This window comes from Sulfobacillus thermosulfidooxidans (genome assembly GCF_001280565.1).
Lineage (GTDB): Bacteria > Bacillota > Sulfobacillia > Sulfobacillales > Sulfobacillaceae > Sulfobacillus > Sulfobacillus thermosulfidooxidans_A.
This window is the reverse complement of the sequence record NZ_LGRO01000001.1, coordinates 3,047,035-3,104,705: the sequence shown is the minus strand read 5'-3', so window position 1 is coordinate 3,104,705 and position 57,671 is coordinate 3,047,035. Positions and strand designations below refer to the sequence as shown.

The window sequence follows — 57,671 nt, the reverse complement described above, 5'->3', positions numbered from 1 at the left end:
TGCAAAAATACTTGATACGGTGCATTATATTTTTTCGGCCCGCCAAAATATGTATCACCAATGGTAAAAGTGCTCAAGACATAACTCACAAAGAAAGCGGCACCCAAACTCGCGCCAGTTAACATAAATTTGCGGTGTATATCGATGCGCTTGTGTCGAATAAAATACCATCCAAAAGCGACAACGACTGCACTCGTAATCATTAATAATTCATTAAAAAGGCCCCAATATCCTGCAATACCCATCAGTACGTCTCCGCCTTTCTTTTACATCCTGTCTCATTCATCATGATCAGCCAGATTACACTTGTCAACTAGCCCTTCTTGCCAATGTTTGTTCGGTTCTGATCTTCATGCATTTCAAAAATCGATGGGCATTATGTCTAATACTCGTGTTATGGCATGACATATTTCGCCTAGATTATTTTACACTTTGAGTGTCGTGAGAAATTGACTTAACCCTTCCATATACACTTGTTGATTGTGATAAGTTCGCGTCGGAAATGGCAAGACCAGAACATGAGGCGTGATGCCCGCATAGAGGATGGCCTGGGTTACGGCATGTTCTAAACTTTTCATGACAACAATAATCGAATGCGGACGGTATTGAGCCAGGCGATCGGCGAGAGAGGGAATCCAGCGAATCCGCGCGTGTTGACGATCCGATTCCTTCAAATAGCCAATGCTTTCACACGCCAAATTATCCAGAAAAAATCCATGCTGTTGAAACCATAAAAAGAATTCCTGGGGCGTTTGACCAATTTGTTTGTCAAAAACGCGCAAAAATGCCTGGTAGGTAAAACGAAATAATTGCGAATTCCCCAAATAAAAAAAGCGTTGACCCGTTGATGGGGATTCCGCAACAAATAATGTCTCGATTTGTTGCGGACGGTATGTTTCTCTTAGTCCTTTCCAAAGCTCTTGATCCATGAAAACACCTTCTTTACGAATCGCCCCTCTTTTCTTTATTGTAAGCCTTTACCTCTTCAAACCGCAAAAAGCCGTTTGAGATGTTGGGCAAGATGTTTACACGACACGCTGAAAAAGAGCCGGGGCGATAGCGACCAAGCCATATGCTTGGGCATCCAAAAGTGTTTCCGTCGCTCCAATAAAGAGAAGGCCCCCAATTTTCAGTGAACTCACCAAATTTTCTAATACGCGGCGACGTGCCTGTTGAGAAAAATAAATCATGACGTAGCGACTCATTACAAGCTCGAAGCTTTGTGGATAGCCTTTATCGGTGAGCAAATCATGATGGGCCCAGTGAATATCGTGATGCGCCTGCTGAACTAAGGAGAAAGTATCATCGCTGTTTTGTCGCCACCAATCCCGGTAAGGGTCAAGTAAAGGCGTTAAGCTTTCTTTAGGAAATCGTAACAATTTCGCTTGCTCCAGAGTCATGACATCGGTATCCGTCGCCCAAATCTCCCAGTGGTGAGCGTGACTTTGCTCCATCAACCAAAATGACGCTGGCTCTGCTCCCCACGAACATCCCGCGGACCATGCCTTTCCCTCTGTCAAACCTCTGTCATGAAGTGCGGTGGCTAAGCGTTGCCAGTACGGCGGATCACGAAAAAATTCACTGACGTGAACCGTTAAGAAATTTTTTAACCGGGCTGCCATGCCGGGCTGATGGCGCATAGCTTCGATGAGGGCTAATAAATCCGAATAGCCTTCACGCAAAAGAAAGCCTTTAAGCCGCCGTTCCACTTGATCCCGTTTATAGTCCGCTAAGACCAACAAATTTTGGTGATCCACATATCGGACAAATTCATGCCACTGGGCATCAGGAAATTCCAAGCTCAGGATGAATCACCTCATTTAGCCAGCTACCTATCTCATCGAGTGTGCCAACCATGTCACCCGCTCCTTTATTTAATGCGGCTTGAGGCATGCCCCAGACGACTGCCGTTGTTGGATCTTGAACGATAACCGTTCCGCCCGCTTTATGACATTGATAAGCCGCTTCCGCACCATCTTCGCCCATCCCGGTCAAAATAGTGAAACACAAATCCTGTCCAAAGGCTTTGACGCCATCAAGGGCTGTTACATCGATGGCAGGTATGACTCCGTGTAACCGGGGTCCTGGTTCACTCCAACAAGCGTGTTCATTCAAACGCAGGTGATATCCTCCCCGGGCCAAAATAATCTGGCCCGGCTCCCATAGCATTTTTTGAGGAGCCAACGGCGATTCCCGTACTGGCACCCCAATAATTTGACCAAGCCGCGCGGCCAAGGACGTGGTAAAACTGGCGGGCATGTGCTGAACAATCACAATGGGAATCGACCATGGCGCACGAAAATACTTCACAACCCGGGCAAGAGCTTTAGGTCCTCCCGTCGAAGCCCCAATAATCAAGAGCCTGGCGTGAACCCAGGACTGCTTCGGCAAAGAGGAATGCGCGACTTTAACCATGCGGTTGGCATAAGGAGTCTTTAAGGCCTCATATTTCGCGATGATTTGATCAATGATTTGATCGAGTGGCTGAGCGGGAGCTGGTTTGCCGACAAAATCCGAGGCACCGGCGTCCAAAGCTTGCCAGGTTAAATCGGCCCCTCCTTGAGTTTGACTGGACACCATAATAATGGGACCATCCCATTTAGTCCGTAAGGCTTTAACGGTTTCAATGCCATTCATATGGGGCATAAGAACATCCATCGTAATAAGATCGGGGACGAAATGGGACAACTGGGTCAATGCTTCTTCCCCGCTCCCGACGGTCAGCACATCCCATCCCCGATGTTTAAATCGGTCCTTTAATACAAACCGGGCATAGGCTGAATCGTCCACGATCATGACAGCGGGCATAAAGTCCAATACTCCTTTTTGATCAATCAGTTAGAAATGAATAAATCCCTGTTAGGACAAGACTTTGCTCAGTGAAGCCAATACGCGTTCGGGCTCGTAGGGCTTGACAATAAAATCCTTGGCACCATTTTGAATAGCTTGAATGACCATTGCTTGTTGGCCCAAGGCTGAAACCATGATAACTTTGGCTGTGCTGTCCATGTCTTTGATAGCTTTCAAGGCATCAAGACCACTCATCTCAGGCATAGTAATATCCATTAACACACAATCCGGGTGGATCGCCTGGTATTTTTCCACCGCTTCTTGGCCATTAGCAGCTTCTTCCACGTCATAACCTTGTTGGGTTAATAATTTTTTTAACCTAAGCCGCATAAATGCCGCATCATCTACAATCAGTACCGTCATCCTGATTACCTCCCAGCTTGCTGTAAACGTTCGGGCACAATCAAAATTTCTCCGGTTAATGTTTCGCCCGTTACCCGGAATATGGCTTCGGTAATAAGTACACGTTGGTGGTTAGAAAAAAGCGGGAACACATCTATTCCATAACCCTGTTTCACTTCCGGAACTGTCGGCTCAAACACCGTGCCAAAAATATTGGCAAACACGTTCAAAAAGGCAGTACCGACCACATTCCCAATTTCGGCCAAGGCTGAGAGTCCAACCTCATCAAGCGGCAAATCGGTATCTTCCCCCATCATTGTGGAAACCAGACGCTGGCCGTTTTCTGGCGAAAAGATCAACATAATCCGGGCCGTTAACAAACCTGTCGCGCCTAAATGCACCACATAATATTCCGTGTGATCATTTTGGGTAAAACGCTTTAGCACTTCTCCCCACGCCACTTCATTGACCGCTTTATCTTCCATGGTAAAATCCAGCCCGGTCATTTGACTCAAGGCACGTCCCGCTTCATCCAGTCCCGGACCACAAATTTTACCCCAAATTGTTAGCACTTCATCCACGTGCGCCATATGATCCTCCCACCTCACATTTCATGAGTTCTCTTTATTAAGGCCAGAGCCGTTCTGGATAAATTCCCGTAATCACTCGGGTCTGTTGATCGGGGTCCCGTAAATCGATAATCAGCCCGGCATCTTTACCATTTAGTAATCCAATAATCGGACGACTTGGCCAATCCGAAGGGACACGGCGTACCACCGCGACATCGTGATTTCCCAACGACACAACTTGTCCGGTGGCATATGGCGCTATGATACGCTGCAGTTTTTTCACGGTTTCCAAGGAAAAATCCATACCCGCTCCCCCGACAACCCATTCCAGCGCCTCATGGGCGGGCAATGCGGGCTCGTGGGTTTGAAAGACCAAGGTTAAAAACGTTTCAGCCAATCCCAAGATCATCGCACCGCGATAAATCTCCTCGCCTTTGAGATTCGGCACACCACTGCCGTCATAATGCGCATGGTGTTGTAAAATCGTCGTAATCGTGGGTGAGGGCACCTGAAATTGTCGCAGTTCACTCACCAGAGCCATCGTATGATACGGATCTTCTTCTTTCACATGGCCATCTTGCAATCCTTGATGATGAAATCCGATCAGCAAAGCCGCCAGCGCATAAGCCTCAGCCCATTCCGGAGCTAATTGATATCCAAGACGCATCACCAAACCAACAAGATTGACATAATAGCTTAAAAACGGGGTCCCTACTTGATAAACGGGAATTAATTCAAAGGCCGATCCGTGAGCATCGAGCTGTTCATCCCACATCTTACGAAGAATGTGCTGTCCTTGATTAATGACATTCCATGATAAGGGTCCTGGTTGAGAAGCCCACTTGAGCATGTCATCAATCAACGGTGCGGACAGAACCGGGGCCGTATCAATATCCTCAAATCCTGGCCATTCAATGGGAAGCGCCGGGATATTCCAACGGCTTAAGGTGCGCAACATCGATTCCGTGAGTTCCACGCCCGCTCGAAGGAGAATTCGCCCATCGGCACTGCGCAAGGTATCGGCAGTAACATCTCCCGGTTGTAATTGATTAATCGGCAATAAGCGCATGTGTCTTTTCTCCCTTGTTATCGGTGGTACGGAGATAGGCTAAATGGACGGACCGGACGAGTTCAGCCACATCCCATTTGGTGAGAACAAAATCGGCTCCCATCTCTTCACATCGTTCTTTGGACAATTTTCCATCTAAAGAGGTATGCACAATGACCGGAATCGCGGGAAATGCAGTTTTCATGGCTTGTAACACGTGATAGCCATCCATTTTTGGCATCTCCATGTCCGTCACTACGACATGAGGGCGAAGAGAAGGATCCTGAATAGCTGTCATCAACGCTTGTCCGTCCTCAAAGGCCCGAACAAGAGCGCCTTGTTCCCTAAGTGCGGTCATGAGTTTCTGCCGGGCCAAGCGGGAATCGTCAGCCACAAATACCCTGACACCCTTTAAATCCGAGTGTCCGTCTTCATTTATAGGTAAAGGAGTCTCAACAGGAAGCACTGCCGCCAAGGTGGCATCAAAATCTACGAGTTGGATGACGCGGTCCCCGATCTCGGCCAACCCCATAATCACTTCCGTATTTTGATAATTGGGCACGGCTTGAATACTGCGCCAATTAATGGGAATAATCTCTTTCACAGCGTCTACCGCCAAGACAAAACGGCGCTGGCTCATATGAATGATGATGAAATATCCGCCTTCCCCAGGATGTGGACTGTCCATCATTTTTTTCCCGGAAATAACCGGATAGGATTCGCCCCGTATCATGGTGACCCCTTCTAAGAAAGGGTGCTGGCCCATAATGCGGGACACGGGCTGGCGCACTAACACTTCTTGGACTTTTTCCACAGAGATGGCATAAGGTTGAGAGTCAAGCTCAAAAACCAGCCATGATGATATGGCTTCGGAGGTGCTTCCCTCCGAATTCACCGTCTTCTGTTGTAAGGAGGAGGTTTTCTCGTCATAGCCAATGCGCTCCACAAGACGTTTGACATCGACCATTAAGGCCACGCGTCCATCCCCTAAAACCGCAGCTCCCGTCATCCAAGGCATAAATGGCATGACGCGCTCAATCGGTTTAATTACCACATCTTGCTGCCCCAATACGGTATCGGCCACTAGAGCCATTTTGAGAGGACCATCTTGAACCCGCACGATTACTTGCGGGCGGCTTCCCGGGATTTTTAACCATTCGGCAAGCACACTCACTTTCAGTGGATGCCCATTATCATCAATCATCTCTGCTCCCAAGGTGTGTTTGACCGCATCTTGTTGCCAATGTTCAATCCGTTCAACATTTAACACCGGAATGCCTAAAACGACGGGCCCCACTTGTATTAGCAAGGCCGATAAAATAGCCATAGTCATAGGCAGTTCCATAATGAACCGGGTTCCTTGTCCGGGCTCGGACTCTACCCGAATATCTCCATGAAGCGCCGTTAAAGTCTCTTTTACCACATCAAGTCCCACACCGCGTCCTGAAAGATCGCTGACTTGGTCTTTGGTGGAAAATCCGGGAAGAAAAAGCATCGCGACCAATTGATCTGGTAAGGCACTCTGGGCTTGTTCTCGGGTCATGACTCCGCGTTTCACCGCTTTTTCTCTTAACCGGTCCCAGTCAATCCCGTGCCCGTCATCCGCCACAATAATTTGAACCCGGCCTTTTCGTGAGGAAGCCTGAAGCAAAATGTGACCTGTCGGAGATTTATGCTGGCGTAAACGCTCCTCAGCGTTTTCAATGCCATGGTCGGCTGCATTGCGAATCAGATGTAACAAGGGTTCATGCAAACGGTCCATAACCAGCCGGTCTAATTGGGTTTCACCCCCCTCGATGCTAAGCGCAATATCTTTAGAGAGTTGGGTCGCGATATCATGGACCGCCCGAGGATATTGATGAAAAAGCGTGGATAATGGTAGCATTCGCGCCCGCAAAGTAATATCTTGCAAATTCATAGCAATACGCTTGATGCCTTCTAAGGCCTCTTTGGCTGATGACGAGACATCAGATAACCGGTGGGTCAACTCGGCGTGACGCAACAATAGTTCCCCGAGTCCATCTAAAAGTCCCTCGAGCACGCCCGGATGAATGCGGATCATATTTTCTTGACGGCTCGCACTTCCTGCGGCAACAGCCATGGAGGCTGGACTGTCTGTTTCCTGAGAACCAACCTTTTCCCAACTTTCCACTTCGGGAACACTGTGAAATATGTCAGACCAGATTACCGCGCGGCCGGTTTTGAGTTTGAATACGACATCCACCGTCGTCTCATCAAATTGTTCCAATTCGGCAGGGTTCTCAAGCGAGGGTTTGGACGAAATGATGTCAGCGACTTCCTGAATTCGGTTTAGTAATTGAAAAGCCCGGGCTCCTTTCAGAGCACAATTCGGGTCTAACATAATCCGCCAGTGCTCGCCGGAGGAGGGAGTCGAGGCAGAAGAAACCGGTGATAATTCTCCGCGGATAAAATCCACCAAATCAAGCACCTGTTTTCGCAAGTCACTGGTGTCCCATGTGATTTTCTTTCCCCGAACGTGATCTAATTCATCCTCGAGGTGGTGCGCTTTCGTGGACCATTCTACAAGGCCAACCATGGCCGCCGAGCCTTTTATCGTATGAGCCGCACGAAAGGCGGCATCAATATCGGGAGCGTTTGAGAGCGCCGTATCCTCTAGGGTTTGTAAAAGATCTTGCAATTCAGCGACGAAGAGTTCTTTTTCTTCCGACGAGTCCCATCTCAAATCCTGAAAAGTCATGACAACCTCTCCTCGGCCTGATGCATCAAGTCCCAGAGAAAATAGGGACCGTGAGAATGCCACACAAAGACAAATCCACGCTCGGTTTGAAAATATCCGGCAATGAGTGGCTTTAGCCGTTCATCGACCATATCTGGCACATCTTCATGCACTGGCGTCTCGATAATGCTGTCCACTTGTTCAACGGCTAGCCCCATCGACTCATTTTCCCCAAGTACGACCACCACATGTTTTAATTGCTCTTCCGATGCAATGTGCAGCCAAAATCGGGGATCGACCACCGGGAGCATCCGCCCCCGCAAGTTCATCAAACCGAGAAGGCCCACCGGAGCACCGGGAAGAGCCGTCAAAGAAGGCATGCGGATGACTTCGCCGACAACCGATGTGGGCAGTCCAAATGTTGAGCCTTCTAGTGAAAAGGTGAGTACTTGCATCCCTTGAGGCCCCCCTCTACAGTTGGTATTGGGAAACCAATTCATCTAAACGGCTGGCTACTAAAGACAGTTCCCGTGCTTTTTCGGCTAACGCTCCCGCGGATTCCGCAACATGTTGACTCGTGCTAGCCACTTCTTCGGTCGACGCCGCCGTTTCTTCGGAAATAGCAGCTAACCCTTGAATGGTATCGGTCACTTCCGCGGATGCTGCAGCCATTTCGTGAGCAGCTGCCGAATTGTCTTGCGCAATCTTGGATATTTGGCGGATTCCTTGGTCTACCCCCTCACTTTGAATGTCAAAGGTTCGTATCGTCTCGGTCAATACACTAATCTCTCCCGCGACCTCGGTAACAGCCTTCTCCATCCCTTCAAGGGCTCCCCGCGTTTCCTCGCCCAAAGCCTGCCCCGTCATCACTTCTTGTTGTCCCTTTTCCATGGATAACACGGATTGTTGTACGGTTTCCTGAATCGTCCGGATAAGTTCACTCACATTTTTCGCTTCTTGAGAGGATTGTTCGGCCAATTTCCTGACCTCATCGGCCACGACCGCAAATCCCCGCCCGTGTTCGCCAGCGCGAGCCGCTTCAATGTTGGCATTTAATGCAAGTAAGTTGGTTTGGGATGCAATTTCGGAAATCGTCCCCGCAATGGCGCCAATGCGTTCGGAATGTTTACCCAAAAGGGCGATAGCTTCCGCAGTGTTCCGGGTCACATCAGCAATTCGGCTCATGGCTGACAAAGTTTCTTCCACTTGTTTGCGCCCTTCTTGGGCTGCTTTCCGGGATTGTGCCGCCAATTGTTCCATACGACTGGCCGCATCTTTGACCGACAATTGAGCGCTCTTCATATTGTTTAGAGCATTTTCCCCGCCTTGCACTTGTTCCGCTTGAAGATTTGTTCCTGTCGCCACTTGCTCGACGGCTGCTTTCAGCTGTTGCATGGATGCCGCAATTTGTTGTAAACCATGGGACGATTCGCCGGTCGCTTGCGCTGTTTGAGAAATAGCCATAGAAATTTGTTGGGTCGCATCGGTCGTTTGGGACGCCAGATCATTAAGTTCTGTCACGTTACCGTGAACCAAATGGCCCATATCCTGCATCGCCGAGATGACCTCGCGAAGCCGTTGATGCATCGCCACAATGGCATGCCCTAAGACGTCTTTGGGCCCTTTCGCGACCGGATTAACCGTCAAATTCCCTTGTCCAATGGCTTCCGCAACTTTCCCAGCTTCGGCTAAATAGGACATCATGGCGCGAAATGACGCCGCCAAGTCGCCTAATTCATCGCGGCTGGTATAGCTTACCTGGTCTTCAATATTGCCTTCGGCTAAATGCTCAGCCACCGTCTTTAAAGTTTTAATGGGACGGACGGCAAAATATTGAATGCCCCACAGAGCCAAAGCCACAAATAGCAGTTGTGTAATCGCCGCAATCCAGGCGAAGGAAATAGCGGCGCTTTGGTTATTACGCACACTTGTTAGAGCATTACTCAAATTGGTTTGTCCGATTTGCACCAACTGACTTAATAGCGGCATAATCGCATTGGACGGCGCATTATTGCCCACCGTCTGCATGGAGATAGCCTGGGCGATACGGTGATTTAACACATCTTGATGCACGATTTGCGCATCCGTATTATACGCATTGATTTGTTGAGATACCTCGTTTAACAATTTGACGGCTTTATCCGTCGTATTGACATTTTGTGCCGTTGACAGCGCATTGGCAAATTGTTTTTCGAATCCTAAGGCTTGCGCATAAGTTTCATTGGCTAACGCATTTTGATTACCGAGTTTGGCAACTAAAACATACATATTCATTTGATCGTCATAGCCATAAAAGGATGTTTCCATCGAATGCACGGCATTATTGAATGCTGTATCCCGTTGACTAATATGCTCGGTATGACGCAGCGTGTTTTCCGCACGGGATATGGTTAAATAGCTCTGCGTAATCGTCACGGCCATTAATAAGCCCGCCAAGATGGAGACTTTCGTAGTGAGTTTCATGGTCTTTCGAGTCCTTTCGTCGACAGTCTCTTGTCGATTCCATTCGACAATTGTCATGCCTTACATTGCCGCATTTCGACGTGAGGGCATAAAGTCCTTTTTTCGAAGATAAAAAAATAACCCGGACACTTGGCCGGGTTATTCCTTTTCGCCTTAAATCCTTAACGCGATTTAAAGGTATGGCACGCTGTTTCGGTCATAGAATGAGCGGGAGTGCTTCCAATCGCTTGAATCAGATTCCCTTCTTCCTCATTGCCAAAACTCATACGGGGATGATCCTGAGCCGCTTGGTCAGAGGTAATCAAAATACTGTCGGCCGAGCACATATTATCCTTGGCCCAAAAATAGCAATTGTTGACGGTGCATTTCACGTTGACAGATGCCAACACGAATCCCTCCTTTCGCCATGCCGGTATAGCAACATGGTTCAGTAGGGTATGATGTCCCAAGTGTCCATCCCTTATCCCGGTGACTTTATACAAGCGTGAAAAAAATATGCTCGTGTCATCTAAGCATAATCACGGATCCAGCACTGCATAATTTCCGCCATTAAGAGCATACCAAAGCCTGTGGCACCGCTCTTGTCGTTAATCGCCATCCCGGCAATATCGATGTGGGCCCAAGGAACATCCTTTGCAAAATGCCCAATGAAAAGTCCAGCCGAAATCGTTCCTCCGGCCCGCCCTCCACTATTTTTCAAATCTGCGACCAAACTCTTGTTCATTTCTTGATAGGCCTTGTCATGCGGCAATTTCCACACTTTCTCCAAGCTGCTTTCACCGGCTTGAAAAATACATTCAGCCCATCTCTCGTCGTTGAATACGAGACCAGCCCGCACACCACCCAAGGCGATAACATTGGTGCCTGTTAACGTAGCCATATCAATCACATGCGACACGTGGGATTCTAAAGCGTAGGTCAAAGCGTCCGCCAAAACCAAACGACCTTCCGCATCAGTACTGGCGATTTCGACGGTGGTCTTGTCCATCATGGTAATCACATCGCCGGGCCTGTAGGCCGCCCCATCCGGCAAATTTTCGGCTAAGGGAGCTACAGCCAAAATATTCAGTGGCCAACGCATTTCCGCGGCTAATTCAAGAGCTGCCATCATGACAGCAGAGCCTGTCATATCTGCCTTAAGGCGGCCCATATTTTCCGCGGGCTTTAGGGAAATTCCGCCTGAATCAAAGGTAATTCCTTTCCCGATTAAGCCAAGCCATGGGCTACCCGGTTTACCTTCGTAGCGCCCAGCCAATAATACAGGGGGATTCACCGAGCCTTGCCCCACCGCCAACATGCCACCGGCTTGAATTTGTACTAAATCCTCCAATTCGAGCCGGTGCCACGAAATTGGCAGATTTTTTTCCTGGGCCCGCGTCTGAAAAAGGGTTGCTAATGTCTGAGGCGGCTTTAAATTAGGAGGCATATTAACCAGATCTTTCACCCAGATGACAGATTCGGCGAGGAGTTTGGCATATTCCCATGACGTTTCGCCAGGGCTCACATAGACCCTAAACTCTTTGGCCTGGTTCGCCAACGTATAAAGGGACTGAGCTACAGTCACTAAAATGTGAGGCCACCAAGTATCTGGTGTTTCTGACATGTCGCATAAAATATGCATAATATCCGAATCTTTAACAAAGTTTAACGCGGAGGTAATTTTTCGTTGTAATGCTTCCAAATCTTTAGCTTCGCAAACAATCTTAACCGGTTGTCTCGACGTATCCAGCGCAATCTTTGTGGGACCCATAGATTCCCCTTGTGACTGGCTCCGCCGACAAATCATTTCTACATCAAAGGCAATGTGTGTCGACTTGGCATGCCACGAAATGGCCATTGATATCCCCCTAGGTATTTTCCGCTTATTCTTGCAATCTTTTGGGTTTACGCTATGTTCTTTCGATTTGAGATCGCAAAATTCCTGCTAAACCAAGACACTCTAAGAGACCTGGCAAAAGAATTCGCGCCTGTGAGATTACAGGCGCGATGATGAATGTTTTTTATAATGATGGGAAAGATATTCGAGTCGCTCATCGAGATGACGAAAACGCTTTTGCATAGCCGGAAATTGCTCGAGGTATTGCGCGCCTCTTTGGGCTAATTCTCGGGTTAATTCAGGATCGACATCTTTTGCCAGTTCCAATGCCTCTTCTAAGAGACCGATTAACGCCACCATATTATCATGGGCTTCACTGCGTTTAAGATACCAAGCATGGGACCGTAGTAATAATAACCGCTGGTCATCGTGAGCGCTAATAAAGTATTCGCCGGCCACATCTTGCAACTCGGCCACCGCTTTTTCAGCGACGGCTTCACTTGACACGGACACGAGCACAACGTCGTCGTGGTGTCCTGATTCTACTTTTTGCCGTACAATATCGATTTCGTCTTCCGTAGCCGAAGACATCGTAAACCAATACGCGTATTCCGTTCGCACCATGCCTCTATCTCCTTCAGGTTTTTTCATAATACTCCCTGACAGCTAACAACACCTAAGAATGGATGACCCATATTTTTCGTACCGCGCTTAGAGGCGTCCATACCTAAATGGGCTTCGCTGTAAAGCCCACGGGAGGGGGTGTAGGTCTACGCGACTGCCTGCATGATATGACAAGGTCCTAAATAACTATTTTCTATCCATGGCTGTAACTATAACAAAATTCTTGATAAATGTCGGGATAATGAAAGTCATCCTCAATTTGTTTTGACAAAAATATCTCGGGGTCACAGCGGGAATTTGGTATGATGAAAGAGATAATGAACCATAGACACCGGCCTCTGAATGGCAAATCAGAAAGGCGGTTTCGCGATGGCTATTGCCTATTGGGTTGTTTTAGCGCTACTAGTTGTACCCGCATTTTGGATATTGGCTGGGGTCATTTTGTGGATTATCTCTGGAGGACGTTCCGATCCGCCTAAGATCTTTTAAATCATCATGGCTCACAAGCATGGGATCGGGGGCGAGAAGAACATGGATCACCGCCAGTCAATCCGGCCATGGGTTATCGCGACCTCCCTGTCGCTTCTCTGCGGGACGCTCGTGCAAATGTTTATGCCAGTGTCTACCCATTGTGTTTCCACATGGAACAGGAGAACTTGTCAGCAAGAATCCTTGCTGACAAGTTCTCCTTTGGCAGCAATAGGGTTATTCATGGGTGCTGTCATCATCGGCGCAGTGTTGATGAAATGGGGAACTTCTCGGTGGGTTTTACTCACTTATGGCATCTTGATGCTCTTCTTTATCATCATCAGTTTTGGATTGGGTTGGCCACTCGCCATTTCGGGTTTGTTAGCTCTCATTGCCGCCGGCTCATAATTTCTCTCTTTATTGGGCAGCGGGTGTTCTTAACGCGTCGTTTGTGATCACAAATCTCAGTGAGAGAGCAAAACGACTTAAGCACCCGCTGCGAGTTTGACAAAAACACCAAGGAGAAACTAGAACTCACCCGCTTATGACATGAAAGATCAAAGCTCCCGAGATCGGTCAGAAACTAAGGAGGTTGAAAGGCCCGCATAACAATCATGCAAGGATTGATTTACGACGATATTGGCGGCTTTTTCCCTGGCCAGTGGGTTGAAAACATTGAGCCAGAAAGCGCGATTCCTTCAATAATCCATAGCCATGTAGAAGGAATGGGAACCCCCAAAAGCGTCAAGGACACGAGCAGGAGTACAATACTTCCGCCGGCAGCCAAGAGCTGTCTTGAGAAAGGATGATTTAGACTGCCCCACTTATATTGCAGCAAACTGCCAGAAATGGTCAGAACAAACCCAATGCCTACGGAGATTGTGGTCATCACCAATAAAGACGGATCAAACTGCCAATGAACGTGGAATAACCGCCCACTTTTTAATCCATAGAGCACCATCACCGAAATCAATATCCCCATTAACTGGGCGGGCCGATATAAGCCTTGTAATTTTACGGGTAATGATGTAGGCCACAAATTAGACGCCGTTCCTAACAAAATGAGCGCCGTGAAAATTCCTTGATAGGGGAGTTCAATAGATTGCAGGGGACCCACGAGCAGGGTAATTAGCCATGCTGCTGGTAATAACAGCAAATACACACGGGTTATAGTCCAGATTAAATGACGTGAGGGAGAAGATTGAGGAGATATAAGAGAAGCGGTTGTCACGACGCCGGCTCCACTGAATGCTAAAATGCCGACTAACATCGCTGCACTGATATTGTCTAACCGTCCCGATAAAATCATGGAAAGAAAATAACCGTCAATAAGCGGCAAAATTAATAAGCGTAATAGATCACCAGGCGTTTTGGTTGATGGTAAAGCCATATCCATCCCTCATTACGATCGACTCCTTTCATATTGGCAAATCACGTGGCATATTGTACCTGTTCTTGAATCAAACAGCAATAACGCCATCATGAATTTTTTCCTATATTCCCGCTTATCATGATCCCGACGTGACGAAAAAAATACCGTCAAAATCATGTCCCATGCGTGATTATCTAAATGTTTTCGGTCTTGATACGGGACAGCAACTTTAGAGTTCTTTAAAAGTCCCAATGTCAAAAGTACAGTACAATATGGATAAAATATGCTTTGTAATTTTTTGGATATAGGAGTGTGCTCGTTTATGCATTGGCCAGTCCATGATAAGACATGGTTGGCGCAACAACTGCAACGCCCTCAGGACTGGAGCCGCTATCCCCTGTTGGAGCTGTTGTGTCAATTATTAGAAAACCTTCGCAGTTCTGATCCGGTCTTACGAGACCAGTTATCATATACCTGGATTGAACAACTCTTCACATCGTCTGCGTTATCTCCGGAAATCGTTGACCAATTTATTGAACGAGTCTTAAACAAAGAGCATTTATTTTATCGCATTGGAGAAAAAGACACGGACAGTGTTTTTATGCGCGCTTTCGCTGTCCTCATTATTCCTCTCGCAATGAATTGGTATGAGACACATGATCATCTCACGCCAGAGCGCATAGGCACTCTACACCAAGCGCTTTTCACATATATCAGACAAGAACAGGATTGGCGTGGTTATATTTCCCATAAAGGCTGGGCACATGCGGCCGCACATAGTGCAGATGCCCTATCTGCCTTAGGAACTTCCTCACTAATCCGCACCGAACACCTTGTGGCAATCGTCGAAAGCATTGGATATATTGCTCACGTTGACACACCTTTGATGCATGCGGAAGACGATCGGTTGGCGATGGCCGCCTATCTCATCATGCGTACGCATGACAAAACCGCTACCGGTTCTGTCATCGGTTCTTGGCTTGCTTCGCTCAGACCGGATAATCCCGGCAAGTTCGTAGCCAATAGTAATACACGTCATTTTCTGCGTAGTCTCTATTTTCGTTGGCATTTTGATAACCCGTGCTCCCCATGGCTGTTTCCCATTGCTGAAGCCGTCAAACGCTTTGATATCTTTAGAATAAAATCCGGGTTTTAAGGGGCTAATTTCCATAAAATCAGCCTCTGATTAATGAAATTGCGGTTTGAAATCCTGGCCAATCGTAATAATCATATCCAGGTGAGCCACATCATGATAAGGACTATTCGAAATGATTGTGGCACTCTGTGGCCCTAATTCTGCTGCGAGAGACTTCGCAAATTGTTCGTCTCCGGTAAAATTGACAATTTCATTATGCTGGTGATTGTGGCGGTTTGACCAAATCACTTCATTGACCGTATATCCTTGTTTCTCTAACCAACCTGCCACTTGTTGCGCTTGGGTTAAGGTATCCGTTCCACTGCGCACCACGAAATGAATACTTTTCTTCTGTTGGGCAGTCCACGGTTGTCCCATCATTTGATCCGCTAATAGATGTTCCCACTTGGTATTGTCGACCCAATAATCGAGACGCACGTGCATAAACGGATCCATACGCTCAGTCGGAGTCCCTGGAATCGTGGCAAATTGGACTTGTGATAGGGAAACATGGCGTGCAACGAGCGCTAACGCGATAAGTTGGTTGTTGTGCAAGTTGGTATACACAATGTCCTTGCGCAATTCTAATGCAATACTGGGTAATTTCGGCAGATTTTGCGGTTCCAAGAGCTTATGCATAATCGCCCGAATAATTTCTTGTTGTTGAAAACTCCGCGCAATACTTCCCATCGGTTCGTGCCGGAACCGGGCAAATTCCAAGACTTGTTGCCCGTTCAAATGCTGCCATCCCTGATTGAGGTTGATATCAAGATAATTACCCGTGCCACCATAATGCATAGGTTTAGGAACATATAACGTTAAACCACCAATTTGATTAATAATGTCCGCAAAATTCCACATGGTCGTTTCAAGATAAAAATCCACAGGAATATGCAGCATATTTTCAACTTCTTGCACCGCGAGTTTCGGTCCGCCAAAATAGTTCGCTTCATTCAATTTGGTATAGCCTACATGGGGAATATCCACTAAGGAATCCCGCGGCACAGATAATACACTAACTTGACCGGTTTTGGTGTCCACACTCACGAGCATCATCGCATCGGTCCGGTCACGAACATAAGGATTCGTCACATCTTTGCCATTAATAATACTTAAGGCATTCCCTAATAACAGGATAGTCACGCGTTGTTGCCCCAGCGCAAAGTTTTTATTTAAGGCACTCACGCGAGTGGTATTTAGGGCATGAGTCGGGTCGAGTTTCCACCAAGTTCCGACCGCTAGCGCGCCGACAACACCAAGACCGGCTAACCACCCAATCCATTTCTTCCGCCCGCGTTTTGGACCTTTGGATTTACGCCGGGTGGGCAATTCATCCGGAAGACGATTGTGCACAGTGACCTCCTCATTACGGTTTTCTTATAGCCTAATCTATTTCACATAAACACCATGAATCATAGCCGCAGATATTGTAACATATTGCGTTCGTGGATACCGGTATCCATTCTCTAGACGGACAAACATCGTCAAAAATCCCTATCGTCCAACCACTTGAACCCAAAACTGACGGTCCCGGGGACCATCAAATTCACAAAAAAATATCCCCTGCCACTTACCTAGCATCAACTCTCCTTGTTGAACTATTACCGTGGCCGATGAACCGATAAGATTCACCATGAGATGACTGTCAGAATTCCCTTCTTGATGGCGAAATCCAGGATACCGCGTGGGAATTGTTTGCCGCAAAAACAACAACACATCATGGACTACATCATCATCCCAATTTTCGTTAACGGTAATGGCTGCCGTGGTATGAGGTGAATAGATGACCGCAATGCCCTCTTGTATCCCCTCTTGGGCCACAACCTGCCGTACCATCTGGGTAATGTCCAGCATTTCCATTTTTTGATGGGTATTGACCGGTAGCCGGTGCATAAAACCTGTCATCCTTTCTTCTCATGGTGTTTTACCACAAATGCAACAAAAAGATTACGCAAATGGAACCGTCGGCCTTGGTAGCTTTGGTTTCCCCATAAGCCTTTTATTTCCCCAGTATAAGTTAATGAACGTCCCACCATGCCAGAAAAATTTCTCGTTCCTTTCCCGACCAGCCTCCATGTCCACCCATTAAAATCTGGGCTTCGGGTTCTCGCATGGCGACTTGCTGATCCTGTGGAGGTAATAATGTCGTTTGCAAAGTCCGGAGTCGAAATGTCGAATCTTTAGGCAGGCCCCCAAACCATCCCTCTTCCCATAACTGTTCATTAGGAAGAGTAAGGGCATCCTCCCACTCTAAAGCGGCGAGTTCCTGTTTTAACTCTTCGCAAGACCAGGCTGTATAAAGCGCACGCCGCTCTCCAGCATATAGCCGCGACAACAGGTGATCCGTAGAATGCTTGGGGGCTGTCAGGGCAATACACCCGTGATCTGCTGTCATGACAAAGCGCACATGGGCTTGGGAAGGAATTTGTTCCTGGGTTTTCGATACAATCCAATCGAGCAACTGCAGTTCGAGAGGAGCACTAGGTGAGGTGGGACCGTGTACATGGCTAATAGTGTCGAACCCGGGCCAGTACACGCTCACCAAACGGGATTCCTTAATAATGGCTTGCTGAACAAGAAAGGGTATTTCGGCTGGTGTATGATAACCAAGATACTGAGCCCCATGATAAAACCATTGTGATAAAGCGCTGTGCCGAAAGATTTCTGGAGATATCACAGCGCTATCTACATGGTGCTGACGCAAACGGTCATAAAGTGTTGGGCGCTTTTGATAAATAGAACTCCGGCAGAGGCTGCCCGTGAGATCTTTCGATGTTAAAAGGTTAACCGTTCTCAGGATTTCCGGATCCCATAGGGTGTACCCAAGGGCCCCATGTTCGCTCGGCGGCTTAGCAAAATGCAAAGTTGCCAAAGCTGTCACCGTGGTACTTGGAAAAACAGTACTTAATTTTGTTAGTGAGCGAGATAAATTTCCCGTGATTTGGGTTTGGCAAAACGGAAGATCATGATTTTGTAATGCCGTCATCACATGATTCCAACCTAACCCGTCGACAATCCATAACACGATAATATCGGTATCGGGCCAGGCAATGCTTAATGGCTCATGTTCAGAATCACAACCCAAATCCGTCAAAATTCGGTTGGCTAACGCCAACAATGACCGGGAAAAATCAGGACGAGAGAGCGATGTCATTTAGGTCTTCTCCCTTCTTTTTTGGGTGGAATATCCTCGATAACACAACCACATCGTCGTATTGCATTGAACCACAGCCACCTTACGGAAATATCCGTGCGTAGACATCAACTCAAATCATGAACCGATATAATGGAGTCAAGAAACTTTTGGTCGGTACCTGGGCTATGCTCAGAGTTGAGGCAAGGAGGTCTATGGTGGATTCACCGTTTCGGCTCTCTCGAGGTGCATTATGGCTCCTCTTCACATTTTCTGGCGCCCAAACCGCCAATGCCATTGCTAATGTGTTCGTGAATTTATTCATGCTCGTTGTGGCCCATAATTTATCGGGTTTGATTACCTTTAATATAGGCTATTTTGTGTCATTAACCATAACTTTTTATACGGCCGCCAAAATCTTTCATGACAAGCCGCCCTTACTTCCTTACCGCGTAGGACTGTTATTCACCATCTTGTTCTACGCCGCCTTGCTGATATTGTCGCATTCTGCTCAAAACTTGATTTTCGTGTTGGGTTTTACTTATGGCATTGCTCAAGGATTTTACTGGTTTGGATTTAATCTCATGACGTTTGATACGATTGATCCCCAATTGCGCATGCGCTTTTTTGGGCTCTCAGGAGCGGTGAACAGTGTCATGGGCATTTTGGCCCCATTATTTTCTGGTTTCATCATCAGCACAATTCAAGGAATTGGCGGATATTTAGTCGTTTTTGCCGCGGCTTTGATTTTATATACGGTCGCCTTCGTTTTAAGTCAGGGCGTGCCTGAAGGGCCTCCCATGCATTTGCAGCCCATTATGGATAGTTGGCGGGTCATGACTGAACATCGTAATTGGGCGGCCATCATTAAAACAATTGTTGTACGCGGCACACGAGAAGGCATTACCAATTTAGCGGGGTTATTCCTGATTTTTCTCGCGACCCATAGCGCAGCCATCGTGGGCATTTATACCGCCTTAAACGCTCTAGCGCGGATGACAGCGTCTCTCTTGGTCACCCGGCACGTCCATTATGGACGGCAAATTGCTTTTATGACAGTTGGCGTCATCGGCATGAGTGGCGCAGGGCTGTTATTGATGATGGGACGCTCTTGGCCTTGGCTCTTGGCTTATGGGATTCTCTTTGGATTGTCCATCCCGTTTTATATGATTCCCTCAGAAAATATTCCCTTAATGATCATGGACCAAGACCCGCTCATTACAGAGCGCCGGGTTAGCTATACCTTAAGTCGTGAAGTCGCCCTCAATATTGGCCGCCTTTTTACGATTTTCTTGCTTGCAGTCAGTATCCGGTGGTTTAGCCCAGCCGGCACCATTATCGCTCTAATTATTCTGACATCACTCTCTCAATTTTGGAATATCTCGGTCATGGCATCGATGGTGCCATCATCTTCCCAAGTCATCCCATCAAAAAAATGAGCCCAATGTGGCTCATTTTTTAAAGCGCTGCGCCATTTCTTTATTTACATGATTCCGGTCAAAGGCCCAGGGATCAAAGGATCCCCCTGCCCAGTCAAGCAAATGGTTGGCTTCAGGATCTTCGCTATCGTAAATCGTTTGCAAAAACTGTTCGTAGCCATAGGGCCCGCCCACATCTTCGGGAGGACATGCGCCTTCACCGCCGGTACAACGCACACTCAATTCACGGTGTTCTAAGGGTCTAACCCCTTTCACATGAATCAAGTGCACCCAATTATCCCCAAAATCATACAAATAGGACATAACATCGGATGTCGACAAGTTCAGGGATGATAGTTTCTTCCACCGGGCATCAAAATGGAATTCATCCACGAGAAAATCTTCGTCGGGTATCGAAATGGCAATGGGCCCGTAGCGGAATTCGAACAGGTGATAATTTTGCCATCCCATCGCAATCTGAATGGCTTCATGAAACTTTTTAAAGGTGATAGTGCTTGGAACCAATAGTCGTCGCCACACCGGCCACGGCATGTCTAATAAGGTCACTTGAATATCATAAAGAAACGAACGCGTAGCCATGAGACCCATCCAGCTCCTCTTTTACCCGTAAAAGTCGTGGCACATACTAATGACTATCATAACTTCATGCGATTTGTGCGACAAGTTCTGTTTATAATCATCTTTTTTATTGGATGATCGACATCTTATTGATACCCTCTATGACTCTCATCACCATGAGATGTAACTTAATATAAAGACAATGATAATGCCTCGTCGTTATTATGCAATATCATCACGTCCTCGTAATCGCCCCCTGCCTTTCGAGTTATCCATTAACTTGTGATTGTTCTCCGGATATGTGATGATGTTTCAAAAGATTTCACGAGCTTTCAAGAAATTATCAGCAAAACATGCCCATGGACTACCCTGTTATGCGCACAGGCACGCTTATAAACCATTAAAAATTCTTTGCGAGGAGGAAAATCCATTGCCGTTATCCGTGTTATTGGTCCGACACGGGGAGAGCGAAGCCAATGTCCACAATGTGATTGTATCAGATCGCTTCGACCCAGCTTTGACGGCTTATGGCCGTCAAGAAACTCAAAGTCTCGCTCAAAAATGGCAAGGACAACCCGTCTCAGCCATTTACTCAAGCCCCTTGCGGCGGACACTGGAAACAGCCCAGATTTGGGCTGATACGTTGAATGTCCCCACCGTTTATCCCGATCCTCGTCTTCATGAAATTCATCTCGGAGCCTTCGACGGTCAAGTGATTGACGATTTACTTCAGACCAATGCTCAAGCTTACGATCAATGGAAGCATAATCCTGAATCCCCGCCACAGGGCGGAGAAAAACTTAGTGCGGTCGGTGCACGAATGAGCGCGTTTTTAGACATGGTCGCATCCCACTATCATGAAGGACTCGTCATCGGTGTCACCCATGCCGACTGTCTGAAAGCGGTCACCTTGAGCATTTTACAAGCGCCATGGACATCAGCCCAATTTTTGCATTTTGGCAATGTAGCCGGAGTTTTTCTTACCTATCAGGGTAACGGGTTTCAAATTCATGCCCTTCCCCTAATGCCTCTATAACTTTCCGTTGTCTATAAGACGCTCCTTCGTCGCTGTCCAAAAGGAGCGTCCCAGAAAAGATGATGCTTAGGATTTGGCGTACTCCACCATGACATGCTCGCCATCGCTTTCAATCACAGCATAGGCCATATCAATAAATAACCCGGTTTCCACAACCCCGGGCAATGCTTTTAGCGCATTATGCAATAAGGGGGGATCAACAATTTCCCCAAAATCACAATCCAAGATATAGTTGTGATTATCAGTAATAAAAGGTTCTCCATTATCTTGCCGGCGCCTTGTCGCTCGACAGCCTAATTGCTCAATGCGGTAATGAGTCAGTTCCCAGGCAAACGGTACAACTTCTACCGGCAACAAAAATTTTCCTAAATGATGAACCCGCTTGGTATGATCGACAATCACGAGAAAACGACGCGCAGCCGACGCCACCAATTTTTCCCGCAACAACGCCCCGCCCCCACCTTTAGTCAGGGAATAGTCATGCGCCACTTCATCCGCTCCGTCAATCGCGAGGTCAAGTTCTTTGACGTCAGAAAAAGTGATGAGAGGGATATGAACAGCTTGAGCCAACTCTTCAGTTTGTTTGGATGTGCCAATGGCTCGAATACGAAGACCTTCTGCCACACGTTCTCCTAAACGTTGAATAGCATAGTAGGATGTTGAGCCCGTTCCTAACCCAATAGTCATTCCATCTTCCACAAAATCTACGGCTCGCTCAGCGGCCATTTTCTTGGCTAGTGCTACTTTATCCACTGTCCGTCCCTCCGTAAGTCATCAATCAGCACAGGCATTGCGCCATAAAAGAGTTAATATTCACACATATCCAAGAGTTTATCACGGTTCTGCTGTTTTGTGTGTACCGCATCATGTGAGCCGTTTAAGAAAATTCCTTAACCTGAGCCTTCTAAAGACAAATGTTCGAGACGATATAACCAGGCTAATGTCTCGACCGATGCAGCGGCATCTCGTAACAAAATCCCCGAAGAATTTTCAGAAGAAGGCAGATTAAGAGGCTGATGAGTTTTCTCAAAACGATCCCAAGCCTCGATCATCGTTTGGCGATACACATCTAAAATCTGGTTCACCTCCCCGAAATGCCTGGTTTGGACATCTACTAACGCACGCAACAACACCACATTAAACCAGGGTGTAGGCGGCAAAGTCCTGTCATGGAGCAGATAGGGCAAGCTTTTCACAATATCAAAAATCATATCCTGATATAAAGGCTTAGGCATGCTCTCGCTCATCGAGGCCAGAGCATGCAGGGGAGTTCCTGTATTATAGGTGTAAATGGAGGGATCAATTCGGCCCGTCTTAACCTCTTTATGATCTTGGAACAAGCCTTGATCATTGCGCATATGCCAACACCACGCCAGCATTCTCGTCAAATCTTGTTCCACAATAGGCCGGCCGAATTGTTTGAGTTGCACCCCCAATAACAGGGTCGGACCGGTTGAACAAACATGCAATGAATTTCTTGGGAATTCCCGCCAAAAGACCCCACCTGTCTTAGACTCAAATCCTTCTTGCATGATAAACCGGTAAATGCGATAGGCCATGTCGAGCCATAATTCTTCCTGGGTGTGACGAAAAATCTCTAGAGCCGCCAGGGCCAGCCAGGCATTGTCATCATAATAGATATCGCCTGGCACTGATCCTTTAGCAGTTGTACTCATAAATCCATCACGTCTATTTGCCTTATACCCGTCAAGAGCTCTTTTCAACACAGGCAAGTCTGAAAGCAATCCTGGTTTTAAAGCGGGAATCCCTAAACATGCCGCATACGCACTGAATAAAGCGCCAAAACTCCAGTTAAAAGCCATGCGAGAAATTTTTCGTCCTGAGGGCAAAACTTCAAAAAATCCGGAAGTTCGGCGATTAAAGAAGGACTGAAAGCAACGCTTCCATGCTTGTCCCACATTTTGTGCATCATCCCACGGCTTAGACATCATTGTCTCCTCGATTTGTTGAATACCGTTACTTCACCATCACCAATGAATTTGCCACAATTCAACATCCTCTGGCAGAAAAGAAAACCCGGCTCGTTGATAAATCCGTCCCGCCACGGGGTTTTGCCAAAACAATATGGGGCGTTTTTTCCTTTTCACGATCAAGAACGTCAATGCCTGGGTAATTTTAAGAGCATATCCCCTGTTTCGATACGCCTCCATGGTAAAGATGCTAGTAATGACCCCCGTATTTCCTCTAGACCCATCAACCACTCCGGCCGCAACAAACATGTTGTCTTGTTTGATGGCCACGACAAAACCACGTTCAATCTGTTGGCGGAGGACGTCTTCTTCTCTCGGAAAAGGCGAAGCATCATAGAAATCTTTAATGGCCGCGTAATCTCCGTCCTTCACAATGGCTGCCAAAGAGGGCCAATTCTCAGGCGCCTCGTCGTTTTCCATGACATAAAATTTGCGTAGGGTGCTGATGTCCCTTTTCATATAAGGTTTAAGAACAGAGCCTCTTGCCATAAGCACACCATGCGCCGGCAATATGTCCAGCACTGATTTCATTACCTCCGGATTTCGACCGGGTACGATCCATCGGTGACGCCCCTCATCAGTCCACTCGTCAACGACGAACTCGCCCTTTATGGACCGGCAAAGGGTTCGCCGGGGCTTATAACTGATCTTGGAAAGCGCATAATCCCTTAACCAATCTTGTCTCATAACCTCCCTCGTGTCCTTTCTTCCTCTTTTTATGATTTTTCTTACTTGGCGGATTTCCTCCATCATACAAAACGGGCTGCAAGAAATAGAATCATTCGCCTCACTATCGCACAACAATGTCTCGGACCGACATTCGTGTCCTGCTTGTGTTAAAATTTTTTCAAAATCCAAAAAGGAGGCCATGGTGGAATGGGATTTTTTAAATCGTTAAGAAATGCCATGGAGGGCGGATCTTCTGCACAAAATTTTCCAGATCATATGTGCCAAAGTTGTCAAATAGCCATGGAATACCGAGGTCCCCATGCACTGCGTACGGGCGGTTTGAACCGTGGATGGGGTGTGGCGGCCGATGTGTTTTTGGGTGCCCGTGATGAAGCGTTCTTCGATCAAATAACAGAAAAAAATGTCATTGTGCATGTCTTTGTCTGCCCGGATTGCGGCCGCATCGAGATGATCAATGATCCCCGCCGTGGATTTTAACTTTGCCAAGACCAGATCGCGGCAACATCCTCCTGTTGCAGCGATTTTTGGTTTTGGGTTCTATTTCTCGTTTGTTAGGATATAATATTATTACAAGGTCATAATTTTGAAGGAGGAATAATATGTCTCCCGAACAGATCGAGAAAATGAGACAACAGCTCATTGCTCAATATGCGGAAATCCGTCCCATACACCTTAACGATTCCGTGCCCCAAGGCATCTACCAGCGGCAATTAATCGCCTTTCATACCGGGTTATTTCATGGTCTGGTCTCCATGGCCAAGACTGAAGAAGATTTTGAGCAGGTTCAGCAGCAACTGAACATTATTAAAAGTTTACTGCCCTATTATGATCAAAAGCGTCCAATCGAAGTGTAAATGGTCTTTGGTTTACCGGCACAGCTTTTCTTAAGGAGCTATGCGCCCATTATGCAAGTCATCTTCCAAAAAGGGAAAGACAATATCCGGATCCGGCTGGAGGAGCTCAGACTTTTTACCGGGATACTCAAGATGCATCAGAAAATGTTGGATGAGGTTCACCCGCGCTAACTTTTTGTTATCGGCCTTGACGATAATCCACGGGCTTTCGGGACTCGAGGTGCGAAGAAACATTTGATTGCGGGCCAAGGAGTAATCATCCCAATGTGCTAAAGCGACCCCATCCATTGCACTCATCTTCCACTGTTTTAACGGATTATCCCGCCTCGCCTCTAATCTCGTTTCTTGTTCCTTACGATCGATATCCAAATAATACTTAAACAAGTGAATTCCTGCATGGCGTAGCATTTGTTCAAAATAGGGCACGGTCGTCATAAATTCTTCATATTCATCATCAGAACAAAACCCCATCACTTTCTCGACCCCAGCGCGGTTATACCAACTCCGATTGAAAAAAACCATTTCGCCGGCTGATGGCAAATGTTTCACATAACGCTGAAAATACCACTGGCTGATTTCTTGTTCGGAGGGCTTGGCTAATGCCACAACCCGTGTTTCGCGGGGATTAAGATATTTGACAAATCGCCTGATCGTGCCATCTTTTCCAGCGGTATCCCGACCCTCAAACACGATGAGGATTTTTAAACCCGTCTTGACAACATGACGTTGGACTTTAACCAGTTCAATTTGAAGATGTCGGATTGCCTCTTTATAATCTGTCGTATCGGCTAAACCGGAATAGGGTGTGTGCCCGTTCCTCTCGCTTTTGGCCATATCCGGATACATCCTTTCCCCTTTATGATGCTGTATCTGCCCCGTGCATTTATCTTACCGTATATTGCCCAAGCCATGTGCGAATGAAAGAGCTCTACATGGTACAATAGCTAATGAAAATTTGATAAATCGTAACGTCAATGCAACTTGCTTGCTATCATGAGGATCGCCGTGAGCACGGGAGGAATATCCGTCAACTGCCCCACTTGGAAGGATGGAGGTGCAAGCAAGCTGGGTTGGCCGAAGGGGAACGGAGTGATCCGGCAGCCGCGTGGGGTAGGTCGTCAAGACCCACTTTGAGATGCTTCCTCAGTCCCGGACACTGGAAGGCGGGAATCATGCGGACGAAAGATAAAGCGCCAAAATTTCCCAACACCACGGGAAACGGTGGGAGCCGGTTCCACACCATCTCGAGGAGAGAGGGACGGAAACCTCCCCGTCACCAGGCCCGTAAGGGCAAAAGGAGAGGACCCATGGCGGTATTTGTTCTCGACAAACACCAAAAACCCCTAATGCCCTGTTCGGAGAGTCGGACGCGGTTGTTATTAGAACGAGCCACACAGGAAGGAGGGATTGGCGCTCCTCACCGGCCTAAAGGCCAGAATTTCCGCGCCACAAATATCCGATGAGGCGGATTTCGGCTTTACATCCCATCGCAATTATTGCGGTGATTTTATCTACCGTTTTAACGGGTTGTGGCAGTATTTCCGCCACCAATGTCGACGTCAGCCCTGCCAGCTTTCCTGCCGCTACAGCTTGGGTGCAACAACATGTTGGAGGATCCCACGTCACCTTCATTGGCTCAGGGGAAGGTCCACAACATCAACTTCTTAGCGTATGGATGATTACCGTGCCCACCATAATAAAATCTGGTGCATATACCAGGCATTTTTCCCCTAATACGTTTTTAGGTTTAAGTATTGAGGCCACCCACCCGCATTTTCTTGGATCGATTTTTTATCGGCAAGGTGACGTGGGTCCTTGGAAAAAGTTGCCGGTTCATCAACAAAAATAAGATGCAGACCCAATAGAAACAAATTGGGGGAAAAAATCCCCCAATATTTAGCGTGTCGAATTGATTTCTGTTCGAATCAGGTTTTGGAGATAGGGCGGCAACGCAAAAGCTAGGCGATGAATATCTGGCGTATACCACCGGGTTTCACAGGGTAATGTACGAATCGGTTGTGATAAATCAGGACCTAAAGATCCTGCGGTGAACGTAAAAATGCCTCCGGGATAGGTTGGAACGGTCGCCCAATATGTTTGGCACAGAGGGAATTTCTTGCCCACATCTTCGGTGACCATACCTAGCACTTCCGGATTATAAAATGGCGCGCCGGTATGTTGCACATAAATACCGCCGGGATTTAGCGCATTCTTGACATCGGCATGGAAGGCAGATGTATAAAGAAATTGGCCGGGCCCATCTCCTTCGGGATCGGTCGAGTCAACCAGAATCACATCGAATTTTTCCGATGACCGGGCTTGGGATCTCAAAAATGCTGCTCCATCCTCAAACATTATTTGAAGTCTCGGATCATTCAATGATTCCGTATGATGGGGAAAATACCGCTTAGCCACATCCACCACGACCGGATCGATTTCCACCATAACAACCTGTTCGACGCCAGGCACCTTCAGGACCTCCCGAGATAAGCCGCCATCGCCACCGCCGATAATCAGAACCCGTTTGGGAGCGGGATGGGATAACAAGGGAACAAATGCTAACATTTCATGATAGATAAATTCATCTCCCATGGTTGTTTGCATAATCCCGTCAAGAATTAAAGCCATCCCGAATTGTTCGGTTTCAACCACCCGAATATGTTGAAAGGCTGACTGGATGGAATAGACTTCGCGAAGAATTTTCCATTCCAGCTTGTGACCTGACGAGGCCGATTCGACAAACCATAGAGACATCTTCAATCCCTCCTGCCTGTTAATGTTAATAGACCATGCATCAGGTTCGCTACGATTGTATACAACATCGCTAATGTTCAACAATCCCTGGTGGCGTTCTCTTAGCCTTCTCGCCGTCCTAAAAGTGTCGCGCCAATTAGCATAGCTGCTCCCAAATATCCCGCCAAAGACAAGGGCTCATGTCCCCAAATAACGCCCACAAAAAGAGCCCATAGGGGTTCTGTTCCTAACAATAATGCCACTTTGGCAGGACTGCTGCGTTTGATAGCTTGCCATTGCATCAAAAACGCAAAAACCGTTCCCAAGAGCACTAAATAAAGAATTAGCGCATCAATCGACGATGGTATTTGAAGAAATTGACCCCATGATAAGGGATACCAGAGTATTGCAATCACCAAAGTCACTACCGCCACTACCGAAAACTCAATAAAACTTAGCATTTTGAGATCCCAGTCGTGTCCCCCAACCAACTTTTTGCTGAGAGACACTTGCACAGCCCGTAATCCCGAGGCCCCTAGAATCCAAAGAGCTCCTAAAGTGAGCGACAAACTTTGGGAGCCTGTTATTAAGACCGTGCCCGCAAGGGCCACGACCAAAATCCCCACCATTCGCCAATGAAGACGGTGTGTTCGAATCATCGCGTCAACAAACGGGGTCAAAATCACATTCAATGCAATGAGAACGCCCGCATCAACGGCGGACGTTTGCGATATCCCTATCGTTTCCAACACATAAATCCCAGAAATAAACAATCCCAAAATCAAACCGGAACGCCACAGATGCCATGACGCATAGCGTAAGGATTTGTAGGCCAAGGCCAATAAAATCAACGCAGTGAGCGAAAACCTCAGAGCCAGAAACCAAAAGACGGGCAGTACGGCCACAATGGTTTTGGTCGCTAAATAGCTCGTCCCCCAAATCATTGCCACCAACAAAAGGCCGCCATCATAAACCCAAGCCCCTATCCATGGTCTGTCCAGTAACCGCCCTTTGGTCGCTGAACTCCATGAAGACGGCTGCCACCACCAGCGTAAAGCTCCTGTCAGCATATTTGTCCTCCCTATTCTTTAAATCCTGCGAGCAACGGGCGTTCCATACGCACATACTCAACTCCGTCATCATCCATGGCATGCAGGGTCGTACGAAATCCTGCTTTGGTAAATACCCGAAGACTGGCCACATTATAGGCATAGATTTTATGAGCCACTAAGGAAGACCATTGCAGTTGTTCTTGCGCATAACGGATTAACAACGAGATCACACGAAAGCCTAGGCCCTGTCCCCGGAAGTTTTTGTCACCGATAACTATTGGCATCATGTCTTGGGCCAACGTCACGTCCCCTATGGGCCGCCAAACTCCCTGGCGAGAGATTTCGATAATGTATAATTGACCATGTTGGTGAAGGTACCGGTACATTTTCCAAAGTCGTTCCGTGTCAAAGGCTTGAAACCCCGGGCCTTCGGAAAAATAGAGGACTTCAGGATCTTGGTACCAAGGCTCGGCAAATTCCACACCCATGGACTCATCCCAGCGGACAAGTTTAAGATCGTTGTCGGTTAAATAGGCGCGCAAGCTCATTCCTCCTAGAAATTGCATTTCCGCGGTAACCATATGACCAGTCAGGGACTATTGAAGACCTGTTGTCGTTCAATATGCGGAAATCGACCATTCTAACGCGTGTTACATCCTACTTATTCCGGCGATGAATGGCTAAAATGGTCCTTGCAATGCCCCCTGAAGCACAAACAACAAACAAAGGATAAACAGAAAAAATAAAAAGGATAGAACAATTATCCTATCCTCTTTATTTAATATAAATTACACGATTCTGTCTGGCATAGAGTTAAGAAGAAGTGCGAGCTACCTGCTTGTTGGCGTAATAACGGAAGAAAGCTATCCCAATGCCTGCAAAAAGAAGAACTTGGAATACTGGGTTAAAATACCAGGGATTCTTGATTTCCGGAATTACGACTAAGATTCCTAGCCCGCCCCCGATGAGAACCATCAGAGATCCCAAAAGAATCCGCAGTCCTGCATAATGCACTAACCAACTTTTATTGGCGGAAAATAAGGCAGGAGCCAAGGTAGGCATAAAGATGAGCCCTAATCCTAAAGCAGCATGCACAATGGCTCCGGCCAGAACACTTGAGGCCAGTCCAAAGGCCGTTCCGGTTAAAGCCGTCTGAATCAAAATCACACTCGATAATAACGCCCCTACCATTAAAGCCATGACCGGAGTTTTCCTGGATGATAACTGAGCGAGTCGCTGGGGAACCCAGCCATCTTTGGCAAAGGCCAACAACATGCGGGATTGTCCCATCATCCCCGGTAACATGGTCTTAAAAACGATAAAGGCCACACCGAAACTTAATAGGATTGCAAGCCAGTTAGGTAGAAATAATCCAGAAAGCGCTGTAGCATTCGCTAAAGATTTGTGCCCGGTTGATATCAAGCCTGCAATAACCGGCCACGGAGCCATGTGATACAATGCCAAGGCAAAACTGACATATAAGACCGCAACCAGCGCTAAGACAATGAGGATGCTCCGCCCCACCACCATTTTGGCATTCGGAGTTTCTCCTCCCGCATATGTTGCGCTTCTTAATCCCGCATAAGCAAAATATAGGACAGGCAATGCCTCAAAAAACGCTAGCCATGTAGGATGAACTGACGCATGGGCACTCAGAAAGGCCACAGATAACTGATCGTGTGAAGCCAATTTTTGCGCTAATTCCGCGCCATTATGAGTAAAACCTGTAATTATCACACTCAATGCCGCCAAAAAAATAACCGCCATAGCAATTTTCACGAGGGTCCCCACATGCTTGATTCCGCGAACATGAATGGCCCAAGCAAGCCAAATCAACACAAGACCCGTCGCCAATGTTCCCGTTGCGGAACTCATCCACAATCCAGCACTTTTCGACACGGGCATAAAAGCCTGAGCAATAAACGATGGGGCCGTATATGCTAAAAATCCGATACTGGCGGTGGCCCCAAACCACGACACGACATGAATCACAAATCCGATTTGAGGGCCAAGACTGCGTGAAACAAAAAGATATTCCCCTCCGGCTCCCGCAATCGAATGCGAAAAAAACCAATAGGTAAAGGCTAATACGGCGGCTAATATCCCATCCACTATCAATACAAGAGGAACATGGGGCCCGATCCCGGGCACTACCCCTTGAACCTGAGCTGTTAGATAAAAGACTCCCGCACCGACTTCACTAGAGACACCTAATCCGATGACAGATAACCAGTTTAGGTCTTTAGCGAGTCCTTCACTTGAACTATCGCGATGTTGCCGATCTGACGTTAAGACTTCAGCCATCCGCACCTCTCCTTTCGTAGTCAGTTTGTTATCTTTTGTTAACAATATCTCACACCTGTCTAATCGTCTTGTCAGAATTTACTCTATTTAAGTTAAACTTATCATATCACTATTATCATTAAACAGAGTTTTTGTCATTTTTTTCGTAATTTATGACAAATCCATGAATAGATGTTAACACACAAAGACATTCGGTTTCGGAAAGGACCTATGCCGAATGTCTTACTACGTGTACCAATGTCAACTGTCCTGTCATCCCGACAACATCTGATGAGGATCGTGATGGATATACGAGACTTTGGCGGATAATATTTCCTGACTCAAGTAAGGTAAGAGTCTATCCAGAACCAAGAGGCCTACCAAACATCCCAACAGGGGCCCAATCCAATAGACCCACCACCCACTAAAATCATGAGCGATAATTTCAGGTCCGAGCGTACGGGCAGGATTGGTGCTTGTTCCGGACAGTGGAGCCTCGATGTAAACCAAAATGGCATAAAGCACGGGAAAAAGTCCAGGAGTAAAACGTCTTAAGGATTTGTGCCCTAAAAACACAAAAAGACCGACAATCAAACAAAATGTCGCTCCCAACTCTCCCAAAGTTGCAATAAAAGGCCCCAAAAATCCTGGCACGGTGATGGCATCGTGGGTCATCATGGCCCAAGATCCCCAAATTCTTAGGCTCCACGCTCCCCCAATGGCTCCAGCACATTGTGCCACAATATAAACAAGCGCTGTGGACCATGCTATTTTCTTACGCCACCAAAACGCCACCGTCACCACAGGATTGATATGAGCTCCACTCCATTTGCCCACCCAGGATAGCGCAATCAAGCCACCGGTGGACCCAAATAAAAACCCGGTTAGAGCGCGGCGTAAGCCGGGATCAGGAATCCAGTGAACCACAGGGCTAGAGGACGCAAAGTCAACAACAACAAACGAACAGCCCACGGCAATTAATAGAAAGGTCCCAACAAATTCCGAAAAACCCAAGAATAAGACCTTCAAGGGCAGATTCCTCAAGAGAATGCCTTGAGTGGACGCCATGTGAAGGACCCATCCATCAACCGGTTTTGCCCTGCGGGCCCTTCAGAACCCGCAGGATATTCCTCCGGCTTCTGTTTAGCCCATGTTTGTAACACCGGATCCACAATCCGCCACGCTTCTTCGACCTCATCAAATCGGGGAAACGCGCTCTGGTCGCCTTTAAGCACATCCAGCAACAATTGCTCATAAGCCGAATAATCACTTTCCTGGTTTTTCTTATAGGGCGCGGTCAAAATCAGTTGTTCGGTATCTAAATCCATTCCCGGTTTTTTAGCCCACATGACCAAATCAATTGCTTCTTCAGGTTTCATACGAAATACTAACCAATCGGATAATCCCCCACCAAACAGTTTGGCGGGAACGGCTTTTAACTGCACCGCAATTTCCGCATAATCCGCCGCCATCCTTTTGCCACTGCGTAAATAGAAAGGAACTCCATGCCAACGCCAATTATCCACATAGAGTTTCAAGGCCGCATAGGTTTCGGTAATCGAACCCGCGTGAATACCGTCCTCCTGGCAATATCCAGGGACTGTCTGACCGTTTACCGATCCCGCTGTATATTGTCCAGCCACGGCAAAATCGGTCACGTGATCTACGGGAATCGAACGTACCGCCCGCAAAACTTCTGCCTTGTGATTATGTAAAATATCCGCATCCCATTCGCTAGGAGGTTCCATAGCCACAAGAGTAAATAACTGCATCAGATGATTTTGCAACATATCCCGAAGTGCTCCCGCCTTATCGTAATACTGCCAGCGCCCTTCCAAACCTAATGTTTCCGCATACGTAATTTGCACTTGGGCAATGTGTTGGCTGTCCCAGATCGAGGCCAGCAGGCGGTTGATAAAGCGAAAGACAAGAACATTTTGCACGGTGTCCTTTCCTAAAAAGTGATCAATGCGAAAAACTTGGCTTTCTGCCCACCAAGGCGCTAAGGCACTTCCTAACTGCTTGGCTGATGCTAAATCCCAGCCAAAGGGCTTTTCGATTACAAGCCGTCTAAACCCGGTTGCTGAAGACGGTTGATGAAGCCCTGCTTGCCCTAGCCCCTGTGCCGCTTCGGCAAAAAGCTGGGGGGGAAGCCCTAAATAAAAGATCGCGTTCTGAGTCACATAATTTTTTAGTGCTGCCAAACTTTTGGCCGTTAAATCTCCTGACTGATACATAATGCGTGGTTGAAGTTTTGCCCACTGGTCGGGATCAAATCCTGGGACAAAGGCCTTTAGATTGGTTTCAAGATGTTGTAGAAATTGGTTCCGATCCCATTTCTCAATGGCATAGCCCACTATCTTCATCACATTCCATTCGCCTTGGACAAATAACCGGTAAATTGCCGGGAACAATAATCTCCTGGTTAAATCTCCGGTCGCACCTAAAATCACAAACGTCGATTCCGTCTGATTCATTGATCGTCCTCCTATTCCTTATCGTTTATCTTCCCATGAATTTCCATAGCTGGCACGGTCATATCTCACAAGATATTACGATGACGGCGTCATAGCTCGTGGACGGTAATCTGGGGTATAACAGTTGTACTGAGGTTTTGCCGCTCAATCAATGTCGTGATGAGAGCAGCATGAGGAAATAATTGAGGAAAATTGCCATGAGGTTCAAAGGTTTTGGGATCTACGTGTTCCGCAAATAATCCCAAATCGGTAGCACATTGCAGTTGCTGCGCAATCAATTCGTCGGCCCGTTTGAGATTGCCTAAGCGAAGATAGACCCGCGCTAACCAAAATCCTGCTAGAGTAAACGGATAACGTGCAGTTCCCATATTGTCTTCACGGTAACGATAGACAAAATCGTTCTCCACAAGTACTGCTTCGATCTGTTCCAATGTTTTAGCAAACACCGGATGATCGGGTGCAACAAACCCATATAAAGGTAAGGTTAATAAAGCAGCATCAACCTGCCGGTGGTGATGGCCCTGAGTTAAGTAAGGCAAATCGCTCTGTTTTTGATCCTCCCAGATTTGTTGAGCAATCTTATCTGCCACGTTTTTCCATGATTGTGCTAAATTCTCGAGGTGCATGACCTCCTGAGCAAGAATATGCCCCACGTGTAACGAGACCCAACACATCACTTGTGAATGTAAGTAAATATCATTATCCTCTCGAAATTCCCATAAAGACGCGTCGGGTGTCTTCCAATTCTCAGCCACCCATGCCACTAACGTGTCAATGGCCCACCAATATTCTTTGATAAAGGTGTCATCATGCGTGCTTTGCCAGTACAAGAGTACAACCCACAATAAGTCGCCTTCGATATCCATTTGTGTTTGATCACTGGCCGCATTGCCGACGCGGACGGGACGGGAATTTTTAAAGCCAGCAAGCCAGAGTAATTCCTTTTCGCCAGAACTTTGTGTGCCATCAACTTTATAAAAAGGGGCCGCATAAGGTTTTCCTGCTAAGTCTACCGTATTCAGCATAAATTCAATAAATCGCCGGCAGGCCACAGGATCACCAGCTAACAACAAAGCCTCAGCTGCATAGGATGCATCGCGTATCCAGACAAAGCGGTAATCCCACTGTCGAGTTCCTCCCACGACTTCCGGCAATGAGGTTGTCGCTGCAGCGAGTAAAGCGCCATTAGTTCGGTAGGTCAATCCGCGGATGACTAACATGCTCCGGTTAAAAGCCTCTTGATAAGGCCCTTCATACGGCAGAAGACTTCTGTGCCAAAAATGCCGAGTTCCTTCTTCTAAACAATTTGGGTCGGTTAGGGGCTCATCTAACATCCGTTGTTCGCTTTGGTAATCGCGGGCATAGCGCAAGACAACCGTTACCTCTCCGGGTCCAATTTCCCAGTGATCCCGGTGCTCGAGCTTTTTCATCGGACCATGAATAATTAATTTGACAGCCTCTCCTCCACCGGGATGAGAAAACAGTGCGCCATCATCGGTGATATTATAAGCCGCCCCAGCCGCACCAAACGAAAACGTTGGACGGCACACTAATTCGAGCGGAATTTCGGTTTTGACCCGTCTCCAAATGGCCACCCGGCCAATGGGTAAAAAGTCTTTGAGTTCGGCGGTGCCGTGTTCAGTTTGAAAGGTCGTGATGACGATATTGGTGTTGTCATCGTAAGTTTGACGACTGTGAAAGGGTATTGATGGTTGAATACTAAAAAATCCTCCTCGTGACTGGTCAAGTAACCGACAAAAAATAGCATGACTGTCAAATCGGGGACAAGGAAACCATTCAATCACGCCATCAGGCGAAACCAGTGCAGACGTATAACTGTTTGATAAAAATCCGTAAAATGAAGGATGTGCCATCGGTCCATCTCCTTAGCATGTTGTCAGCAATTGATCACGCAACATCAAGGTTTTGCATCTCCTTCTTTTACCTTAACGCATTGTATAGCATAGCGATACAGGAGGACGAAAATGAACGTGTTTTGATAACGCAAAAATTCCCTGTTTAAGAATGTCGCCTCCCCTATCAAATCGAATGACTCATGCTATACTAAATGCAATCTGATAATGATAAGTTTAGGGAGGAAAAGGCATCGTGCCGGATCTCAGCGTGAAGTTTTTAATAGGGATTCATTCCCACTTCCTATCTGTTAAGCATCCATGACGAATGTCCCACAATGGGCGCAAGGTCCCTTGCGCGCCATCATCAACCCCTACGCAGGACGAGACCGGGCTAGTAAAAAATGGTATAACTTACTGCATTCCTTAACGCCATGGGGACTTTCTGTTGAAAACTGGGTTACCACATCACCCAAAGATGCTGAAAAATTGGCTCAACGCGCCGTCGACGAACAGGCTTCGGCTATATTCGTAGTGGGCGGGGATGGCACTCTAAACGAAGTGATTAATGGCCTTCTTCACGCGAAAGGTCCTTTACCCTTGATCATTCTTGTTCCCCTCGGCACAGGAAGTGATTTTAACCGGACATTAAATGTTTTAACTCCATTTCATTATATTCCCGAGAAATTTTGGTCCCAAATTTTCGCTATGCAGCCCGCCATGGTGGATGTGGGCCATCTGCAATTAGCCACACCTCAAGGGACTATTTCGCGATATTTTATCAATGTTGCCGATTGTGGCTTGGGTGGCTTGACAGCCCGAATTGTAAATAATCGGTCCAAGTATTTCGGGGCTCGCATGTCATTTATTGCCGGATCCCTCGAAGCATATACGCTATTCCACCCTTCGCATGTCACCTTAACTATTGATGGACACTCACAGAATCTGTCTCCGTTAGTCGTTGCGATGGCTAATGGCGCTTATTTTGGTGGTGGAATGAAAATCGCTCCGGATGCAAGTCCGAGTGATGGTCTACTTGACGTGGTTATCGTGGATCAAGTGGCTCGTTCTTTTTTCTTGCGTCATTTTGTTGACGTCTACCAGGGACGTCATATGCGCCTGACCGGCGTGAATATGATTCGTGCTCAACAAATTACGATGGCGTGTGAGGATATCATGGACGTCGACATCGATGGGGAAGACTATCAAGCCAAAACGCTGCATTGTCAGGTGATTCCTCATAAACTGGCCATATTAAAACCATCGCCTTAATTAAAATGACCCTTTAATTAGTAATGAGTTCATCAATATTATCGGAATAAAAATCGTAGAATGTGAAACTTTTTTCTTTGGAAAGCGTTATACCAAGAAATAGAAGAGATTGCCATCCAATTATTACAGTATCTCATCGTCGATTGTCACTGTTCGCGATAGCAGGAGGCATGTCCATGATTTCTTCTGATCTCTCTCGGTGGGTAACGTCATCAAAGACATCGCATTATCCAAAGTCATTTTCATTTATTTACTTTTTCTTCCAAACCTTTGGGTTAGGGCTCATCCTGAAGTGGAGTCTTCCCAGCCATCCCCTCGAACTGTTAACTGATTTGTCGTTCTGGATCTATTCTTTACTGCGCTAACCTGGGTTTTGACTCTTTGCTATACCCAGATGGCCCAGATGGCCAGTGAATTTTCTCACGGCCGGTAAGGTGTCCCCCTTGAGTTTCTTGACGAATCATCATGAGTTCACTCACAATACTGATCGCCACTTCCTCAGGGGTTTCTGCCCCGAGGTCAAGTCCTACGGGAGAAAAGATCGGTAAATTGTCCACAGGCGTCGCATGTAGATTTTTTAGCATATCCCGGGTTCTCGCTAACGGCCCGAGAACGCCAATATAGCGAGAGTGAGCGTGCATCGCCTGTAATAACGCCGCCTCATCGCGTGCTTGATGATGATTCATAATGAGCCAAAAGGCGCCATGTAATTCACGTCGGTGAGACACCCCATCCTCTTCGACAATCCACTCCGTGGCCCAAGGAAATTCCCGGGAATTATTAAACAGAGGGCGGCAATCAAGAATATAAACATCAAAACCCACGCGCCTGGCCAGTTCGACAACAGGTTTCGCATCATGTCCCGCTCCCGCCACAATGAGCTTCGGAGGTGGCACAAGATAATCCAAGAGTATATCATCTTGCACGATAGTGGGCGCGGAATAGGGAAATTCGGCTACCTCAACGGGGATGTTACAAGACAGCAAACTCGCCTTCTCACCCGATGCACTGTGATAGAAGCGTTCACCTTGGGGCAGCTGCAAGCCCAAAAGGAGAGGCACATCTTGATTAATCTCTTGGAAAAATTCTTGCCAAAAGGAATAATTCACGCCGATGGGTTCGATTAACACGTCAATTTCGCCCTTGCACCCAATTCCTAATCCCCACATTTCATCTTCCACTAAATTGTAATGATGCATCTGGGGAACCTGGGTCTTCATCACTGCCTCGGCATAGTGGTACAAATCCCCTTCAAGACAACCTCCACTTAATGTTCCGACCATACGCCCATCATCTGCCATCATCATTTTTGCTCCCGGTCTTCGATATGCGGACCCGTTGACCGCTGTAATCATAAGAAGACAACTGTGATGGCCCTCATTTTCAGCTCGAAAGATAGCCTCAAAAATCTTTTGGGCTTCACGAATTGAAGACATGTCTCTTCTCCTTTCCTTCCAACACTAAGACACCATATCCCTTTCAGCTTCTTTGGCTACGGCTGTGACAAATTGGTTGACTAGGTAATTGGCCACACCATGGATCATACGTTGCCCCATAGAGGCAATGGTGCCGCCAACATTGGCTTCGCCCTCATATCGAACAGCAGTGCCGTTCTCATTGGGTTCAAATTCCACTCTCATATCTACCGAAACAAATCCCCCGGGTCCCTGCCCGTCAAGCACTAACCGGTATGATTGTGGTGCTATCGCATCGTGGATCTGCATGTGGCCCTGGTATTTTCCTTTGACGGCCGCGACCCCCATTTCCATCTCCGCAGCATAACCGCCTGATGGCGAGGGTGTCAGTTGTTTTAAACCCGGCATCGTACGCATCAATACCTCGGGGTTTGTCAATAAGGCATAGGCTTTTTCGGCGGAGGCGGGAATTATTTTGCTTCCTGATAATTGCATAGATATCCGTCCTTTCGACTGGGTTTCTCTAAAGACAGTGGGAGGTTATGCTAGGCGGTTCCAGGCAATGAAACAATCGCCGAGAGAACCCGCACGCTCCAGACGACAATACTGCTGAAGAATCCGGCCGGCATGGCTCACAATTTCATAGTGCGGATCGGCAAGCCATGGATTCCACCAAATTAGCAGGTGGGTAAGACGTTTAAGTCGAGCGATAAGGCTCTCCAAATGCACGCACTCTCCGGCCTCATACCCGTCCGTTATAAGAATCAGATCCGTGTGATGGCGAAGATAGGGCTTGATTTTCATTGTTAAGGCCAAAAGGGATTCTTCAAGTCGCGTACCCCCACCAAGATCCGGGACCCGGCGAAATAAAGCCCGGTACGCATTGTTCACCGTCTCCCCCTGCAACAGAGGATTCACAAGAGTCAACCGCGTGCTAAATCCCCATATCTCAATCAACTCGGACGAATGAATCAGTCCATATAAGAACGGAAAAAAGACAGGGATAAATGGAGCCATGGATTGACTGAGATCCCACAACACAACTGTTTTGCGCCTCTTCGGCCGATTAGTGTGATAAAACCACTGCATCAATTCACCCGAAGTTAGGCTTTTTCTTAACGTCTTGGATAAATCCCATGCCCGTCCTCGTTTTGCCGAAACTTTGCGGTAGCCATGTCGATTATGATGAGGCATTTTGAGAAACTGATGACGCAAATTCCAGACGTCATGGGCTGTGGGCGGCTCTTTCCCATAAAGGCGTTCTGTGTCGCTCGCTGTATGGATGTGAAGATTCACTGTCTCCGGCGCCATAACTCGAACACGAGCGATTTGTTGGGACATCCACGTGACTTGTTTGCTTTGTGGCAGGGCCTTGGGCAAAGGGGAAATCCCAGGAAGATTCCCCGCTATGGGCAAATTATCCAGCAATGCGTGGACCCATAAGGTGTAAGCCTGATCGAAAACCTGTTTCTGCCACAGAGATTTCACCCATAAATTTTCTATAATGTCATGCAGTCCCCTAACCGAGAAATCCTGTGTAACAGATAAAGCGATCTCCACGTCTTTCAGATCGGTCACATTTATGGAAAATCCCAAGCGTCTCAACCCCCGGGCCAATGCCCATAAATTATGAGATAGCGCTGTCATGATCCTTTTATCTCCCCGAGAATGCGTTCCATGAGAGTCAAAGAATTGCCCGATCGCAACAGCATGACATCGTCTCGGTCTTTCAACAAACATCCGATAGTCTCCTCAATCAACTGAGCGTCTAACTGTGTGACGAACAAAGCTTGTAGTGCTTTGGCCCAGTCCAAAGTTTCCGCAAGCCCGGGTCTCTTATCGAAAGAGTGCTGGCGAAGCTCTTGAACATAGCGGACGATATCCTCAGCTAACTGAGCATCGAGCCCGGGTACTTTCATTTGCACAATGTTCAGTTCACGTGAAAAGTTCGGATAGTCTAACCAATGATAGATACAGCGGCGTTTTAAGGCATCATGCACATCGCGCGTTCGATTGGACGTGAGCACCACAAAGGGTTTTTCCTGCGCTTTAATGGTCCCCAATTCCGGAATGGTTATTTGAAACTCGGATAAAATTTCCAGCAAAAAGGCTTCGAATTCGTCATCACTGCGATCGATTTCGTCAATCAGCAAAACCGGAGCCGGTCCTCTTGGACGCAGAGCATTATATAAGGGGCGTTTTAGCAAAAACTCCTCTTGATATAATGATGATTCCAGCGATGACTCCATTGGCGCATCAGACCGCCAAGAATTTTCCTGCATACGAATGGCCAACAATTGCTTTGGATAATTCCATTCATACAAGGCACTTTCCCGGTCGATGCCCTCATAACATTGTAGCCGAATGAGAGGCACATTGAATATGTCCGCCAAAGCCTGAGCTACGGCTGTCTTCCCTACTCCCGGTTCGCCTTCAATAAATAAAGGGCGTTCCAATTTGATACAGAGAAAGATAGCGGTAGCTAAAGATCTATCGGCCAAATACTGCTGGTCCGCAAGACGTCCTAAGACCTCATCGATATTGTTAAACTGTCTCATCCCATCACTCGTCTTTTACTGACGGTACCAGTTGCCAAAACGCACGTTCCACATAAACTCGCAAGAGATGGCTTTTGTATCCATCCTCATCCTCTTCCAGAATCCCATCTTCTTCCGCCAATGAACTAACCCTTGCTATCGTTTCGGGATCCAGCGTCCGGCCTTGCAAATACTCTTCCACCTTAAAAGCCCGGAAGGGTAACATCGCAATCCCTGTAATGGCAAGATGACATTGCCTTATCACCCCTCCGTCCATCCTTACCCACAAAGCGACGCCAATGATGGGATAACCGGAGGCTGGATGAGAACGTTTCACATATGTGCTCAGCACAGGTGCAGGTATTTTAGGAATCCGTATAGCTGTAAGAATTTCGTCCGCCGCTAATGAGGTCATAAAAGGTGCTTGAAAAAATCCGTTTACCGGTTCAACGCGCTGGCCCCGGGGACTTTCGATAACAACCTCAGCATCTAAAGCTAAAGCCGCTGCCGGCATGTCAGCTTGCGGATCGGCATGACACAAACTGCCGCCAATGGTTCCTCGATTTCTCACCTGGACATCGCCAATGGTCGCAGCCACTTGCGCCAACAAGGGACAAAAACGGGCAATCTCCTCATTGTTTATAATTTCTGCATAGGTCGTGTAGGCTCCAATGCGAAGCCAATTGTCCTCTACCAAGATCCCCTGAAGTGAACGAATACGCCCGATATCAATAAGAATTTGAGGTTCGGCTAACATGAGTTTCATCAACGGCAATAAGCTATGGCCTCCCGCTAAAATCTTGCTGTTTTCGGGATCGGCTGCTAACCAGTGTAATGCTTCATCAACAGAATTTGCCCGCCGGTATTCGAATGATGCTGTGTACACGTGTATTAACCTCCCATCATTGCGTGATTATGACGTTATTATGAAGACAACTGGGCTTGACGAATCGCATTCCAGACCTTATGAGGAGTCAGCGGCATCGGTAAATCGAAAATGTTAAAGGGCCGTAAGGCATCCATCACGGCATTGACGATGGCTGGGGTCGAGGCGATGGCTCCGGTTTCTCCGACACCTTTAACTCCTAGGGGATTATGAGGTGAGGGCGTTTCAGTATGTGCCGTCTCGAATCGCGGAAAGAATCGGGCTTTAGGCACCGTATAGTCCAAAAACGATCCAGTAATTAATTGACCCTGGTTATCAAATTCCGCACCTTCCCATAATGCTTGGCCAATGCCCTGCACGAGTCCTCCATGCACTTGACCTTCGACAATCATGGGATTAATAATTTTCCCGACGTCATCGACCGCGATATAACGCATCAAAGTAATATCCCCGGTATCCGTATCGACGGACACAACGGCAATATGGACCCCAAAGGGATACGTAAAGTTTTTGGGATTATAAAAAGCGGTTCCTTCTAATGCGGGTTCGATTCCTGGAGGCAAATTCCAAGCCAGATACGCGTCTAGTGCCACTTGTTGAAACTGAATGCTCCTTGCTGGCAATCCCTTAACCATAAACACACCTTTGTCAAAAACCACGTCATCCTCATTGACTTCGAGTTTATGAGCTGCAATCTTGCGTGCTTTCTCAATCACTTTTTGATTCGCCATGTGAATGGCCGCACCACCTACTGCCGTCGTACGTGATCCATAAGTTCCCCAACCCATCGCAATTTGTGCTGTATCCCCATGAATCACTTCAATATCCTCAATAGGAATCCCGAGTTCCTCCGCGACAATTTGGGCAAAGGTGGTTTCTTCACCTTGCCCATGAGGCGACGCCCCAGTAAATACGCTCACTTTGCCAGTCGGATGAACCCGTACGGTCGCACTCTCCCACAATCCTCCTTGAAATCCCACAGCCCCTGCCACTTCCGAAGGGCCTAAACCACACATCTCTACGTAAGTGCTGAAACCGACACCAATATATTTCCCTTGCTTCCGCAAATTTTCTTGATCTCGGCGAAACTCCTCATAGTTAAAGATTTGCAAAGCCTTATCGAGTGTCGCTTGATAATTGCCGCTATCATATTCGAGACCAAAAGGATTGGTAAAGGGAAATTCATCGGGTCGAATGAGATTCTTTTTCCGAACGTCGAGAGGATCCATTTGAATGGCTAAAGCATAAAGGTCGACCATGCGTTCAATCAAAAACGTGGCCTCAGGACGTCCCGCTCCCCGGTAAGCATCTACTGGTGTGGTATGCGTCAAGACCCCAAATACTTCTGAAGATGCATGAGCAATCTTATACGCACCATTAATAATTAAACCAAATAAGATGGTTGGAACTCCGGGAGCAGCCGTCGACAGATAGGCCCCCATATTGGCATAGACTTTCACCCGAACGGCTTGGATATGGCCATCTCGTGTTCCCGCCAATTCCACTTCCTCAACATGATCGCGGCCATGCGTGGTAACAAGAAAATTTTCCTGCCGGGTTTCCGTCCATTTTACTGGCCGGTGTAATTTTTGACTGGCCCAAGATACAATCACTTCATCGGGATAACAAGAAATCTTGCTTCCAAATGCACCTCCCACATCAATGGCGATGACACGCAATTTATGTTCAGAGATGCCTAAAATGCCAGACATTAGCAGGCGGTGAATGTGAGGATTTTGGGTCGTTGCCCATAGCGTCAATTCGCCTGTTGCCCCGTGATAGTCAGCAACAGCACACCGCGGTTCCATCGCACTGGGAATCAGACGTTGTTGGCGAAATTGTTGCTTTACAACAACGTCTGCTTGGGAAAAAATATCATCCAGGTTATCTCCCGCTCGCCAATGAAATGCGATATTATGAGCTATTTCGGAATGTACTAAGGGGGCTTGATCCTGCACGGCGTCACGGGGATCGGTGACAACTGGCAAGGGTTTATATTGAACAGATATTTTGAAGGCCGCATCTTGTGCTTGATAGGGACTTTCCGCGATGATAACAGCCACACCATCTCCTTGATAACGCACCGTGTCATAGGCTAAAGCTGGATGTGGTGGAACATGCAAATCAGAATCCGGTGGAATCCATGCGGTAGGAATCAGTCCAACCTCGTCTTTTAAATCATTTCCTGTAAAGATGGCTACAACGCCTGGCATTGTCTTGGCCACGGTCGTGTCAATGGACAAAATTTTTGCGTGCGCATAAGGACTTCTGAGAATGTAGGCATACAGCATTCCTGGCAATTTGATGTCATCGGTATATTGCCCTTGACCGCGAATCAACCGAATATCTTCTTGCCGTTTTAGGGGTTGTCCAATCACTTGAGCCATTTCAATCACCTCTTTTTTCATCATTCAAGACGCAAGGCAATGACCGTCGATGGCAATCATGATGCGTTTTGTTCTCAGCCCCATGTGCTTTGAGCCGTTTCTTGGGATCGCTCTTTGTCGCCCTCTTCTATAATTTCTTGGGCACGTTTGATGGCCCGTACGATATTTTCATATCCTGTGCAGCGGCATAGTAGCCCATCAAGTTGACGACGGATGGCTTCTTCAGTTAACGGTCCTTCCTGGTTAATCAGATAAGCGGCCAGCATCATGGCTCCTGGTGTACAAAAGCCACACTGTAATCCATGTTTTTCCCAAAACGCTTGTTGGACGGGGTGTAAATGCTCTCGTTCCAATCCTTCTACAGTGACAATCTCTGCACCATCGGCTTGGACAGTTAAAATGGTACAAGATTTCACGGCTTGATTATTCAATAGAATTGTGCAGGTCCCACACTGTGATGTATCACATCCCACATGGGTACCGGTCAAATTCAGGTCATCTCGCAAAAAATGAACCAAAAGTGTTCGAGGTTCCACATCTCGAACAATCTTTTGGCCATTTATCGTGAGAGTCACAGGAAAGCGTTCCGATACCATAGGACTCTCCTCCTTTGGACTTTCGCGCCTGATATTTCGTGTTAATTAGATTATTTCAAACATAACAAATTCATTGTAGCACAATGGTAATTTTTGGACAACGAAGGGTTGCAGAATTTTTGTTTTAGATGAAATCACGGATTTGCCCATTTCAGTCGAATGACTTATTAACCTTGCCGTTCATGCAATTCATAACGATTTCACTAGATGACTCCATGCATTGGATAGAAAGAAAGTGAATATCGCCGTAGAGTGGGAGCAAGCGAGAGAAATAGACTCCCCAATGAAAAAATTAGGGTGCAATAAGACGGTAATGGATTTCATCTTCCAACAACGTAACTTCCTGCTCCTCCATAAGATATTGCAGATGAGACAACATCATCCGTGTTCCTAAGAATTGTAACGCTCCCGGATAGAGCTGTGCGGCCAATTCCTGGGCAGATAATGGATGCGCCTGTAAAGCATGGCGAATTTGGGCCAACCGTTCTTTACGGTGACGCTGATAAAGCGTGATATAACGGGCTGGATTGGTGATGACATCCCCATGTGCTGGGAGCACGACTTGCGCATCATATTGCGCTAACCGTTCAAGCGTTTGCAAATACGTACGTAGGTGTCCATAGGGCGGTGTAATGACACTTGTACTATTGCCTAAAAGGTTATCGCCAGCAAATAAAAGGCGGTGTTTTGGTAAAAACAGATTTATTTGTCCTGGAGTATGGCCCGGGGCATCAATGAGTTCCATCCCGAAGAATTCTTTGGATCGTACCCTACCCAGATCTTGCCAATAAGAAGCCGATCGCAAAACCTCCGGCAAGAGTTCCCAATCCTTAAAATTCAGCCAGACGGGCACCCGCCACTGATCATAAGCCCACTGTGCCCCGCCCACATGATCATGATGACCGTGGGTCACTATCACAGCCTGCATCGGCGGTCGACCTAAGGCAACATAGGCTTCATAAAGCTGCTCAGTACCTAACACCCCATCTCCAGTGTCCACTAAGATAAACCCTTGGCCTGTGTCTATCCAATAACAATGTGTATGGTTGTATGGCGGCAAAGTGTTGGACGCTACAGGAGTTTGCCAGACACCCTCTGCCACCACAATCAGCGCGGACTTCACGATTTGTCTTCCCACCTTTGCGCCAATTGCATCAAAATGTACCGGGTTGGAATGGCTAATAAGGCATTGAATCGTGTTAATGCGGCCTTAGGACGAACCCACTCAACTTGAGTGACTTCAGAAGCTGTGAGTATCGGAGATTGACGCAGGTCCCGTGCCAAAAAGAACGCCGTATCAAAGCGCCTCACCTGTTCGCCAAAATTGGGAGTGGTAATCCGTCCAATGGCAGTAAATGCTTGAACGTCTAACCCATAATGATATCGAACCATCAACTGATGGAGTGATTCGCCTTCTAATAACGCTGATTGAACAGCCTGTCGGTCATCATCTGTCAGTGCGGGAAGACTATACGCCAATCCGGTTTCTTCCCACAACTCTCTGAGCCCTGTCACCAAAAGGCTCAGCCACTCTAAGGGTTGAAAACTCTCAGGCTTCTCCCGCACGGGAATCCTACCAGTTGTTCGCAGAAAGTCATCGACCATAGATTGTTGAAATTCCTCTTGATCAATAAACATGTCCATGCGGACGGTTTGGTGAAGACTCGCCGCAACCAAACGGTCTTCGGGATTTTCTTTGCCTCCGGGAAAGACCCAGTGACCGGGAAAGGACGTCACGTGGCTAGACCGCTTTGTCATGAGAACTTCATAACCCTTTAACGTGTGCCGATAGACAATGACAGTGGAAGCGCGTCCAATTGTCGTCATAATGACTCCTTTTGTGTGGCGTGATGACAGATAATCACTGCGTCTTCGCGAAATTAATGTTGGTAGGCCTTTTCTGGATCAATCACAATGCCTATTTTACCGACGCTATGACCACTTTGGCTTAATACATGAGCATTTTGAATGTCGCGTAATGCAAAAACGTTCCCGACCGTTGGTTTCATCTTGCCGCCGGCAAATAGTTGGCCCAGCTGTTGCAATTTTTTCCCATCGGGTTCGAGAAAAAACCAGACGGCCTTAACGTGAAACTCTTTGGCGCGCTTTTGATCCGGTGGTTGCGCTATGGACACCAAAATACCGCCGGGTTTTAGGACAGCAAAACTTTTCTCTTGAACGGTTCCTCCCATGGTATCCAGTACCACATCAATGTCGCGGATTATCGTTTCAAATGCTTGTGACTCATAATCAATTACACGATCAGCGCCTAAACTTTCTACATATTCGCTATTAATCTTTCGAGTTGTGGTCACCACATAGGCTCCCATGGCTTTGGCTAATTGAATGGCATAACTTCCCACCCCTCCCGCACCGCCATGAATCAAAACATGCTGTCCGGGACCAATATGGGCATATTCCACGAGCGCCTCCCAAGCAGTCAGACCCGCTAACGGGACACAGGCCGCCTCAAGAAAGCTTAAAGATGAGGGCTTTGCCGCCACTAGATTTTCGTGAACCACAACATACTCGGCATAGGTTCCCGGTCTATCTATCGCTGGGCGGGTAAACACTTTGTCGCCAACATGAAAACGACTTACACTAGGACCTACCTGGACAATAATTCCGGCTGCATCCCATCCTAAGATGGCGGGGAATTTGAGGGGCAATCGTGCTTGCAAATAGCCTTGCCGGACTTTCCAATCAACAGGATTTACTGATGTTGCATAATTCTTGATGAGCACATCAAAAGGCCCTAGGGTTCCCAACTCAACCGATGCTCCATGTAATACTTCTGGGGGCCCGTATTGATCAATAACCATAGCAAACATTTTTGTCCTGCCTCTCGTTGCATAATAGGTTCATAATTTAGGCGTCATCGCAAAACCCCTTTCTCCCATTTTATCAATTCCAAGGAAAAAGCCTATCTCACACTCTGGAGTTTGTCTTCAGGTCAGAAACGGTTACCTTCATCCCACAGAAAGTTCAACAATCTTTCTACCAATGATTATCTTTGTGTCGCCAAGCAATGAATTCACGATATAATGGGTGATAAAGTTTCCTGATATTCCGGCCGTTCACGTTCATGTAAAGATCGGCATGACAATTTAATAACCGTATAATGAGGAAGCGATACAATAATGAAACGATGGCTCGCCATCATTCGGTTTACGTTAGGTAGCGTATTTGGCATTTTAGGATTTGGCACCATCTCTACGGCCATATTCCCATTTCGCGCCAAGATTATGGGCTTAGGCCTTCTCTTTCTTGTAATCGGAACATTTATCACCTTAGGCACCTTATCTCCCCTTAGGAAGCCCAAACCTCCCAAATCTCCCCATTAATTGCCACATTATGTGAATTGGGTTCTTTTCTGCGCAAAATCGGTCGGAGAATGTCGGACGAAATTTCCCAGCGGATAAAGGAATATAGCTATTAACTACGAATCCTCCCATTAGAACTGAAAACTGCAAAATAACCCTGAAAAACCTTACAGACCTTTGGTTCAAAGGATTTTGTAGCCTATTGCACGATATCGGCAACGACATTACGATAGGAGGGTTTCGTCATGAGACAACGCCAAATCCTGATGCTGTCTTCAGCGACTATGGCAAGCATTCTATTCTTTGCATCCACAACCCTTGCAGCATCTAATCCGTCCCTAACCATAATGCATCATAATGTGGCGCATCAGCTACTGAAGCAATCAACGCTGCAAGGACCAGTGCCATCTTCTGCCACAACAACCTTTGAGGTGAGCCTTAATTGGCGTCATGTCAATCAACTCAAAAACTTGATCCAAAGCCTGTATTCGCCTTCATCTGCAAATTATCGCCATTTTCTAAGTCCAGCACAGTTTACCGAGGAATTTGGTCCCACAACGAATCAAATCCACCAAGTCACCCAATATTTTTCCCAGTACGGCCTGGCCTTACAGTCCGTGTCTTCCAATCATAATACCTTAACCCTCCGTGGAACCTATGGCCAAATTGAGCAAGCCTTGCATGTGCAAATGATGCACTACCGTCATGGCAAGCAAGTCTTTACGGCAAATACTCAAGACCCAAGCTTGCCCGCTAATGTGGCTAACCTTATCTCAGGGTTCATAGGACTGACCACATACCATGCATTCCATCCGGCACTTAACACCATTTCTGATTTAACTCACTCATCTTCATCTACGGCTTCGACCACTTCCCCGCAAGGATACAGCCCCCAACAAATTGCACAAGCCTATCAGCTCACCCCACTCTATCAACAGAAAGCACTAGGGCAACACGAGACGATTGCTATTGCCACCTTAGCCACATTTCAACCGTCAGACGCACAGTATTTTTGGAAGTATTATCACATTAACCGAGGCCAAGCTACCCTAAATATTGTGCCGGTTGATGGAGGATTCCCATCTGGGGATAGTGGTCCAGGCTCCGGAAGAATCGAAACCACATTAGATGTGGAACGTTCGGGTTCGTTGGCACCCCGGGCCAATATCTTAGTCTATGAAGCCCCTAATACCTCCCAGGGATTCTATGATCTCTTCAATGCCGTAGTCAGCCAAGATCAAGCACAAACGATGTCCTGCAGCTGGGGTGAAGACGAATTATTGGCAACTCCGGCCTATGACTTTTCCATCAACAATATCTTTATGGAGGGGGCTGCCCAAGGACAATCTTTATTCGCCGCATCAGGAGATTATGGAGCCTATGATGGCTACCCGATCATCAGTGCGCCTTCAGTGGATTTTCCAGCCTCATCACCGTATATTACAGCGGCCGGTGGGACCACCTTGCCCATAAACGGTGAAGTGCCTATTCCTGGTGGCTACATTCCTATGCGAACAGAGCATGGATGGGGTTGGTCTTATTTACTGCCATATTACGCAAATTTCGGCTACACCTCTGAGGCCCAATTCTTCCAAGCCGTTTTCCCGATAGGATCAGGCGGAGGAACGTCCGACATTTTCCGTCGTCCTTTTTATCAATATGGACCTTCATTCCCCCAAACGGCAGGACGTAATGTACCTGACGTCGCCCTCAACGCGGATCCCTTTACGGGTTATGCCGTTTATGACACAAATCCCGGCACGCCTTATGGGGAAGGATGGTTGAATGGGTTCGGCGGAACATCCTTTGCATCTCCACAATGGGCCGGAATTGTTGCTGTGATGGACAGCGCATTACATGCCCAAATTGGCTTCGCCAATCCCCTGTTCTATACTGTATTTCAAAGTCCCGAAAACACGTTATACCCGGCTTTTCATACGATTACCAAAGGGAACAACTGGTTTTACTATGATCAGTTAGGATACAACCGGGTAACAGGATTAGGAAGTCCTGATGTATCAAACTTAACGCAAGACATTGAAGCCTTAACTCATTAAAAAATTACTGCCTTGTTCCCCCGTTTTATTTATGACGTTGAAACCAAGCCAGTTTTCAGTAACGGAAGTGGCTTGGTTTCATGTCTTAGTTATCAGCACCGGTTGCAACGAAAACAGCAGGCTTCGGGAAAGCATCATAATGTCTGATGTTCTTAATATGATAAGGGAGGACATCGCGCTAATCTAATAGTCGAAATGCCTTATCTTAAATATCATGGACCTTTAACTGCTACAAGCGGGCTTGGCCACAGACCATCTTGATCTTGTCACAATACTAGACCGAAAATCACACAACGAACCCTAAAATCTCATATAACTCACCGTTTTTGTTCGAAACGCCACGAACAAAACCCAACAAAATCAAGAAATTTGCTAAGTCTTTAGCCTTAGAATCCCTAAACGCTAGCAGATTGGCTGAGACAAAGTGATAAAATAATCGATGTCTCGCTTTCTGATTGGCAGTCTGTTTTTGTACTTTCGTGAACTCAATGAACCATTACCATATTGCAAGGCGACATGAGTTAGCGACATCGTGACGACAGTTGTTCAGGCTAACTGGTATGTAATAAGATTTTAAGGTGTTTTTCCTGTGGTTGGAAAACCAGAAAGGACAATATCGTGCGCGTTTTTTTGGATCTGATGTGGTTCTTTCGCCGTCATCCGACTCGATATATTGTGGGTATTTTGCTCCTTATGATGGTTGCTCTTCTATCCTTGATTCCTCCGCGTATTGTTGGACTGATCATTAACGATTTAACGCATCACACACTCACGCGCGGAAAACTTGACGATGATCTGCTCATTATTTTGATCACCGCCTTGATCACCTATGCCATTCGGTATTTGTGGCGCATTTTATTATTTGGAGGAGCCATTCAACTAGGCGCAGAACTCCGGACTAGGCTTTATGATCATTTCACCCTCATGTCTCCGGAATTTTACCATCATAAGCGTATCGGCGATCTCATGGCCCACTCAACCAATGATGTCCAAGCGATTCAAGACACCGCTTCCGAAGGCGTGCTCACATTCGTCGATTCCCTTACCACCGGGAGTGTCGTTATTACGACCATGGCTTTTATCAATTGGAAGCTCACGATTATTTCATTGCTTCCGATGCCGCTCATGGCCTACGCGGTGACTCGCTATGGCAAGATGCTTCATGACCGTTTTTATTTGGCGCAGGCCGCATTCTCTGACATCAATGACCGTGTTCAAGAATATGTATCGGGAATCCGTGTCGTGCGCGCATTTGGTCAGGAAAAGTGGGAACGGGAAAATTTCGTAGCTCTTTCCCGTGATGTCGTGGACAAAAGTGTTGCCGTCGCCCGCATTGACTCCTTGTTCGATCCCACAATATCGGTCATTGTTGGACTTTCATATTTTTTGTCTATTGCCGTTGGAGCATGGTTTGTTGTGCATGGATCGTTAAATTTGGGGAACCTGACAACTTTTACACTCTATCTTGGCCAATTAATCTGGCCCATGTTGGCTTTTGGTTTCTTATTTAATATCGTCGAACGCGGGAGTGCATCCTACGAACGTGTTAAACAATTGCTAGCAATCCCACCCGCAGTGACAAACCGTCCACATGCGGTAAATGTGGTACCGACGGGACGGGTCATTTTTGATATTCACCATTTTTGTTATCCAGAACATGATCGCCCAGTTCTCAAAGACATCGTCTTAGAAATTGAAAAAGGGCAAACACTCGGCATTGTTGGCCGTACCGGCTCTGGGAAAACAACTTTGCTCCGCCTGCTATTACGCGAGTTTGATTTGAAGGCTGGCGAAGGGGATATTCTCATTGGCAATGTATCGATATACGATGTCACATTAGACGCCTTACGCCAAAGCATTGCTTATGCACCACAAGACGCTTTCATCTTTTCGGAAACCGTGGCCCAAAACATTGCTTTTGGAAAACCCGATGCGACCCATGACGAGATTGTCAACGCCGCCTATCTCGCAAGTATCCTCGAAGACATTCAACAATTTCCTCAGGGATTTGAAACCGTAGTAGGCGAGCGCGGTACCAATTTATCGGGAGGACAAAAACAGCGGATATCTATTGCACGAGCCTTACTCCAAGATGCCGAGATCTTATTGCTGGACGATACACTCTCAGCGGTTGATGCCCGCACAGAGACCCATATTTTGAACAGTATTAAAGAGAACCGGCAAGGACGCACCACGATCATCGCCACTCATCGACTGCGCACGGTGGAACACGCGGATCAAATCATTGTGCTCGAAAACGGCACTATTGTGGAACGCGGAACGCATGACAGCTTATGGGGTCTAGGAGGACGGTATTGGGACATGTACCGACGCCAGCAACTTGAAACCCAGGTCGAGCAAGGAGGTATTGAAGTATGATTCTAGAAGGCAGTCAATCTTCATCCATCGCTGTGCCGACAGGGACTTTTCGTCGATTGCTAGGATATTTACTTCCCTACCGCCGAAAACTGTTGTTGGCATTTTTTGTCTTAATGGCAGCCACGGCAACCGATGTCATTCAACCGATTTTGATTAAGATTTTTCTCGATCAATATTTGATTCCCCGGCATTTTCCCCGGATCGTGTTAGCAGAATTGGCGAGTTTGTATCTGAGTTTAGTTATTGTCACCGCTATTCTTAACATCATCCAATTGCAACTGTTTCAAATCCTTGCTTTAGACATTATTCAACGTTTGCGTATTGAACTATTTGACAAAGCGCAGGAAATTGCTCTCTCATTTTTCGACCGCACACCCGTTGGAGTCATTGTCTCTCGAATTACAAATGATACGCAGTCCATTTTGGAAATGTTCATGACCGTGCTCTCAACCTTTGTTCAAAACGTGACGGTCTTAGGCGGCATCCTTATCGCAATGTTTTCGTTAAATGCACAGTTAGCATTGTATTGTCTCATTTTAGTGCCCGTCTTAATTGGAGTGATGGCCTTATACCGAAAGGTAAGCTCGCCAGTCTTTCACCGTGCACGTCAACAGCTTGCCTTACTCAATGCCAAGCTTAACGAGTCATTGCAAGGCATGGCGATTATTCAATCCATGCGCCAAGAGCGCCGGATGCGGCGGGAATTTGGACAAATCAATGATGCATACCGCATGGCTCGCTTTCGTAATATGCAATTGAATAGCTTGTTATTGCGTCCCTTAAATGATGTCATATATTCTTTGACCCTCATTTTCATCCTGTGGTATTTTGGAATTTCCTCTTTTGCGCACGCTGTCAATATTGGGGTACTTTATGCATTTGTTGCCTATTTAAGCCGATTTTTTGAGCCCATCAATAACATGATGCAACGGTTAAATTTCTTTCAACAGGCGATGGTATCGGCTGAACGTGTTTTTCAAATTCTCGACCATAATGAATTGGCTCCCCGAAAAATCGGTGACGATCAGCCCCAGATTACCCACGGCGAAGTGGTCTTTGACGATGTGTCTTTCTCTTATGACGGGCAAACCGATGTGCTGAAGCATATCAGTTTTACCGCGCATCCCGGTCAAACGGTAGCAATTGTGGGGCATACCGGCAGTGGCAAAAGTTCTATCATCAATTTATTAATGCGGTTTTATCCCGTAGAACGAGGCCACATTTATATTGACGGCGTCGATTTGCGCCAGTATTCCTCTCAGGAACTACGGCGAAAGATGGGTTTGGTCTTGCAAGAACCCTTTCTGTTCTTTGGAGATATTACATCCAATATTCGTTTAGGCAATCACTTCATTTCAGATGATGACGTCATCCAAGCAGCACAATTTGTCCAAGCGGACAAATTTATTCGCCAACTCCCCGAGGGCTATCATGCGCCCATTGGAGAGCGTGGTGCCACCTTATCAACCGGTCAGCGCCAATTACTCTCATTTGCCCGGACGATGGCGATCAATCCAGTAATTTTGGCTCTTGATGAAGCGACGGCCAGTGTTGATACCGAAACGGAAGACGCCATACAACAAGCGCTGACCCAGATGCGCCACGGCCGCACGACGATCGCCATCGCGCACCGGCTGTCAACAATTCAGGACGCCGATCTCATCATCGTGTTACATCACGGAGAAATCGTAGAACAAGGGACACACCAGGAATTACTCGCCCGCCAAGGTCTTTACTACAAGATGTATTTATTGCAACAGGGACAAACAAAGTAAAGAGTAAAAAGATGTTTCCTCGGGGATTTCAGAAGTTGTGTCTAGATTTTTCTCTCCTATGCCTGTTTTGGGCTTTCGATTATGATAGAAATAGATTGATTGTCATTATTTTCTATCCATAACCTAATACCATCCCAACGCTCAATGGCATACGACAAGATAGGATGACGATTATGATTGTCAATCGATTGCTTTTTATTATTGTTCAATCCCCAGACGCTCCAGCTGTAGCGAAAGCCTTAACACAGAACCATATTCGCTTTACGCAAATCACCAGCCGGGGCGCCTTTCTTAACCTGGGCAATACCACCTTCATGATTGGAACGGATAAGGCACTAATTCCTGCCATTTTGTCCATAATTGAACAACATAGCCACGAACGTGAGATACTCGCACAAAAAGGCTACGTCACCCTTCATCCTGATATCTATGCATACCCCACTACCGTTGTGGTGGGTGGCGCAATTGTCTTCTCTCTCCCGGTGGAACGCTATATCCATCTCATTTAATGACACCATCATGGTTAATCATTCTCACTATACTGGTATCTCTGACGGGTTTAGAAAATTAATCCCGGGACATACCATCAAAACACCTCCGGTACGTCATGGACTATAATCAAGACCGCAATGTGTCGCAGGGTTGGGGGAACGCGAACGATGAAGAGGGGAAAATGGATTTTGCCAGCCAGTTGTTTTAATAGTCGCTATCGTAATAGGTATCGTCATTGGAGAACAATATCAATCCCTCCCCACGCTTTTGGGAGTTCATGCTCGCAAACAGGTTGTGAATGTCAGTGATCCTTATGCACCGTGGACCCATCAATGGATCCAACATGGCATCCCTGGATTATTGACCTCCTCGCACACCACTCCTAAATGGCTTCCGTGGATTGTTGCTAATCCACAAGATCCTAAGCAAACATGGTGGGTCTGGCCCGTCTTGGTCCATGGCAGTATGTATTTTGGCCAAAGCCATGGAAAAGAGATCACGTGGCAGCCTATGACGATGTCACCACGCGTCCCAGGCGCGTTACCATTGCCGTGGCGCACGATGCTGGCTTGGGCGAACAATTTCGTCCAGCACAAAGCTGCACCTGCGCACGTCAGTGTGTCGCCATCCATCGCCTCATGGTATCAAAATCAAACTCCACACGCTTCATTGGCAGGCTTTATGATGGCCATGCAGACCCGTCCCCACACCATCGTTCTTGGGGTTGTCGTTAAATCTCGCAAATTGGGTTGGGTGCAGCTCGTAAGTCTCTGGCAGTGGCAAGGCCAATGGATTCCCACGTATCTCATCATTAATCCCGAACCGTCTTTTTTAACACCAGAAAATCTCTTAATGCCTCCCAATAAAGGGCTCCCGCTTCCTCTGCCGTCATGGGCCCAGTCATGAGAAGGAATTTAAACGTCCTTAGGACACATCCCGTTCTTCTGGAGGCAATGGTTTTTTCGAAGGACGGACAAACCACGCCGCTTTGCGGCGCCATCCCCCCGGTAATACAATAACTTGGTTTGAGGGATGGATTAAAGCCGTCCACACAAGATGTTTCATGAAAGACCATAGGCTAGAACCAAAAAGAGCAATGAAAATGGGCGCAAATGCTGCTGTGAGAACGACAATGAGAATGGCCATCATAATCCCTCCCCAGGTCTGATAATAAAAAATGTTCGGGCATTAGATTATGATCATTCTATATTATCGCCATCACTTTTCATAGTGCTTATTAACTACAGCGATAAAATTTTTTATCTTATGTCTTATATTTATATAATCCTTAATTCCTAATTCCAAGGAATAAACAAAAGCCATCCAATTTTTTCAAGGTCTTCCTTTCATACTGTCAGCCATTTTTCAAGTTCTATTTCGTCGTGAATCGGAATGCCCTTGTCACCCCACAGAGGAATAGAAGGTTTTTGACAGCGCGCGGCATCAATCGCGCCAGGATAGATACGGCAAAGTCGGAATCCGCGTTTTTGATAAAACCGCAACGCTTTTAAATTATCGTTCGAGGTGATAAGCCATAACCGTTTGACATGATGTTGGCGGGCCCAATTTTCCCATGCCAAAACAAGCGCCGTGCCAATACCCTGATACTGAGTTAAAGCATTGAGTGTGATACATTCAGATTCTTCACCACAAACGCTATAGGTCAGTGCACCTTTGTATTTATCATCTTTCTTTGCAATCAATGCGGACAATTCAGAGATATGGTAAATTTTACCGCGAGAAACCATCACCGCCCCACCCCAGTGTGTGCGCCAGATCTCGCGGATGAATTCGTGATCTTCATGAGTGACAACTGCCGCAATGAGCAACGAATCAGATATCAAAAATTTCACATCCCTTCTTGACAAGAATCTCCAAGCGATTATTATAAAAATGTAAGGTCAAATAAAGTCAAAGACAGATATTGGAGGTGGTTGTTATGAGTCTGTTTCCGATTCGCAGAACTCAACAAACTATCGATGTTCGCGATCCGTTTATTCGCTTGCAAAATGATATGAATCAACTCTTCGATAGTTTAACACGCACTTTCAATTGGGGGTTTCATGACTCAACGACTTATGACACATTACTGACCCCGGCAGCAGACTTAGTTGAAGACGATACCAATTATTATGTGCGTTTTGACGTACCGGGTGTAGACGCTAAAGATATGAGTGTGAGCATTGAGGATCACACTCTAATTTTGAGTGGAGAAAAACAGGAAGAACGGCATGTGAATCGAGCTCGTATGTACGGGACAGAACGGGTCTACGGAAAATTTTACCGTGAAATTCCCTTACCTCAAGATGCCGATACAGAACACATGCGTGCTTCCTTGAAACGTGGCGTGTTAACGGTAACCATTCCTAAAACAGCGGTGCGCACGGCCAAATCGATACCTATCGAAAACGAGTAAAAAGATTCGTATACAGCTCCCCGATTTGATTCGGAGAGCTGGATTATTATTACCGTCTTTCGCCAATACCCGTCGTCCAAGCCAACCCTAATCCTGTACCGAACGAACCCGCCATACCGAGCAGAATCGCGGGCTGAAACCCCGATAATAACACGTTAATCAGCAAGAGAAATAGCGCCCATCTTACAGCCGCACCATAGTTGTATCGGGACATGGCATAGACATAGGCGCCAGCCAAACCAAATGCAGCTAATGCTCCTCCTAGCCCCCCCATAATCGTCATTACCGTAGAACCCACGATACCCGCACCAAAAAAGACCAAGAGATATTGCCATGGTTTTGCGACAATCTCTAACTGTGATCCAACAATCCAAATAAAAAACGCCGCGAAAACCAAACCCAAGAGACTTCCGGGCATGATGGTTGCCAGTAAGATGAGGGCGACGCGCCCCCCCGACTGGGATAAATGTAAAATGAATCCCGGAAAAAACGACTCGAGTAGCCATCCCACAGTTTCGATCGCAATCAACGCCACGGTCACCCGATGAGAGATATTCCATCCGCTCGGACCCAGTCGGGAACGGTTACCTGCCATCATCTGGCGTTTTCGTTCTTGCCAAAACTTTTTGGTATCTCGGTCCACCCGAAACGA

At 47.0% G+C, this 57,671-nt stretch carries 59 protein-coding genes (1 of these 59 running past the window's edge); 17 read left to right on the top strand and 42 right to left on the bottom strand.

What is annotated here, in order from left to right; translation table 11 throughout:
- The 13 genes from AOA63_RS15090 to AOA63_RS15030 form a co-directional block, all read right to left on the bottom strand.
- A protein-coding gene (locus AOA63_RS15090) for a DUF420 domain-containing protein (protein WP_053960486.1) crosses the window boundary here: on the bottom strand, positions 1-245 show its 5' portion. The gene continues 223 nt to the left of window position 1, outside the view; the window shows 245 of its 468 coding nt (coding positions 1-245); it begins with the start codon at positions 243-245; its stop codon lies beyond the left edge, outside the window.
- Positions 246-425: 180 nt separating this feature from the next.
- Positions 426-929: a hypothetical protein gene (locus tag AOA63_RS15085; protein WP_053960485.1), complete on the bottom strand. Its 504-nt coding sequence runs from the start codon at positions 927-929 to the stop codon at positions 426-428.
- Between the two features lie 96 nt (positions 930-1,025).
- Positions 1,026-1,799 (bottom strand): CheR family methyltransferase, encoded by a 774-nt coding sequence (locus AOA63_RS15080; protein ID WP_053960484.1) that lies wholly within the window; start codon positions 1,797-1,799, stop codon positions 1,026-1,028.
- Complete coding sequence (locus AOA63_RS15075) at positions 1,786-2,808, bottom strand: chemotaxis protein CheB (protein ID WP_053960483.1); 1,023 nt, start codon at positions 2,806-2,808, stop codon at positions 1,786-1,788. Before AOA63_RS15075 ends, AOA63_RS15080 begins: the two co-directional genes overlap by 14 nt.
- A 51-nt stretch (positions 2,809-2,859) precedes the next feature.
- Positions 2,860-3,213, bottom strand: a complete 354-nt coding sequence (locus AOA63_RS15070; protein WP_053960482.1) for a response regulator — start codon at positions 3,211-3,213, stop codon at positions 2,860-2,862.
- Between the two features lie 5 nt (positions 3,214-3,218).
- Positions 3,219-3,782, bottom strand: coding sequence for a chemotaxis protein CheC (locus AOA63_RS15065; RefSeq protein ID WP_053960481.1), 564 nt, complete (start codon positions 3,780-3,782; stop codon positions 3,219-3,221).
- A gap of 37 nt (positions 3,783-3,819) precedes the next feature.
- Positions 3,820-4,830, bottom strand: coding sequence for an HD-GYP domain-containing protein (locus AOA63_RS15060; protein ID WP_053960480.1), 1,011 nt, complete (start codon positions 4,828-4,830; stop codon positions 3,820-3,822).
- A complete protein-coding gene (locus AOA63_RS15055; protein ID WP_053960479.1) occupies positions 4,811-7,528 on the bottom strand; it encodes a hybrid sensor histidine kinase/response regulator in 2,718 nt (905 codons plus the stop codon). Before AOA63_RS15055 ends, AOA63_RS15060 begins: the two co-directional genes overlap by 20 nt.
- Positions 7,525-7,962 (bottom strand): chemotaxis protein CheW, encoded by a 438-nt coding sequence (locus tag AOA63_RS15050; RefSeq protein WP_053960478.1) that lies wholly within the window; start codon positions 7,960-7,962, stop codon positions 7,525-7,527. Before AOA63_RS15050 ends, AOA63_RS15055 begins: the two co-directional genes overlap by 4 nt.
- A 16-nt stretch (positions 7,963-7,978) precedes the next feature.
- Complete coding sequence (locus AOA63_RS15045; protein ID WP_053960477.1) at positions 7,979-9,970, bottom strand: methyl-accepting chemotaxis protein; 1,992 nt, start codon at positions 9,968-9,970, stop codon at positions 7,979-7,981.
- Positions 9,971-10,131: 161 nt separating this feature from the next.
- Complete coding sequence (locus tag AOA63_RS15040; protein ID WP_139061631.1) at positions 10,132-10,356, bottom strand: DUF1540 domain-containing protein; 225 nt, start codon at positions 10,354-10,356, stop codon at positions 10,132-10,134.
- A 122-nt stretch (positions 10,357-10,478) separates the two neighbouring features.
- Entirely contained in the window at positions 10,479-11,807 is a 1,329-nt protein-coding gene (locus AOA63_RS15035; protein WP_053960475.1) for a leucyl aminopeptidase family protein, read from the bottom strand.
- Positions 11,808-11,945: 138 nt separating this feature from the next.
- Entirely contained in the window at positions 11,946-12,410 is a 465-nt protein-coding gene (locus AOA63_RS15030) for a hypothetical protein (protein ID WP_053960474.1), read from the bottom strand.
- 342 nt (positions 12,411-12,752) lie between these two features.
- Between AOA63_RS15030 and AOA63_RS19845 the strand changes: the two genes are divergently transcribed.
- Together AOA63_RS19845 and AOA63_RS20070 are read left to right on the top strand one after the other, a co-directional pair.
- Positions 12,753-12,899: a hypothetical protein gene (locus tag AOA63_RS19845; RefSeq protein WP_171822736.1), complete on the top strand. Its 147-nt coding sequence runs from the start codon at positions 12,753-12,755 to the stop codon at positions 12,897-12,899.
- A 6-nt stretch (positions 12,900-12,905) separates the two neighbouring features.
- Positions 12,906-13,286 carry a hypothetical protein gene (locus AOA63_RS20070; protein WP_206742832.1) on the top strand — a complete coding sequence of 127 codons (381 nt, stop codon included), beginning with the start codon at positions 12,906-12,908 and terminating at the stop codon, positions 13,284-13,286.
- Positions 13,287-13,506: 220 nt separating this feature from the next.
- On the opposite strand, the gene AOA63_RS15020 is transcribed toward AOA63_RS20070, so the two are convergent.
- Positions 13,507-14,268 carry a hypothetical protein gene (locus AOA63_RS15020; protein WP_053960472.1) on the bottom strand — a complete coding sequence of 254 codons (762 nt, stop codon included), beginning with the start codon at positions 14,266-14,268 and terminating at the stop codon, positions 13,507-13,509.
- 304 nt (positions 14,269-14,572) lie between these two features.
- Between AOA63_RS15020 and AOA63_RS15015 the strand changes: the two genes are divergently transcribed.
- Positions 14,573-15,406 (top strand): DUF2785 domain-containing protein, encoded by an 834-nt coding sequence (locus AOA63_RS15015; RefSeq protein ID WP_053960471.1) that lies wholly within the window; start codon positions 14,573-14,575, stop codon positions 15,404-15,406.
- 30 nt (positions 15,407-15,436) lie between these two features.
- Here AOA63_RS15015 and AOA63_RS15010 read toward each other — a convergent pair whose 3' ends face one another.
- From AOA63_RS15010 to AOA63_RS15000, 3 genes are all read right to left on the bottom strand, one after another.
- Positions 15,437-16,738, bottom strand: coding sequence for an LCP family protein (locus AOA63_RS15010; protein ID WP_053960470.1), 1,302 nt, complete (start codon positions 16,736-16,738; stop codon positions 15,437-15,439).
- A 141-nt stretch (positions 16,739-16,879) separates the two neighbouring features.
- Positions 16,880-17,278 (bottom strand): secondary thiamine-phosphate synthase enzyme YjbQ, encoded by a 399-nt coding sequence (locus tag AOA63_RS15005; protein ID WP_053960715.1) that lies wholly within the window; start codon positions 17,276-17,278, stop codon positions 16,880-16,882.
- A gap of 124 nt (positions 17,279-17,402) precedes the next feature.
- Positions 17,403-18,539 (bottom strand): alkaline phosphatase family protein, encoded by a 1,137-nt coding sequence (locus AOA63_RS15000; RefSeq protein ID WP_053960469.1) that lies wholly within the window; start codon positions 18,537-18,539, stop codon positions 17,403-17,405.
- A gap of 194 nt (positions 18,540-18,733) precedes the next feature.
- Here AOA63_RS15000 and AOA63_RS14995 point away from each other — a divergent pair, with 194 nt between their 5' ends.
- Positions 18,734-19,957, top strand: a complete 1,224-nt coding sequence (locus AOA63_RS14995; protein ID WP_139061630.1) for an MFS transporter — start codon at positions 18,734-18,736, stop codon at positions 19,955-19,957.
- 12 nt (positions 19,958-19,969) lie between these two features.
- On the opposite strand, the gene AOA63_RS14990 is transcribed toward AOA63_RS14995, so the two are convergent.
- On the bottom strand, positions 19,970-20,536 hold the full coding sequence (locus AOA63_RS14990) for a plasmid pRiA4b ORF-3 family protein (RefSeq protein WP_171822735.1): 567 nt from the start codon (positions 20,534-20,536) through the stop codon (positions 19,970-19,972).
- A 409-nt stretch (positions 20,537-20,945) separates the two neighbouring features.
- Between AOA63_RS14990 and AOA63_RS14985 the strand changes: the two genes are divergently transcribed.
- The gene (locus AOA63_RS14985; RefSeq protein ID WP_053960466.1) at positions 20,946-21,551 is read left to right on the top strand and encodes a histidine phosphatase family protein; all 606 of its coding nucleotides are present in this window, start codon (positions 20,946-20,948) and stop codon (positions 21,549-21,551) included.
- Positions 21,552-21,617: 66 nt separating this feature from the next.
- Here AOA63_RS14985 and rpiA read toward each other — a convergent pair whose 3' ends face one another.
- The 3 genes from rpiA to AOA63_RS19840 all read right to left on the bottom strand — a co-directional run bounded on the left by rpiA (position 21,618) and on the right by AOA63_RS19840 (position 23,962).
- Positions 21,618-22,304: a ribose 5-phosphate isomerase A gene (rpiA, locus tag AOA63_RS14980; protein ID WP_278277006.1), complete on the bottom strand. Its 687-nt coding sequence runs from the start codon at positions 22,302-22,304 to the stop codon at positions 21,618-21,620.
- 137 nt (positions 22,305-22,441) lie between these two features.
- Complete coding sequence (locus AOA63_RS14975) at positions 22,442-23,503, bottom strand: glycoside hydrolase family 76 protein (protein WP_082344009.1); 1,062 nt, start codon at positions 23,501-23,503, stop codon at positions 22,442-22,444.
- A 36-nt stretch (positions 23,504-23,539) separates the two neighbouring features.
- Positions 23,540-23,962 carry a GNAT family N-acetyltransferase gene (locus AOA63_RS19840; RefSeq protein WP_171822734.1) on the bottom strand — a complete coding sequence of 141 codons (423 nt, stop codon included), beginning with the start codon at positions 23,960-23,962 and terminating at the stop codon, positions 23,540-23,542.
- A gap of 456 nt (positions 23,963-24,418) precedes the next feature.
- Here AOA63_RS19840 and AOA63_RS14965 point away from each other — a divergent pair, with 456 nt between their 5' ends.
- Positions 24,419-24,709, top strand: coding sequence for a hypothetical protein (locus tag AOA63_RS14965; RefSeq protein WP_053960463.1), 291 nt, complete (start codon positions 24,419-24,421; stop codon positions 24,707-24,709).
- 122 nt (positions 24,710-24,831) lie between these two features.
- On the top strand, positions 24,832-25,086 hold the full coding sequence (locus tag AOA63_RS14960) for a hypothetical protein (RefSeq protein WP_053960462.1): 255 nt from the start codon (positions 24,832-24,834) through the stop codon (positions 25,084-25,086).
- Between the two features lie 30 nt (positions 25,087-25,116).
- Here AOA63_RS14960 and ppk2 read toward each other — a convergent pair whose 3' ends face one another.
- Positions 25,117-25,920, bottom strand: a complete 804-nt coding sequence (ppk2, locus tag AOA63_RS14955) for a polyphosphate kinase 2 (protein ID WP_053960713.1) — start codon at positions 25,918-25,920, stop codon at positions 25,117-25,119.
- Positions 25,921-26,545: 625 nt separating this feature from the next.
- Here ppk2 and AOA63_RS14950 point away from each other — a divergent pair.
- Positions 26,546-26,935, top strand: coding sequence for a hypothetical protein (locus tag AOA63_RS14950; protein WP_053960461.1), 390 nt, complete (start codon positions 26,546-26,548; stop codon positions 26,933-26,935).
- Positions 26,936-26,982: 47 nt separating this feature from the next.
- Here AOA63_RS14950 and speE read toward each other — a convergent pair whose 3' ends face one another.
- The 7 genes from speE to AOA63_RS14915 form a co-directional block, all read right to left on the bottom strand.
- The gene (gene speE / locus AOA63_RS14945) at positions 26,983-27,840 is read right to left on the bottom strand and encodes a polyamine aminopropyltransferase (protein ID WP_053960460.1); all 858 of its coding nucleotides are present in this window, start codon (positions 27,838-27,840) and stop codon (positions 26,983-26,985) included.
- A gap of 101 nt (positions 27,841-27,941) precedes the next feature.
- Complete coding sequence (locus AOA63_RS14940) at positions 27,942-28,889, bottom strand: DMT family transporter (RefSeq protein WP_053960459.1); 948 nt, start codon at positions 28,887-28,889, stop codon at positions 27,942-27,944.
- An 11-nt stretch (positions 28,890-28,900) separates the two neighbouring features.
- Positions 28,901-29,452: a GNAT family N-acetyltransferase gene (locus AOA63_RS14935; RefSeq protein ID WP_082344007.1), complete on the bottom strand. Its 552-nt coding sequence runs from the start codon at positions 29,450-29,452 to the stop codon at positions 28,901-28,903.
- A 232-nt stretch (positions 29,453-29,684) separates the two neighbouring features.
- Positions 29,685-31,175 carry an APC family permease gene (locus tag AOA63_RS14930; protein WP_053960457.1) on the bottom strand — a complete coding sequence of 497 codons (1,491 nt, stop codon included), beginning with the start codon at positions 31,173-31,175 and terminating at the stop codon, positions 29,685-29,687.
- A 252-nt stretch (positions 31,176-31,427) separates the two neighbouring features.
- Positions 31,428-32,222: an MIP/aquaporin family protein gene (locus AOA63_RS14925; RefSeq protein ID WP_053960456.1), complete on the bottom strand. Its 795-nt coding sequence runs from the start codon at positions 32,220-32,222 to the stop codon at positions 31,428-31,430.
- Positions 32,195-33,631 (bottom strand): glucose-6-phosphate dehydrogenase, encoded by a 1,437-nt coding sequence (gene zwf, locus AOA63_RS14920; protein WP_053960455.1) that lies wholly within the window; start codon positions 33,629-33,631, stop codon positions 32,195-32,197. Before zwf ends, AOA63_RS14925 begins: the two co-directional genes overlap by 28 nt.
- An 89-nt stretch (positions 33,632-33,720) precedes the next feature.
- Positions 33,721-35,505, bottom strand: coding sequence for a glycoside hydrolase family 15 protein (locus AOA63_RS14915; RefSeq protein WP_053960454.1), 1,785 nt, complete (start codon positions 35,503-35,505; stop codon positions 33,721-33,723).
- 300 nt (positions 35,506-35,805) lie between these two features.
- On the opposite strand from AOA63_RS14915, the gene AOA63_RS14910 reads away from it, so the two are divergent.
- Positions 35,806-36,756 (top strand): diacylglycerol/lipid kinase family protein, encoded by a 951-nt coding sequence (locus tag AOA63_RS14910; RefSeq protein ID WP_053960453.1) that lies wholly within the window; start codon positions 35,806-35,808, stop codon positions 36,754-36,756.
- Positions 36,757-36,932: 176 nt separating this feature from the next.
- Positions 36,933-37,121 carry a hypothetical protein gene (locus AOA63_RS14905; protein ID WP_053960452.1) on the top strand — a complete coding sequence of 63 codons (189 nt, stop codon included), beginning with the start codon at positions 36,933-36,935 and terminating at the stop codon, positions 37,119-37,121.
- On the opposite strand, the gene AOA63_RS14900 is transcribed toward AOA63_RS14905, so the two are convergent.
- From AOA63_RS14900 to AOA63_RS14855, 10 genes are all read right to left on the bottom strand, one after another.
- Positions 37,110-38,192 carry an XdhC family protein gene (locus tag AOA63_RS14900; RefSeq protein ID WP_053960451.1) on the bottom strand — a complete coding sequence of 361 codons (1,083 nt, stop codon included), beginning with the start codon at positions 38,190-38,192 and terminating at the stop codon, positions 37,110-37,112. The genes AOA63_RS14905 and AOA63_RS14900 overlap by 12 nt on opposite strands.
- Before the next feature lie 24 nt (positions 38,193-38,216).
- Positions 38,217-38,666, bottom strand: coding sequence for an SRPBCC family protein (locus AOA63_RS14895; protein ID WP_053960450.1), 450 nt, complete (start codon positions 38,664-38,666; stop codon positions 38,217-38,219).
- A gap of 45 nt (positions 38,667-38,711) precedes the next feature.
- Positions 38,712-39,818 (bottom strand): VWA domain-containing protein, encoded by a 1,107-nt coding sequence (locus tag AOA63_RS14890; RefSeq protein WP_053960449.1) that lies wholly within the window; start codon positions 39,816-39,818, stop codon positions 38,712-38,714.
- On the bottom strand, positions 39,815-40,729 hold the full coding sequence (locus AOA63_RS14885) for an AAA family ATPase (protein ID WP_053960448.1): 915 nt from the start codon (positions 40,727-40,729) through the stop codon (positions 39,815-39,817). The genes AOA63_RS14890 and AOA63_RS14885 overlap by 4 nt, the downstream gene beginning before the upstream one ends.
- Before the next feature lie 4 nt (positions 40,730-40,733).
- Entirely contained in the window at positions 40,734-41,594 is an 861-nt protein-coding gene (locus tag AOA63_RS14880; protein WP_053960447.1) for an FAD binding domain-containing protein, read from the bottom strand.
- A gap of 38 nt (positions 41,595-41,632) precedes the next feature.
- On the bottom strand, positions 41,633-44,005 hold the full coding sequence (locus tag AOA63_RS14875; protein ID WP_242848348.1) for a xanthine dehydrogenase family protein molybdopterin-binding subunit: 2,373 nt from the start codon (positions 44,003-44,005) through the stop codon (positions 41,633-41,635).
- 50 nt (positions 44,006-44,055) lie between these two features.
- Positions 44,056-44,577: a (2Fe-2S)-binding protein gene (locus AOA63_RS14870; protein ID WP_053960445.1), complete on the bottom strand. Its 522-nt coding sequence runs from the start codon at positions 44,575-44,577 to the stop codon at positions 44,056-44,058.
- A gap of 292 nt (positions 44,578-44,869) precedes the next feature.
- Positions 44,870-45,700 carry an MBL fold metallo-hydrolase gene (locus AOA63_RS14865; RefSeq protein ID WP_053960444.1) on the bottom strand — a complete coding sequence of 277 codons (831 nt, stop codon included), beginning with the start codon at positions 45,698-45,700 and terminating at the stop codon, positions 44,870-44,872.
- Positions 45,697-46,404, bottom strand: a complete 708-nt coding sequence (locus tag AOA63_RS14860; protein ID WP_053960443.1) for a hypothetical protein — start codon at positions 46,402-46,404, stop codon at positions 45,697-45,699. Before AOA63_RS14860 ends, AOA63_RS14865 begins: the two co-directional genes overlap by 4 nt.
- A 53-nt stretch (positions 46,405-46,457) precedes the next feature.
- A complete protein-coding gene (locus tag AOA63_RS14855) occupies positions 46,458-47,399 on the bottom strand; it encodes an NADP-dependent oxidoreductase (RefSeq protein ID WP_242848347.1) in 942 nt (313 codons plus the stop codon).
- 318 nt (positions 47,400-47,717) lie between these two features.
- Here AOA63_RS14855 and AOA63_RS14850 point away from each other — a divergent pair, with 318 nt between their 5' ends.
- The 6 genes from AOA63_RS14850 (at position 47,718) to AOA63_RS14825 (ending at position 55,509) form a co-directional block, all read left to right on the top strand.
- Positions 47,718-47,921 carry a hypothetical protein gene (locus tag AOA63_RS14850; RefSeq protein WP_053960441.1) on the top strand — a complete coding sequence of 68 codons (204 nt, stop codon included), beginning with the start codon at positions 47,718-47,720 and terminating at the stop codon, positions 47,919-47,921.
- Between the two features lie 224 nt (positions 47,922-48,145).
- Complete coding sequence (locus AOA63_RS14845; protein ID WP_053960440.1) at positions 48,146-49,957, top strand: S53 family peptidase; 1,812 nt, start codon at positions 48,146-48,148, stop codon at positions 49,955-49,957.
- 618 nt (positions 49,958-50,575) lie between these two features.
- Positions 50,576-52,336 (top strand): ABC transporter transmembrane domain-containing protein, encoded by a 1,761-nt coding sequence (locus tag AOA63_RS14840; protein ID WP_053960439.1) that lies wholly within the window; start codon positions 50,576-50,578, stop codon positions 52,334-52,336.
- Positions 52,333-54,111: an ABC transporter ATP-binding protein gene (locus AOA63_RS14835; RefSeq protein WP_053960438.1), complete on the top strand. Its 1,779-nt coding sequence runs from the start codon at positions 52,333-52,335 to the stop codon at positions 54,109-54,111. The genes AOA63_RS14840 and AOA63_RS14835 overlap by 4 nt, the downstream gene beginning before the upstream one ends.
- A 173-nt stretch (positions 54,112-54,284) precedes the next feature.
- Positions 54,285-54,620 (top strand): cyclic-di-AMP receptor, encoded by a 336-nt coding sequence (locus tag AOA63_RS14830; protein ID WP_053960437.1) that lies wholly within the window; start codon positions 54,285-54,287, stop codon positions 54,618-54,620.
- 250 nt (positions 54,621-54,870) lie between these two features.
- Positions 54,871-55,509 carry a hypothetical protein gene (locus AOA63_RS14825; protein WP_053960436.1) on the top strand — a complete coding sequence of 213 codons (639 nt, stop codon included), beginning with the start codon at positions 54,871-54,873 and terminating at the stop codon, positions 55,507-55,509.
- 18 nt (positions 55,510-55,527) lie between these two features.
- On the opposite strand, the gene AOA63_RS14820 is transcribed toward AOA63_RS14825, so the two are convergent.
- Positions 55,528-55,752: a hypothetical protein gene (locus tag AOA63_RS14820; protein ID WP_139061629.1), complete on the bottom strand. Its 225-nt coding sequence runs from the start codon at positions 55,750-55,752 to the stop codon at positions 55,528-55,530.
- A 197-nt stretch (positions 55,753-55,949) separates the two neighbouring features.
- Positions 55,950-56,456 (bottom strand): GNAT family N-acetyltransferase, encoded by a 507-nt coding sequence (locus AOA63_RS14815; RefSeq protein ID WP_053960434.1) that lies wholly within the window; start codon positions 56,454-56,456, stop codon positions 55,950-55,952.
- A gap of 86 nt (positions 56,457-56,542) precedes the next feature.
- Here AOA63_RS14815 and AOA63_RS14810 point away from each other — a divergent pair, with 86 nt between their 5' ends.
- Positions 56,543-57,019 carry an Hsp20/alpha crystallin family protein gene (locus AOA63_RS14810; RefSeq protein ID WP_053960433.1) on the top strand — a complete coding sequence of 159 codons (477 nt, stop codon included), beginning with the start codon at positions 56,543-56,545 and terminating at the stop codon, positions 57,017-57,019.
- Between the two features lie 49 nt (positions 57,020-57,068).
- Here the strand turns inward: AOA63_RS14810 and AOA63_RS14805 are convergent, their stop codons facing one another.
- Entirely contained in the window at positions 57,069-57,662 is a 594-nt protein-coding gene (locus AOA63_RS14805; protein WP_053960432.1) for a hypothetical protein, read from the bottom strand.
- Positions 57,663-57,671: the final 9 nt, after the last annotated feature.

Bases quoted from the DNA above. Each gene is read 5' to 3' on its own strand.
- AOA63_RS15085 (WP_053960485.1), bottom strand. From the start codon at position 929: ATGGATCAAGAGCTTTGGAAAGGACTAAGAGAAACATACCGTCCGCAA.
- AOA63_RS15075 (WP_053960483.1), bottom strand. From the start codon at position 2,808: ATGCCCGCTGTCATGATCGTGGACGATTCAGCCTATGCCCGGTTTGTA.
- AOA63_RS15070 (WP_053960482.1), bottom strand. From the start codon at position 3,213: ATGACGGTACTGATTGTAGATGATGCGGCATTTATGCGGCTTAGGTTA.
- AOA63_RS15065 (WP_053960481.1), bottom strand. From the start codon at position 3,782: ATGGCGCACGTGGATGAAGTGCTAACAATTTGGGGTAAAATTTGTGGT.
- AOA63_RS15060 (WP_053960480.1), bottom strand. From the start codon at position 4,830: ATGCGCTTATTGCCGATTAATCAATTACAACCGGGAGATGTTACTGCC.
- AOA63_RS15055 (WP_053960479.1), bottom strand. From the start codon at position 7,528: ATGACTTTTCAGGATTTGAGATGGGACTCGTCGGAAGAAAAAGAACTC.
- AOA63_RS15050 (WP_053960478.1), bottom strand. From the start codon at position 7,962: ATGCAAGTACTCACCTTTTCACTAGAAGGCTCAACATTTGGACTGCCC.
- AOA63_RS15045 (WP_053960477.1), bottom strand. From the start codon at position 9,970: ATGAAACTCACTACGAAAGTCTCCATCTTGGCGGGCTTATTAATGGCC.
- AOA63_RS15035 (WP_053960475.1), bottom strand. From the start codon at position 11,807: ATGGCCATTTCGTGGCATGCCAAGTCGACACACATTGCCTTTGATGTA.
- AOA63_RS15030 (WP_053960474.1), bottom strand. From the start codon at position 12,410: ATGGTGCGAACGGAATACGCGTATTGGTTTACGATGTCTTCGGCTACG.
- AOA63_RS19845 (WP_171822736.1), top strand. From the start codon at position 12,753: ATGGCAAATCAGAAAGGCGGTTTCGCGATGGCTATTGCCTATTGGGTT.
- AOA63_RS20070 (WP_206742832.1), top strand. From the start codon at position 12,906: ATGGCTCACAAGCATGGGATCGGGGGCGAGAAGAACATGGATCACCGC.
- AOA63_RS15020 (WP_053960472.1), bottom strand. From the start codon at position 14,268: ATGGCTTTACCATCAACCAAAACGCCTGGTGATCTATTACGCTTATTA.
- AOA63_RS15015 (WP_053960471.1), top strand. From the start codon at position 14,573: ATGCATTGGCCAGTCCATGATAAGACATGGTTGGCGCAACAACTGCAA.
- AOA63_RS15005 (WP_053960715.1), bottom strand. From the start codon at position 17,278: ATGCACCGGCTACCGGTCAATACCCATCAAAAAATGGAAATGCTGGAC.
- AOA63_RS15000 (WP_053960469.1), bottom strand. From the start codon at position 18,539: ATGACATCGCTCTCTCGTCCTGATTTTTCCCGGTCATTGTTGGCGTTA.
- AOA63_RS14995 (WP_139061630.1), top strand. From the start codon at position 18,734: ATGGTGGATTCACCGTTTCGGCTCTCTCGAGGTGCATTATGGCTCCTC.
- AOA63_RS14990 (WP_171822735.1), bottom strand. From the start codon at position 20,536: ATGGCTACGCGTTCGTTTCTTTATGATATTCAAGTGACCTTATTAGAC.
- AOA63_RS14975 (WP_082344009.1), bottom strand. From the start codon at position 23,503: ATGATGTCTAAGCCGTGGGATGATGCACAAAATGTGGGACAAGCATGG.
- AOA63_RS19840 (WP_171822734.1), bottom strand. From the start codon at position 23,962: ATGGAAAACGACGAGGCGCCTGAGAATTGGCCCTCTTTGGCAGCCATT.
- AOA63_RS14965 (WP_053960463.1), top strand. From the start codon at position 24,419: ATGGGATTTTTTAAATCGTTAAGAAATGCCATGGAGGGCGGATCTTCT.
- AOA63_RS14960 (WP_053960462.1), top strand. From the start codon at position 24,832: ATGTCTCCCGAACAGATCGAGAAAATGAGACAACAGCTCATTGCTCAA.
- ppk2 (WP_053960713.1), bottom strand. From the start codon at position 25,920: ATGGCCAAAAGCGAGAGGAACGGGCACACACCCTATTCCGGTTTAGCC.
- AOA63_RS14950 (WP_053960461.1), top strand. From the start codon at position 26,546: ATGAGGCGGATTTCGGCTTTACATCCCATCGCAATTATTGCGGTGATT.
- speE (WP_053960460.1), bottom strand. From the start codon at position 27,840: ATGTCTCTATGGTTTGTCGAATCGGCCTCGTCAGGTCACAAGCTGGAA.
- AOA63_RS14940 (WP_053960459.1), bottom strand. From the start codon at position 28,889: ATGCTGACAGGAGCTTTACGCTGGTGGTGGCAGCCGTCTTCATGGAGT.
- AOA63_RS14935 (WP_082344007.1), bottom strand. From the start codon at position 29,452: ATGGTTACCGCGGAAATGCAATTTCTAGGAGGAATGAGCTTGCGCGCC.
- AOA63_RS14930 (WP_053960457.1), bottom strand. From the start codon at position 31,175: ATGGCTGAAGTCTTAACGTCAGATCGGCAACATCGCGATAGTTCAAGT.
- AOA63_RS14925 (WP_053960456.1), bottom strand. From the start codon at position 32,222: ATGGCGTCCACTCAAGGCATTCTCTTGAGGAATCTGCCCTTGAAGGTC.
- zwf (WP_053960455.1), bottom strand. From the start codon at position 33,631: ATGAATCAGACGGAATCGACGTTTGTGATTTTAGGTGCGACCGGAGAT.
- AOA63_RS14915 (WP_053960454.1), bottom strand. From the start codon at position 35,505: ATGGCACATCCTTCATTTTACGGATTTTTATCAAACAGTTATACGTCT.
- AOA63_RS14910 (WP_053960453.1), top strand. From the start codon at position 35,806: ATGACGAATGTCCCACAATGGGCGCAAGGTCCCTTGCGCGCCATCATC.
- AOA63_RS14905 (WP_053960452.1), top strand. From the start codon at position 36,933: ATGATTTCTTCTGATCTCTCTCGGTGGGTAACGTCATCAAAGACATCG.
- AOA63_RS14900 (WP_053960451.1), bottom strand. From the start codon at position 38,192: ATGTCTTCAATTCGTGAAGCCCAAAAGATTTTTGAGGCTATCTTTCGA.
- AOA63_RS14895 (WP_053960450.1), bottom strand. From the start codon at position 38,666: ATGCAATTATCAGGAAGCAAAATAATTCCCGCCTCCGCCGAAAAAGCC.
- AOA63_RS14890 (WP_053960449.1), bottom strand. From the start codon at position 39,818: ATGACAGCGCTATCTCATAATTTATGGGCATTGGCCCGGGGGTTGAGA.
- AOA63_RS14885 (WP_053960448.1), bottom strand. From the start codon at position 40,729: ATGAGACAGTTTAACAATATCGATGAGGTCTTAGGACGTCTTGCGGAC.
- AOA63_RS14875 (WP_242848348.1), bottom strand. From the start codon at position 44,005: ATGATGAAAAAAGAGGTGATTGAAATGGCTCAAGTGATTGGACAACCC.
- AOA63_RS14870 (WP_053960445.1), bottom strand. From the start codon at position 44,577: ATGGTATCGGAACGCTTTCCTGTGACTCTCACGATAAATGGCCAAAAG.
- AOA63_RS14860 (WP_053960443.1), bottom strand. From the start codon at position 46,404: ATGACGACAATTGGACGCGCTTCCACTGTCATTGTCTATCGGCACACG.
- AOA63_RS14855 (WP_242848347.1), bottom strand. From the start codon at position 47,399: ATGGTTATTGATCAATACGGGCCCCCAGAAGTATTACATGGAGCATCG.
- AOA63_RS14850 (WP_053960441.1), top strand. From the start codon at position 47,718: ATGAAACGATGGCTCGCCATCATTCGGTTTACGTTAGGTAGCGTATTT.
- AOA63_RS14845 (WP_053960440.1), top strand. From the start codon at position 48,146: ATGAGACAACGCCAAATCCTGATGCTGTCTTCAGCGACTATGGCAAGC.
- AOA63_RS14835 (WP_053960438.1), top strand. From the start codon at position 52,333: ATGATTCTAGAAGGCAGTCAATCTTCATCCATCGCTGTGCCGACAGGG.
- AOA63_RS14830 (WP_053960437.1), top strand. From the start codon at position 54,285: ATGATTGTCAATCGATTGCTTTTTATTATTGTTCAATCCCCAGACGCT.
- AOA63_RS14820 (WP_139061629.1), bottom strand. From the start codon at position 55,752: ATGATGGCCATTCTCATTGTCGTTCTCACAGCAGCATTTGCGCCCATT.
- AOA63_RS14810 (WP_053960433.1), top strand. From the start codon at position 56,543: ATGAGTCTGTTTCCGATTCGCAGAACTCAACAAACTATCGATGTTCGC.